Origin of the sequence: Phenylobacterium sp. Root700, assembly GCF_001429025.1 — a bacterium.
In the GTDB taxonomy this organism is placed as follows: Bacteria; Pseudomonadota; Alphaproteobacteria; order Caulobacterales; family Caulobacteraceae; genus Phenylobacterium.
This window is the reverse complement of sequence record NZ_LMHT01000007.1, coordinates 55,464-109,775: the sequence shown is the minus strand read 5'-3', so window position 1 is coordinate 109,775 and position 54,312 is coordinate 55,464. Positions and strand designations below refer to the sequence as shown.

At 68.2% G+C, this 54,312-nt stretch carries 58 protein-coding genes and 1 riboswitch (2 of these 59 running past the window's edge); of the genes, 26 read left to right on the top strand and 32 right to left on the bottom strand.

All coding sequences use genetic code 11. From position 1 onward, the window contains the following. The 6 genes from ASE02_RS23130 to ASE02_RS02785 all read right to left on the bottom strand — a co-directional run. Positions 1–95 carry the 5' portion of a hypothetical protein gene (locus ASE02_RS23130; protein WP_255354013.1) on the bottom strand. The gene continues 37 nt to the left of window position 1, outside the view, so 95 of the gene's 132 nt are visible here — the first part of the coding sequence; the start codon lies at positions 93–95; its stop codon lies off the left edge, out of view. Positions 96–217: 122 nt separating this feature from the next. Next, the gene (locus tag ASE02_RS02805) at positions 218–1,759 is read right to left on the bottom strand and encodes an acetolactate synthase large subunit (protein ID WP_056730937.1); all 1,542 of its coding nucleotides are present in this window, start codon (positions 1,757–1,759) and stop codon (positions 218–220) included. A 1-nt stretch (position 1,760) separates the two neighbouring features. Next, positions 1,761–3,536 carry a feruloyl-CoA synthase gene (locus ASE02_RS02800; protein ID WP_056730936.1) on the bottom strand — a complete coding sequence of 592 codons (1,776 nt, stop codon included), beginning with the start codon at positions 3,534–3,536 and terminating at the stop codon, positions 1,761–1,763. Positions 3,537–3,606: 70 nt separating this feature from the next. Then, a complete protein-coding gene (locus tag ASE02_RS02795; RefSeq protein WP_056730934.1) occupies positions 3,607–4,611 on the bottom strand; it encodes a DUF898 family protein in 1,005 nt (334 codons plus the stop codon). Positions 4,612–4,686: 75 nt separating this feature from the next. Beyond that, positions 4,687–6,021, bottom strand: a complete 1,335-nt coding sequence (locus ASE02_RS02790; protein ID WP_056730932.1) for a dihydroorotase — start codon at positions 6,019–6,021, stop codon at positions 4,687–4,689. A 20-nt stretch (positions 6,022–6,041) separates the two neighbouring features. Then, positions 6,042–7,007 (bottom strand): glycosyltransferase family 9 protein, encoded by a 966-nt coding sequence (locus ASE02_RS02785; RefSeq protein WP_056730930.1) that lies wholly within the window; start codon positions 7,005–7,007, stop codon positions 6,042–6,044. A 61-nt stretch (positions 7,008–7,068) separates the two neighbouring features. On the opposite strand from ASE02_RS02785, the gene ASE02_RS02780 reads away from it, so the two are divergent. Continuing rightward, complete coding sequence (locus ASE02_RS02780; protein ID WP_056730928.1) at positions 7,069–7,890, top strand: folate-binding protein YgfZ; 822 nt, start codon at positions 7,069–7,071, stop codon at positions 7,888–7,890. Here the strand turns inward: ASE02_RS02780 and ASE02_RS02775 are convergent. Further along, the gene (locus tag ASE02_RS02775) at positions 7,887–8,750 is read right to left on the bottom strand and encodes an alpha/beta fold hydrolase (protein WP_056730926.1); all 864 of its coding nucleotides are present in this window, start codon (positions 8,748–8,750) and stop codon (positions 7,887–7,889) included. The genes ASE02_RS02780 and ASE02_RS02775 overlap by 4 nt on opposite strands. 15 nt (positions 8,751–8,765) lie before the next feature. Next, the gene (locus ASE02_RS02770; RefSeq protein ID WP_056730924.1) at positions 8,766–9,875 is read right to left on the bottom strand and encodes an acyltransferase; all 1,110 of its coding nucleotides are present in this window, start codon (positions 9,873–9,875) and stop codon (positions 8,766–8,768) included. Between the two features lie 102 nt (positions 9,876–9,977). Between ASE02_RS02770 and ASE02_RS02765 the strand changes: the two genes are divergently transcribed. The 4 genes from ASE02_RS02765 (at position 9,978) to ASE02_RS02750 (ending at position 13,483) form a co-directional block, all read left to right on the top strand. Beyond that, entirely contained in the window at positions 9,978–10,568 is a 591-nt protein-coding gene (locus ASE02_RS02765; protein ID WP_056730922.1) for a DNA-3-methyladenine glycosylase I, read from the top strand. Next, positions 10,568–11,185, top strand: coding sequence for a ribonuclease HII (locus tag ASE02_RS02760; RefSeq protein WP_235536583.1), 618 nt, complete (start codon positions 10,568–10,570; stop codon positions 11,183–11,185). Before ASE02_RS02765 ends, ASE02_RS02760 begins: the two co-directional genes overlap by 1 nt. Positions 11,186–11,236: 51 nt before the next feature. Further along, on the top strand, positions 11,237–12,289 hold the full coding sequence (locus ASE02_RS02755; RefSeq protein ID WP_056730921.1) for a DUF2332 domain-containing protein: 1,053 nt from the start codon (positions 11,237–11,239) through the stop codon (positions 12,287–12,289). 111 nt (positions 12,290–12,400) lie between these two features. Then, on the top strand, positions 12,401–13,483 hold the full coding sequence (locus ASE02_RS02750; RefSeq protein WP_056730919.1) for a site-specific DNA-methyltransferase: 1,083 nt from the start codon (positions 12,401–12,403) through the stop codon (positions 13,481–13,483). Between the two features lie 165 nt (positions 13,484–13,648). On the opposite strand, the gene mutY is transcribed toward ASE02_RS02750, so the two are convergent. Beyond that, positions 13,649–14,698, bottom strand: a complete 1,050-nt coding sequence (mutY, locus tag ASE02_RS02745; protein WP_056730918.1) for an A/G-specific adenine glycosylase — start codon at positions 14,696–14,698, stop codon at positions 13,649–13,651. A gap of 53 nt (positions 14,699–14,751) precedes the next feature. On the opposite strand from mutY, the gene ASE02_RS02740 reads away from it, so the two are divergent. The 9 genes from ASE02_RS02740 to ASE02_RS02700 all read left to right on the top strand — a co-directional run bounded on the left by ASE02_RS02740 (position 14,752) and on the right by ASE02_RS02700 (position 22,904). Continuing rightward, complete coding sequence (locus ASE02_RS02740) at positions 14,752–15,297, top strand: DUF721 domain-containing protein (protein WP_056731251.1); 546 nt, start codon at positions 14,752–14,754, stop codon at positions 15,295–15,297. 76 nt (positions 15,298–15,373) lie between these two features. After that, on the top strand, positions 15,374–15,985 hold the full coding sequence (locus tag ASE02_RS02735) for a thioredoxin domain-containing protein (protein ID WP_056730915.1): 612 nt from the start codon (positions 15,374–15,376) through the stop codon (positions 15,983–15,985). A gap of 4 nt (positions 15,986–15,989) precedes the next feature. Then, on the top strand, positions 15,990–16,598 hold the full coding sequence (locus tag ASE02_RS02730; RefSeq protein WP_056730913.1) for a thioredoxin domain-containing protein: 609 nt from the start codon (positions 15,990–15,992) through the stop codon (positions 16,596–16,598). A 17-nt stretch (positions 16,599–16,615) separates the two neighbouring features. Then, positions 16,616–20,059 carry an AAA family ATPase gene (locus ASE02_RS02725; protein WP_056730911.1) on the top strand — a complete coding sequence of 1,148 codons (3,444 nt, stop codon included), beginning with the start codon at positions 16,616–16,618 and terminating at the stop codon, positions 20,057–20,059. 221 nt (positions 20,060–20,280) lie between these two features. Further along, complete coding sequence (locus ASE02_RS02720; RefSeq protein ID WP_056730909.1) at positions 20,281–20,631, top strand: AtpZ/AtpI family protein; 351 nt, start codon at positions 20,281–20,283, stop codon at positions 20,629–20,631. Between the two features lie 15 nt (positions 20,632–20,646). Continuing rightward, positions 20,647–21,438 (top strand): F0F1 ATP synthase subunit A, encoded by a 792-nt coding sequence (locus ASE02_RS02715; RefSeq protein WP_056730907.1) that lies wholly within the window; start codon positions 20,647–20,649, stop codon positions 21,436–21,438. A 52-nt stretch (positions 21,439–21,490) separates the two neighbouring features. After that, a complete protein-coding gene (locus tag ASE02_RS02710; protein ID WP_056730905.1) occupies positions 21,491–21,715 on the top strand; it encodes a F0F1 ATP synthase subunit C in 225 nt (74 codons plus the stop codon). A gap of 77 nt (positions 21,716–21,792) precedes the next feature. Continuing rightward, a complete protein-coding gene (locus ASE02_RS02705) occupies positions 21,793–22,401 on the top strand; it encodes a hypothetical protein (protein ID WP_082601841.1) in 609 nt (202 codons plus the stop codon). Continuing rightward, complete coding sequence (locus tag ASE02_RS02700) at positions 22,401–22,904, top strand: F0F1 ATP synthase subunit B (protein WP_056730904.1); 504 nt, start codon at positions 22,401–22,403, stop codon at positions 22,902–22,904. The genes ASE02_RS02705 and ASE02_RS02700 overlap by 1 nt, the downstream gene beginning before the upstream one ends. A gap of 3 nt (positions 22,905–22,907) precedes the next feature. On the opposite strand, the gene ASE02_RS02695 is transcribed toward ASE02_RS02700, so the two are convergent. The 5 genes from ASE02_RS02695 to gcvT form a co-directional block, all read right to left on the bottom strand. Beyond that, the gene (locus ASE02_RS02695; RefSeq protein WP_056730903.1) at positions 22,908–23,294 is read right to left on the bottom strand and encodes a PGPGW domain-containing protein; all 387 of its coding nucleotides are present in this window, start codon (positions 23,292–23,294) and stop codon (positions 22,908–22,910) included. A gap of 142 nt (positions 23,295–23,436) precedes the next feature. Beyond that, the gene (gene gcvPB / locus ASE02_RS02690; RefSeq protein WP_156405887.1) at positions 23,437–25,017 is read right to left on the bottom strand and encodes an aminomethyl-transferring glycine dehydrogenase subunit GcvPB; all 1,581 of its coding nucleotides are present in this window, start codon (positions 25,015–25,017) and stop codon (positions 23,437–23,439) included. Beyond that, complete coding sequence (gcvPA, locus tag ASE02_RS02685) at positions 25,017–26,360, bottom strand: aminomethyl-transferring glycine dehydrogenase subunit GcvPA (protein ID WP_056730899.1); 1,344 nt, start codon at positions 26,358–26,360, stop codon at positions 25,017–25,019. Before gcvPA ends, gcvPB begins: the two co-directional genes overlap by 1 nt. A gap of 4 nt (positions 26,361–26,364) precedes the next feature. Next, entirely contained in the window at positions 26,365–26,730 is a 366-nt protein-coding gene (gene gcvH, locus ASE02_RS02680) for a glycine cleavage system protein GcvH (RefSeq protein WP_056730897.1), read from the bottom strand. A gap of 14 nt (positions 26,731–26,744) precedes the next feature. Then, positions 26,745–27,857: a glycine cleavage system aminomethyltransferase GcvT gene (gcvT, locus tag ASE02_RS02675; RefSeq protein ID WP_056730895.1), complete on the bottom strand. Its 1,113-nt coding sequence runs from the start codon at positions 27,855–27,857 to the stop codon at positions 26,745–26,747. 165 nt (positions 27,858–28,022) lie between these two features. Then, a riboswitch (glycine riboswitch) is annotated at positions 28,023–28,116 on the bottom strand. Positions 28,117–28,241: 125 nt separating this feature from the next. Between gcvT and ASE02_RS02670 the strand changes: the two genes are divergently transcribed. Continuing rightward, the gene (locus tag ASE02_RS02670; protein WP_056730893.1) at positions 28,242–28,682 is read left to right on the top strand and encodes an SRPBCC family protein; all 441 of its coding nucleotides are present in this window, start codon (positions 28,242–28,244) and stop codon (positions 28,680–28,682) included. A gap of 6 nt (positions 28,683–28,688) precedes the next feature. Here the strand turns inward: ASE02_RS02670 and argS are convergent, their stop codons facing one another. Next, on the bottom strand, positions 28,689–30,524 hold the full coding sequence (gene argS / locus ASE02_RS02665; protein WP_056730890.1) for an arginine--tRNA ligase: 1,836 nt from the start codon (positions 30,522–30,524) through the stop codon (positions 28,689–28,691). Continuing rightward, on the bottom strand, positions 30,521–31,207 hold the full coding sequence (locus ASE02_RS02660; RefSeq protein WP_056730888.1) for a hypothetical protein: 687 nt from the start codon (positions 31,205–31,207) through the stop codon (positions 30,521–30,523). Before ASE02_RS02660 ends, argS begins: the two co-directional genes overlap by 4 nt. A gap of 127 nt (positions 31,208–31,334) precedes the next feature. On the opposite strand from ASE02_RS02660, the gene ispH reads away from it, so the two are divergent. After that, positions 31,335–32,297: a 4-hydroxy-3-methylbut-2-enyl diphosphate reductase gene (gene ispH / locus ASE02_RS02655; RefSeq protein ID WP_056730886.1), complete on the top strand. Its 963-nt coding sequence runs from the start codon at positions 31,335–31,337 to the stop codon at positions 32,295–32,297. On the opposite strand, the gene ASE02_RS02650 is transcribed toward ispH, so the two are convergent. Together ASE02_RS02650 and ASE02_RS02645 are read right to left on the bottom strand one after the other, a co-directional pair. Further along, the gene (locus tag ASE02_RS02650) at positions 32,287–32,685 is read right to left on the bottom strand and encodes a type II toxin-antitoxin system death-on-curing family toxin (protein WP_056730884.1); all 399 of its coding nucleotides are present in this window, start codon (positions 32,683–32,685) and stop codon (positions 32,287–32,289) included. The two genes, ispH and ASE02_RS02650, sit on opposite strands and share 11 nt — an antisense overlap. Continuing rightward, positions 32,682–32,909: an AbrB/MazE/SpoVT family DNA-binding domain-containing protein gene (locus ASE02_RS02645; protein ID WP_056731246.1), complete on the bottom strand. Its 228-nt coding sequence runs from the start codon at positions 32,907–32,909 to the stop codon at positions 32,682–32,684. The genes ASE02_RS02650 and ASE02_RS02645 overlap by 4 nt, the downstream gene beginning before the upstream one ends. Positions 32,910–33,004: 95 nt before the next feature. Here ASE02_RS02645 and thrB point away from each other — a divergent pair, with 95 nt between their 5' ends. Genes thrB through ASE02_RS02630 form a run of 3 tightly spaced genes read left to right on the top strand, consistent with a single transcriptional unit; the run spans position 33,005 to position 34,946 of the window. After that, positions 33,005–33,970, top strand: a complete 966-nt coding sequence (gene thrB / locus ASE02_RS02640) for a homoserine kinase (protein ID WP_056730882.1) — start codon at positions 33,005–33,007, stop codon at positions 33,968–33,970. After that, positions 33,967–34,410 carry a ribonuclease HI gene (gene rnhA, locus ASE02_RS02635; RefSeq protein WP_056730880.1) on the top strand — a complete coding sequence of 148 codons (444 nt, stop codon included), beginning with the start codon at positions 33,967–33,969 and terminating at the stop codon, positions 34,408–34,410. Before thrB ends, rnhA begins: the two co-directional genes overlap by 4 nt. A 56-nt stretch (positions 34,411–34,466) precedes the next feature. Continuing rightward, positions 34,467–34,946, top strand: coding sequence for a MarR family winged helix-turn-helix transcriptional regulator (locus ASE02_RS02630; protein WP_056730878.1), 480 nt, complete (start codon positions 34,467–34,469; stop codon positions 34,944–34,946). On the opposite strand, the gene ASE02_RS02625 is transcribed toward ASE02_RS02630, so the two are convergent. Genes ASE02_RS02625 through ASE02_RS02615 form a run of 3 tightly spaced genes read right to left on the bottom strand, consistent with a single transcriptional unit; the run spans position 34,906 to position 36,816 of the window. Further along, positions 34,906–35,364, bottom strand: coding sequence for an NfeD family protein (locus tag ASE02_RS02625; protein WP_056730876.1), 459 nt, complete (start codon positions 35,362–35,364; stop codon positions 34,906–34,908). The genes ASE02_RS02630 and ASE02_RS02625 overlap by 41 nt on opposite strands. 4 nt (positions 35,365–35,368) lie before the next feature. Next, positions 35,369–36,358 (bottom strand): SPFH domain-containing protein, encoded by a 990-nt coding sequence (locus ASE02_RS02620; RefSeq protein ID WP_056730875.1) that lies wholly within the window; start codon positions 36,356–36,358, stop codon positions 35,369–35,371. Positions 36,359–36,387: 29 nt separating this feature from the next. Beyond that, positions 36,388–36,816, bottom strand: coding sequence for a TIGR02301 family protein (locus ASE02_RS02615; RefSeq protein ID WP_056730872.1), 429 nt, complete (start codon positions 36,814–36,816; stop codon positions 36,388–36,390). Between the two features lie 84 nt (positions 36,817–36,900). On the opposite strand from ASE02_RS02615, the gene ASE02_RS02610 reads away from it, so the two are divergent. Next, positions 36,901–37,419, top strand: coding sequence for a hypothetical protein (locus ASE02_RS02610; RefSeq protein WP_056730870.1), 519 nt, complete (start codon positions 36,901–36,903; stop codon positions 37,417–37,419). 70 nt (positions 37,420–37,489) lie between these two features. Here the strand turns inward: ASE02_RS02610 and ASE02_RS02605 are convergent, their stop codons facing one another. Next, positions 37,490–38,407, bottom strand: coding sequence for a LysR family transcriptional regulator (locus ASE02_RS02605; protein WP_056730868.1), 918 nt, complete (start codon positions 38,405–38,407; stop codon positions 37,490–37,492). Positions 38,408–38,521: 114 nt separating this feature from the next. Here ASE02_RS02605 and ASE02_RS02600 point away from each other — a divergent pair, with 114 nt between their 5' ends. Together ASE02_RS02600 and wrbA are read left to right on the top strand one after the other, a co-directional pair. Further along, entirely contained in the window at positions 38,522–39,220 is a 699-nt protein-coding gene (locus tag ASE02_RS02600; RefSeq protein WP_056730867.1) for a pirin family protein, read from the top strand. A 74-nt stretch (positions 39,221–39,294) separates the two neighbouring features. Next, entirely contained in the window at positions 39,295–39,894 is a 600-nt protein-coding gene (wrbA, locus tag ASE02_RS02595; protein ID WP_056730865.1) for an NAD(P)H:quinone oxidoreductase, read from the top strand. 81 nt (positions 39,895–39,975) lie between these two features. On the opposite strand, the gene ASE02_RS02590 is transcribed toward wrbA, so the two are convergent. After that, positions 39,976–40,674, bottom strand: a complete 699-nt coding sequence (locus ASE02_RS02590; RefSeq protein ID WP_056730863.1) for a helix-turn-helix domain-containing protein — start codon at positions 40,672–40,674, stop codon at positions 39,976–39,978. Between the two features lie 166 nt (positions 40,675–40,840). On the opposite strand from ASE02_RS02590, the gene ASE02_RS02585 reads away from it, so the two are divergent. Beyond that, complete coding sequence (locus ASE02_RS02585; RefSeq protein ID WP_056730861.1) at positions 40,841–41,986, top strand: acyl-CoA dehydrogenase family protein; 1,146 nt, start codon at positions 40,841–40,843, stop codon at positions 41,984–41,986. A gap of 53 nt (positions 41,987–42,039) precedes the next feature. Here ASE02_RS02585 and ASE02_RS02580 read toward each other — a convergent pair whose 3' ends face one another. Further along, positions 42,040–43,017 carry a nitronate monooxygenase family protein gene (locus tag ASE02_RS02580; protein ID WP_056730860.1) on the bottom strand — a complete coding sequence of 326 codons (978 nt, stop codon included), beginning with the start codon at positions 43,015–43,017 and terminating at the stop codon, positions 42,040–42,042. Between the two features lie 214 nt (positions 43,018–43,231). Then, complete coding sequence (locus ASE02_RS02575; protein WP_056730858.1) at positions 43,232–44,014, bottom strand: SDR family NAD(P)-dependent oxidoreductase; 783 nt, start codon at positions 44,012–44,014, stop codon at positions 43,232–43,234. A gap of 142 nt (positions 44,015–44,156) precedes the next feature. On the opposite strand from ASE02_RS02575, the gene ASE02_RS02570 reads away from it, so the two are divergent. Together ASE02_RS02570 and ASE02_RS02565 are read left to right on the top strand one after the other, a co-directional pair. Then, positions 44,157–44,954 (top strand): glutathione S-transferase family protein, encoded by a 798-nt coding sequence (locus ASE02_RS02570; protein WP_056730857.1) that lies wholly within the window; start codon positions 44,157–44,159, stop codon positions 44,952–44,954. A gap of 152 nt (positions 44,955–45,106) precedes the next feature. Next, a complete protein-coding gene (locus ASE02_RS02565) occupies positions 45,107–45,547 on the top strand; it encodes a hypothetical protein (protein ID WP_056730855.1) in 441 nt (146 codons plus the stop codon). A 51-nt stretch (positions 45,548–45,598) separates the two neighbouring features. On the opposite strand, the gene yaaA is transcribed toward ASE02_RS02565, so the two are convergent. Genes yaaA through ASE02_RS02540 form a run of 5 tightly spaced genes read right to left on the bottom strand, consistent with a single transcriptional unit; the run spans position 45,599 to position 50,631 of the window. Further along, positions 45,599–46,399: a peroxide stress protein YaaA gene (gene yaaA / locus ASE02_RS02560; RefSeq protein WP_056730853.1), complete on the bottom strand. Its 801-nt coding sequence runs from the start codon at positions 46,397–46,399 to the stop codon at positions 45,599–45,601. 7 nt (positions 46,400–46,406) lie between these two features. Next, entirely contained in the window at positions 46,407–47,816 is a 1,410-nt protein-coding gene (locus ASE02_RS02555; RefSeq protein WP_056730851.1) for an FAD-binding oxidoreductase, read from the bottom strand. 24 nt (positions 47,817–47,840) lie between these two features. Then, a complete protein-coding gene (locus ASE02_RS02550; RefSeq protein WP_235536599.1) occupies positions 47,841–48,719 on the bottom strand; it encodes an L-threonylcarbamoyladenylate synthase in 879 nt (292 codons plus the stop codon). Positions 48,720–48,736: 17 nt separating this feature from the next. Continuing rightward, positions 48,737–50,017 (bottom strand): YceI family protein, encoded by a 1,281-nt coding sequence (locus tag ASE02_RS02545; protein WP_056730847.1) that lies wholly within the window; start codon positions 50,015–50,017, stop codon positions 48,737–48,739. 8 nt (positions 50,018–50,025) lie between these two features. After that, a complete protein-coding gene (locus tag ASE02_RS02540) occupies positions 50,026–50,631 on the bottom strand; it encodes a YceI family protein (protein ID WP_056730846.1) in 606 nt (201 codons plus the stop codon). 144 nt (positions 50,632–50,775) lie between these two features. Between ASE02_RS02540 and ASE02_RS02535 the strand changes: the two genes are divergently transcribed. Further along, positions 50,776–52,524 carry an acyl-CoA dehydrogenase gene (locus tag ASE02_RS02535; RefSeq protein ID WP_056730844.1) on the top strand — a complete coding sequence of 583 codons (1,749 nt, stop codon included), beginning with the start codon at positions 50,776–50,778 and terminating at the stop codon, positions 52,522–52,524. A gap of 108 nt (positions 52,525–52,632) precedes the next feature. Here the strand turns inward: ASE02_RS02535 and ASE02_RS02530 are convergent, their stop codons facing one another. Further along, positions 52,633–53,862 carry an esterase-like activity of phytase family protein gene (locus ASE02_RS02530; protein WP_056730842.1) on the bottom strand — a complete coding sequence of 410 codons (1,230 nt, stop codon included), beginning with the start codon at positions 53,860–53,862 and terminating at the stop codon, positions 52,633–52,635. 83 nt (positions 53,863–53,945) lie between these two features. After that, positions 53,946–54,312, bottom strand: partial view of a peroxiredoxin gene (locus ASE02_RS02525; RefSeq protein WP_056730840.1) — the 3' portion only. It continues 116 nt past the right edge of the window; the window shows 367 of its 483 coding nt (coding positions 117–483); its start codon lies off the right edge, out of view; it ends in the stop codon at positions 53,946–53,948.

Below are 54,312 nucleotides of genomic sequence, written 5' to 3'. Positions count from 1 at the left end.
CCGCGCAGTCGAGCCAGAACCTTGCCCATGAAGGCGTTCACAACCCGATAGGTGGCCAATTGGCCTTCGACGTTCTCAAAATCGGCAAACAGCATGATCGCTTCCTTTCGCTGGAAACAATCTATGTTGCGACGCACAATAATTCAACGCTGCAGTGCAAAAATATCGGCCGATGTTGCAGAAAACCCTCGCCGTAGCGAGGGATCGCGGCCCGTGCCTAGATCGCCGCCTCGATGAACTTCGGGCCGGGCTCGGCCATGGCGCGGGCGAAGGCGGCGTCGAAGTCTTCGGCGGTCTCGCAGCGCACGGCCGAGACGCCGAGGCCCTTGGCCACCGAGACCCAGTCGATCTTCGGATCGCCCAGGTCCAGCAGCTTGGAGGCCGAGGGACCGGGATTGCCCGAGCCTGTGCGGCCCATCTCGATGTTGAGGATGCGGTAGCTGTGGTTGGCGAACACCACCACCGTCACGTCCAGCTTCTCGCGCGCCATCGTCCACAGGCTCTGGACCGTATACATGGCCGAGCCGTCGCCGTTCAGCGAGACGACCTTGCTGTCAGGCTTGGCCACGGCCGCGCCAATGGCCAGAGGGCCGCCTATGCCGATCGCGCCGCCGGTCAGGGCCAGGACGTCGTGCGGCTGGGCCGTACCGCAGGGCACGGCGACGCCGCCGCCCGAGGTCACCGCGTCATCACAGATGATCGCGCCTTCCGGCAGGTGGCGGGCGATGGAGACCCCGGCCGATTGCGGGGTCAGCGGTCCGGTCGGGGCGGCGTCGGCCACCTTCAAGGGTTGCACCGAACCTGAGGCCGGCGCGCCTAGGGCGTCGGCCAAAGCGGCGAGGCCCGCGACCGAGTCCTCCTGCCGGGTCGACAGCGTCAGGGTCGCGCAGCCCTCGGGGACCAGCACGCTTGGCCGGTCGGGATAGGCGAAGAAGGCGACCGGGATGACGGTACCGACATAGACCATCAGGTCCACGCCCTGCAGATCGGCCAGCGCCGCCTCGCCAAAATACTGCATGCGGCCGGGCTGGAAGACGCCGGCCCCGCGCGGCTGGCGGGCGATGAAGGTGTCGGTCAGCACGCGCACCCCGGCGGCGGCGAGACGGCTGGCCTGGACCAGGGCAGCGGCGCTGGTGGCCTGGCCGCCCAGCAGCAGCACGGGCTTGGCCGCGGCGCGGATCGCCTTGGCGGCGGTCTCCACGGCGTCGCCGGCCGGCGCGGCGCGGACCGGGACGTCGGCGATCACCGGCTTGCTCGAGGTCGGCAGCCAGGCGGCGTCGGCCGGCAGGATCAGGCTGACCGGGCCGCCGGGCGGGCCATAGCTGGCGCTGACCGCCTCGGCCGCGATGGATGCGACGCTGTCGGGGGTGTCGGCCGACTTCACCCAGATCGAGTTCGGCCCGACAATGGTCGGGATGTCGGAGTTCAGCGGCGCGTCGTACTGGCGGTGATAGGTGGCGTGGTCGCCGATCACATTGACGATCGGGGTGAAGGCCCGCCGAGCATTGTGCAGATTGGCCAGGCCGTTGCCGTAGCCCGGACCCAGGTGCAGCAGGGTGCAGGCCGGCTTGTCGGCCATCCGGCCATAACCGTCGGCCGCCCCGGTCGCCACGCCCTCGAACAGGCAGAGCACGGGGCGCATGGCGGGCTGGCGATCCAGCGCGCTGACGAACTGCATCTCGCTGGTGCCCGGATTGGCGAAGCAGGCGGTGACCTCGTTGGCCACCAGGGTCTCGATCAGGGCGTCGGCGCCGTTCATGTCAGAACACCATCACGTCAAATGAAACAGGATCGGAAAACAGTCGCTCCACCGCCTCGGCCCGAAGGGTGCGGGCGAGGGATTGGGCGATGTAGCCCTTGTCGGTGATCTCACCGGCGCCCGCGTCGGGCGGGCTGTCCAGCACCAGGGCCCGGCTGATACGGCCGCCCGCGCCCTTGGCCTGGGCGTTGAAGCGCTCCAGCCCCATGCGCACGGCCACCACGACTTCCTGCGGCGTCATCGTCGGGTTGGGATAGAACAGCAGGCCCACGCCCTCGGCGCCCTCGCCGCAGACCACGGCGTCGGTGACGGCGTCGCCGACCGCCGAGACCGCCTTGATCCGCAGGTCGCCGACGCCGACGAAGGTGCCGCTGGCCAGCTTGAAGTTCTCGGAGATCCGGCCGTCGAAGGCCATGCCCTGGCTGGGCTCGGCCGGCTCCACGAACCGGGCCGCGTCGCCCAGGAGGTAGAAGCCTTCCTCATCGAAGCTCTCGGCGGAGAGTTCCGGCCGTCCCAGATAGCCGGCCGTCACCTGCGGCCCCTTCACCCGGAACTCCAGCTTGCCCGCCGACGGGATGAGCTTCACCGAGGTGCCTGGCACCGGCAGGCCGATCAGGCCCATCCGCTCGTTTTGCCAATGAACATTGCAGGCGGTCGGGCCGGTTTCGGTCGCGCCATAGCCCGAGGCGAAGCTGATCTTTTCGCCGACCGTGGCCATCGCCACCGCCTGGATGCGGTCGGAGATGTCCTGGCCCAGCGAGGCGCCGCCATATTGCAGCACGCGCACGCGCGAAAAGAAGGTCCGCGCCAGCTCCTCGTCACGCTCGAGCTCACCGGCCAGCAGCATCCAGCCGGCTGGGACCATGTTGTGATAGGTGGTCGAAACCTCCCTCAGGTTCCGCACCGTCTCGGCGAAACGCCCCGCCGTCGGCTGGCCGGCGTCGATATAGACCGTGCCGCCGCGATGCAGCGACATGTGCAGGATCGAGTTGGCGCCCAGGCTGTGGCTCCAGGGCGCGGAATTGACCATCACCGGCGGCTCGTCGTCGGCGAAGCAGGCCATGATCTGGGCCGAGTTGATCGCGATATTGCGGTGCAGGCAGATCACCGCCTTGGGCAGGCCGGTGGAGCCTGAGGTCAGCAGATACTTGGCGTGGTCGTCCGGCCGGGCGGTGGCGTCGACGCCCCCTGCCCGCGCCAACCGCTCCAGCGGCGCGTCGCCCGGCCGCGCGTTCTTGCCGGCGATCACCGGCAGGCCGGCCAGGAACGGCGCCTCCAGCGCCTCGGCGAACAGCGCCGCATCCTCGGTGTAGATCGCCGACGGCTTCAGCACCTCGACGGCGTGGGCCAGCCGCGCGAGGTTCGCGCCGGGCAGGCCGTATTGCGGAGAAACCGGCGCCACGGGCATGCCTTGGCTCATGGCCGCATACTTCACCAGCGCGTGGTCGATACCGTTGCGGGCCAGGATCAACAGCGGCCGCGTTCCGACGACGCCCAACTCGCGCAAACCGCCGGCGATAGCGCGCACCGCCTCGCGGGCCTGCGAGAACGACACCGTCCGCCAGCCCTCGCCCGAACGCTCGGCCAGCCAGGTCCGGGTCGGCGCTTCGCGCGCCCAGCGGTCCAGGGCCTGGGTGAGTGTGGTGAATTCGGTGGAAAACGCCGTGGGGTTGGTCAGCACCCGCTCGCCGCCGGGCCGGTCCTCCACCAGAAGCTGCCGGGGCGCGTAACGAGCGTCGCGGAAAGGGGCGTCGGAAAGGCGGATCTTGGCGTCCATGCCCTAGCCTTAACCGCCCGACGCGAGGCCCGCCAGCCTGCGTTCGAGATAGATTTGCTCGGCGGGCGAGCTATTGCGCCGTCAAGGTTCCGCGCAGCCGGGCCAGCAAGAACGCGCTGGTCCGGGCCTGCACGACGGGCGCCAGGACGCCCAGCGATGCGAACCGCAGGAAGGCGTTGACGGCGTTCAGCCGCGCCATGTCCCCCCACCCGATCGGCAGGGCGAAGCCGAGCCCGGCGGCGATCGAAGTGCGGCGCGCGGCCTGATACGGCGCCCAGATCACCGTCAGCAGCACCCAGAGCCCGACCGTCAGGGCGAACAGCGCCAGCAGCTGTCCGATACTCGGCGCCGCGCCGACCTCGGGCGTCGGAAAGAACCCGGACGCCAGGCCGAGCAGAACGCCGGCGCCGAACAGCAGCACCATGACCGTGCCGAACCAGCCGATCGCGTAAGCGCTGTAGACCGGACTGCGATTGGACGCGGCCATGTCGAAGCGGAAGTTCCGGCCCTGAAAGGTCAGGCCGCCCCACAGGCTCTGCGCCTGCCGGCGATGGGCGACAGGTTGCCACCAGCCGAAGGTCGCCAGGCAGAGCGAGGCGTCGCGCATATGGGCCAGGGCGAAGGCCAGGGGCGAGCCTTCCAGTTCGAAGTTCTCGCCGCGCCATTCAGTGCGGCTGGCCATGTAGAGAAACGCCCCAAAGCGGCCGAAGCCGTCGATGAAGGCGATGATCAGCCAGGCCGCGGCGGCGACCGGCGCGCCCCACAACGGCCCCCAGGCCTGGACCGCCAGCACCGCGGCCAGCAACGGCCCGCCGATGGTCAGGACCTTGAGCAGGAAACCCAGGAACAGTTCGAGGCCGCCGCCGACATAGTCCAGCGGCTCGCCGTCGAGATCGGTCGCGTTCCAGATCCAGCGGCGAACCTCGCTCTGGCCCCAGAACCGATGCGTGGTCAGGGTGACGAGATTCAGCAGCCCATGTTTCAGGCTGAGCCAGAGAAAGCCTCGCGGCTCTATGCTCTGGACAAAAGTCAGGCCTTGGCCGTCCAACTCGACGGCGGCGTCGGACCGCGACATGTACTCCCCCGAAACCGTGACTGAGCCTGTCACGCTTGGCGCCGCAGCGCCAAGACCTTCCCCACGGAGGAGAGCTTAACCGCCGAGTGTTTCCGAGAACCGAACCGGTTCGCCCAAACTTGGCGCCACGATCTCGTCGTCGCGCATCACCACCCGGCCACGGATGATCGTGGCCACCGGCCAGCCCTTGGCTTCGAAACCATCGAAGGGCGTCCAGCCGACCCGGCTGGCCATGTCCTCGTGACGGATGGTGCGGCGGGCCTTGAGGTCAACGACGGTGATGTCGGCGTCGTTGCCGACCGCCAGACGGCCCTTGTCGGCCATGCCGAACACCCGGTTCGCGCCATGGCTGGTCAGGTCGACGAAGCGCTCCAGCGACAGCCGGCCTTCCGCCACATGGGTCAGCATGATGGGCACCAGGGTCTGCACGCCGGGCATGCCCGAGGGCGAGGCCGGATAAGGCCGGGCTTTCTCCTCCTTGGTGTGCGGGGCGTGATCGGAGCCGAGCACGTCGGCGATGCCGGCCGCGATCCCGTGCCAGAGGCCAGCCTGGTGATAGGCGTTGCGGATCGGCGGGTTCATCTGGGCGTAGCCCTTCAGCCGCTCGTAGGCTTCCGGCGCGGTCAGGGTCAGGTGTTGCGGCGTCACCTCGACGGTGGCGACGTCCTTGTGGTGGGCCAGGAAGGTCATCTCCTCGGCCGTGGTCACGTGCAGGACGTGGATGCGCTTGCCCAGCGCCTTGGCGATACGGACCAGGCGATGGGTGGATTCCAGCGCCGAGGCGGCGTCGCGCACTTCCTCGTGGCTGGTCCAGTCGCCGGTGCGGGCCAACGGCCGGCGCTCGGCCAGGCGGTACTCGTCCTCGGAGTGGAAAGCCGCGCGGCGGTTCACATGGCGCAGGACCTGCTCGATGCCCTCGTCGTCCTGAACCAGCAGGCTGCCCGTCGAGGCGCCCATGAACACCTTGATCCCGCAGCAGCCGGGCAGACGCTCCAGCTCGCCCAGGAACGGCGCGTTCTCGTGGGTGCCGCCGACATAGAAGGCGTGATCGCAGTGCATGCGGTGATTGGCGCGGGCGAGCTTGTCGGTCAGCGAGGTCGGGTCGGTGGTGGTCGGCTCGGTGTTCGGCATTTCGAACACGGCGACCACGCCGCCCAGGACTGCGGCGCGCGAGCCGGTCTCCAGGTCTTCCTTCCACTCCAGGCCCGGTTCGCGGAAGTGGACCTGGGTGTCGATGACGCCCGGCAGGACGGTCAGGCCCTTGGCGTCGAAGATCTCGCCGGCCGAGGCCTGCGACAGGTCGCCGATCTCGACGATCTTTCCGTCGCGCACGCCCACATCGGCGAACCCGCGGCCGGCGTGGTTCACCACCTCGCCACCCCTAACGATGAGGTCGAAGGTCTCGGGCATGTGTCGTCCTGGGTCTTGAGTTAGGTCTGGGTTTTCGCGAGCAGGTCCTTGGCGGCGGCGGTCACCGTCTCCACCGGAAGGTCCATCATGTGACAGAGCGCCTGCGAAAGCCCCGGGTCAACCGCGCGGATCTGTTCGAAACTGCGCGGGCCGCGCACGACGCGGGTGTCGGGGCCCCACGGGCCATAGAGTTGTTCGTCCGACGGCCCGAACAGACCGATGGTCGGCGTGCCGGCGGCGGCGGCCAGGTGCATCAGGCCCGAATCGTTGCCGATGAACAGCCGTGCGTGCTTCAGGCAGGCATAGGCGGCGAGCAGCTCGACCTTCCCCGCCAGGTCGATGGTCCGTTCGCGCGGGATTACGCTGCGCAGGGCCGAGATCGCGGTGGCGTCGTCGGGCCCGCCCAGCAGCATCAGCCGTCCGCCTGACAGCGGGCCGTCCAGCAGCTGAATCGCCACCTGGGCGAAGCGCTCGACCGGCCAGGTCTTGCCGCCCCAGTTGGCCGCGGGCGCCAGCGCTAGGATCGGTCCCTTGCCGGCGGTCAGTTCGCGGGCGTAGGCCTCGGTGGCTTCGGACGTGAACAGGTAGGGCGCGGGCGGATCGCCCTCGATCTTCAGCAGGCGCGCGGCCTCGACCACCTTGTGGACCGGCGCGCCGGCGCTGCGCTTGAACACCGCGCGGCGGTCGCGCTTCAGGAACTGCGAGATCGCCGAGCCGCGCAGGTCGACCACCAGGCCCCACTTGCGACGGCGGACCTGGCGCCAGAGCCGCAGCCAGTGGCCGCCGTTCTTGGATTTCTCGAAAACGATGACCCGGTCGAGGTTCGGCGTGTCGGCGAACAGCGGCGCGGCGGCCGGGCCGGCGACGATCGTGAACCGGGCATGGGGGATCTCTTCCAACAGTCGGCGGATAAGGCCGGAGGAGAGAACCGCATCACCAATTCGGGTCGCGGTAATGAACAGAATCGGGAAGGACCCGTGCGCCATCGCTTCTCTATAGGGCTCCTGCCGCTGGCGCTCCACCCGCCGAGCCCTTAACTGCTGATCCATGACGACAAATCCTTCCATCGCCGCCCTGACCAGCCGAGCGCTCATCGCGGTGTCCGGCGAGGACTGGCGAGGCTTCCTGCAGGGACTACTGACCCAGGACGTCGAAACCTTGGCCCCTGGAGAAGCGCGGTTCGGCGCTCTGCTGAACCCGCAGGGCCGGCTTTTGTTCGATCTGTTCGTGATCGGCCAGGGCGACGGGGCCTGGATCGACGTGGAAGCCGCCCATCGCGAGGCGCTGATCATGCGCCTGACCATGTACCGGCTGCGGGCCAAGGTTCAGATCACCGCCGACGAGACCCCGGTGCTTGCGGCCTTCGGCTCAGACCCCGGCGCAGGCTGGATCGTCGATCCGCGCCTCCCGGCCCTGGGTTGGCGCGGCTATGGCGTGGCTGCGACGCCGAACGCCGAGGAGGCCGACTACGACGTCCATCGCCTGGCGCTGGGCGTGCCCGGTCCCGCCGACTGGGGCGTGGAGAAGACCTACCCCATCGAAGCCAATTTCGACCTCCTGAACGGCATCGACTTCAAGAAGGGCTGTTTCATTGGCCAGGAAACCACCTCGCGCATGAAGCGCCGGGGCCAGATCAAGAGCCGCATGTTGCCGATCGACTTCGACGGCGCGCCGCCGGCCTCGGGCTCCGAGGTGCTGAACGGCGAGCGCCGCGCCGGCGAGGTGCTGTCGGGCCGTGACGGCCGCGCCATCGCCCTGGTCCGGCTGGACCGGATCGTGGACGGCGAGCTCACCGCAGACGGACAGCTGGTTCGGACCGAGCGGCCGGACTGGATCGGCGACGCGGCCAATCCGCCGGCGGCCGCCTAGAGGAAGAACGCCCGCAACGCGGCCAGGGTCTCGGCCGGTCGTTCCTCGGGAATGAAGTGCCCGGCGTCGATGGCCTGGCCGGTGACGTCGCCCGCCCAATCACGCCAGATCGCCAAGGGATCGTACCAGGCGCCCACCGCGCCCCTGGAGCCCCACAGCACCTGGACCGGGGCGGCGATCTTGCGCACGCCGCGGTCGGCCTCGTCGGCGGCGACGTCGTAGCGGGCGCCGGCGCGATAGTCCTCGCACATGGCGTGCACGACGGCCGGGTCGCCCAGCGCCTTCACATAATCCGCATAGGCGTGCGGGTCGAAATAGCGCGCGCCCTGGGCGATGCGGAAGGCGAAGTTCACCGGGTCCGCGGCGATGAAATGTTCGGGGAACGGATGGGCCTGGGCCAGGAACGACCAGTGCCAATAAGCGAGCGCGAACCGCCTGTCGGCCAACCGCCAGACATCGGCGGTGGGGATGATGTCGAGCACCGACAGCTTGCGCACGACTTCGGGCCGGTCCAGCGCCAGCCGATAGGCCACCCGGCCGCCGCGATCATGCCCAGCGAGATTGAAGGTCTCAAAGCCTAGACCAGCCATCAGCGCGACAGCGTCCCGCGCCATCGCGCGCTTGGAATAGGGCTCATGATCGTCGGTGGTCTTGGGCTTGGAACTCTCGCCATAGCCGCGCAGGTCGGGCGCGACGACGGTGAAGTCGCGGGCCAAGTCGCCCGCTACCTTGCCCCACATCATGTGGGTCTCGGGGTAGCCGTGCAGCAGCAGGAGCGGCGGGCCAGAACCGCCGTGCCGCACACGCAGGGTCGCCTCCCCCACGTCGATGCGCGACAGCTGGAAACCTTCGAAGGCCATGCCTCGTCCCCCGCCCTAGACGACCTCCTCGGCGGGCGTCAGAACCGCGGCCCGCGGGCGGTGCGTCAGTCGTCGGCCAAGCCCGATCGCCGGCCGCTCGACAGCGTAGAAGACCGCCGCCGAGAAGGCGATGGCCAGGACGAAGGTCAGCAGGGTCAGCGGCGCCAGGTTCACGTGCCGCAGGCCCAGCCCCTCGAAGAGCTTGAACAGCGGGTACAGCACCACCGGGTGGAACAGGTAGAGCGAGTAGCTGACCAGCCCGACCCAGGCCAAGGGCCGCCAGTTGATCCGCACCACCGTGGTGAGCAGCAGGAAGATCAGCAGACCGCCGGCGTAGCTGGCCGGAAGCCGCACGAAGAAGGTGTTCTGCTGGCCGCTGACCAGATAGACCGCCGCGCAGCCCAGCGGCAGCACGACCAGCCAGCCCAGCAGCGCCAGGCCCCCGGCCAGCCGCTGGAGCCGGTCGGCCATCGCCCCGTCCAGCCACGCCCGCCAGCAGGTCCCGGCGAACATCGCGCCGAAGCAAAGGACGGTGAGCGCGGCGCCGCCGAGTTCGGCCCGTTGCAAGTAGACTGCGCCCAGGATCAAGACGCCGCCCAGCGCGGTCGAGGCCAGCAGCAGGATCAGCATGGTCCAGGCCCGGCTGAGCAGGCCCAGGCGCCAGAGGACCAGGCAGAGGGCGTAGAAGCCAAGCTCGTAGGCCAGGGTCCAATAGAGGCCGAGCACCGGCTTGGCCCCCAGGATCTCCGGCAGCATGGTGAAGTTGAGCGCCAGGTCGCGGCCGGGCATCACCGATCCGAACGGCAGCCAGCAGGCCAAGATCCCCAGGGGGATCGACAGCCAGTAGGCGGGAAACAGCCGGAAGAACCGCCGGATCAGGAAGGTGCGACCGGTCCCCGGCCCGTCCCCGTCCAGGGACGCCGGAATGACGAAGCCGCTGATCGCGAAGAAGACGATGACGCCCATGCGGCCGAAATCGGCGGCGTTCGCCACGTCCAGCATCCAGCGATTGGCCGCTTCCGGCGCGAGCCGGACGAACATTTCGGTGGAGTGCTGCCAGACCACGAGCCCGGCGGCGATCGCGCGGGCGCTGTCGATATAGGCGAAGCGCGAGGAGGGCGGCATGGGGACAATGCTAGACTGCGGCGCGCCTCCGGCACAACGCGGCATGGTCGCCTGCGCCGCTCAGCTTGCTACGAGGGCGCCCCAGCGCCAAAACTCGCGGCCATGACCGGCGACCTGATTCGTTGCGGCTGGCGCGGCATGGCCGGCGACCCGCTTTATGAGGCCTATCACGACACCGAGTGGGGCGTGCCGGAGTACGACTCGCGCGCGCTGTGGGAGAAGCTGGTGCTGGACGGCTTCCAGGCCGGGCTCTCCTGGATCACCATCCTGCGTAAGCGCGACGCCTTCCGGGCGGCCTTCGCCGACTTCGATCCCGAGATCGTCGCCCGGTTCGGCGAGGAAGACCGCGCCCGGCTGATGGCCGACGCCGGCATCGTGCGCTCCAACGGCAAGATCGACGCCGCCATCAATGGCGCGCGGATCTATCTCGACATGCGCGAGAAGGGCGAGGACTTCTCCCAGTTCCTGTGGAGCTTCACCAACGGCAAGGTGATCCAGAACAGTTGGGAGCGCATCGACCAGGTGCCCACCCAGACCCGCGTCGCCGAGGAGATGTCCAAGGCGCTGAAGGCCAAGGGCTACAAGTTCGTCGGCCCGGTCATCGTCTACGCCTTCATGCAGGCCACCGGCTTCGTGAACGACCATCTGACCTGCTGCCACCGCCACGCCCAGGTGAAACGGGTCGGCCGCTGATGCCCGACATGCTGCTGGAAATGGCCTGCCCCGGTCCCGTCTGCGGGGTCGACGAGGCCGGGCGCGGTCCGTGGGCCGGGCCGGTCTCAGCCGGCGCCGTGATCCTCGATCCAGCCCGGCTGCCGGCCGGCCTGGACGACTCCAAGAAGCTGACCGCCAAGGCCCGCGCGGCCTTGGAGCTGGAGATCAAGGACAAGGCCCTAGCCTGGGGCGTCGGGCTCGCCTCCGTCGAGGAGATCGAAGAGCTCAACATCCTGCAGGCCACCGGCCTGGCCATGCGCCGCGCGGTCGAGGCGCTGGCGATCACCCCGGCCTTCGCCCTGGTCGACGGCAACTACCGCTTCAAGCTGCCCTGCGAGATCAAGACGGTGGTGAAGGGAGACTCCATCTCGTCCTCGATCGCCGCGGCCTCGATCCTGGCCAAGGTGGCCCGCGACCGGCTGATGACCGAGATGGACACCGTCTATCCCGGCTACGGCTTCGCCGCCCACAAGGGCTATCACGCCCAGGTCCATGTCGAGGCGCTGCGCACGCTCGGCCCCTGCGCCATCCATCGGCGCAGCTGGGAGCCGGTGCGGCTGTTGCTGATCGAGCGCGGCGAGCTGGTCGTCGATTGATCGTCTGAATCAAGATTGACGCTTTCGTCCCCCGCGCACGTTCGTGGGGATATGAGCAACGATCTCGCCAAAGCCCTGCGCCTCCAATCCAGGGCCTGCGCCTTTCTGGGCTCGCCGTTTCACGCTGAGCTGCTGAATCTCGCCGCCGCCGATCTCGAGGCCGGCGGCCCGGTCACCGCCCTGCTCGCGCCGTGGATGGGGACCGACGTCAAGGCGATCATCTCCGCCGCCGTGCCGCTGCGGCTGCTGGGCGCCCTGCATGACCTGGTGTTGAGCGGCGATGCTCCGGCGCTCACGGCCGCCTATCCCAAGCCCGGTGCGACCGCCAACGCTGAAGCCGCCTGGCAGGAGGCGGCCCGTGCCATGGTCGAACACCAGGCAGGGCTCGCCGCCTTCATGCAACACGAACCGCAGACCAACGAGGTGCGGCGCTCGGTCTGTCTGCTCGGCGGCTTCCTGACCATCGCGCAGGAGACCGGCCTGCCGCTCCGCTGTTTCGAGATCGCCGCCAGCGCCGGGCTCAATCTTTCCTGGGACCAATATCGCTACAGCCTGGCCGACGCCGCCTGGGGGCCGGACAGCCCGGTGCGTCTCCCGACCGAATGGTCAGGTCCCCTGCCACCGCTGCACGCCAAGGTCGAGGTGATCGACCGCGCCGCCTGCGACCGGCGTCCCGTGGACCTGACTGATCCCATCCAGCGCCGCCGGCTGCTCGCCTATGTCTGGCCCGATCAGTTCGAGCGGCTGGACCGGCTGCGCGCCGCCATCGACCTGGCCCTGGCGCGGAACATCAAGGTCGAGGCCGCCGACGCCGTCGAATGGACCGCCAGAATGGCGGGACCAGCGCCGGGCGCTGCGACCGTCATCTACCATTCGGTCTTCTGGCAATACATGCCGCCTGAGAGCCAGGCCGCCCTGCGCAAAACCATCGAGTATCTCGGCGTTGGGGCCACCACGCAGGCGCCCCTCGCCTGGTTGCGCATGGAGCCGCCGCCGGAGAACCTAGCGGGCATGGAGGTGCGCCTCACCCTCTGGCCGGGCGGCGAGGAACGGGTCCTGGCCGACGTTCATCCGCATGGAGCGGCGGTGAACTGGCGCGCCTGAGCATGATTTTAGGTGGCGAACGGACGATTTACCTTTTGCTAACCACGTTTTTCAACACCCCCTTCACCACGATGACTCAGGATTCTGACTCCGGAGATCGAGGTTAACGACATGGGCGTTTCGGCCGACACTATCATCCACGGGGACTGCATCGAGGAGCTGAAGAAGCTGCCCGAGAAGTCGGTCGACCTCGTGTTCGCCGACCCGCCCTACAACCTCCAGCTCGGCGGCGACCTGCTGCGCCCGGACAATTCCAAGGTCGACGCGGTCGACGATCATTGGGACCAGTTCGAGAGCTTCGCGGCCTATGACAAGTTCACCCGCGAGTGGCTGACCGAGTGCCGCCGGGTGCTGAAGGACGACGGCGCCCTTTGGGTGATCGGCAGCTACCACAACATCTTCCGGGTCGGCGCCACCCTGCAGGACCTCGGCTTCTGGCTGCTCAACGACATCGTCTGGCGCAAGGCCAACCCGATGCCGAACTTCAAGGGCACGCGCTTCACCAACGCCCACGAGACCCTGATCTGGGCCGCCAAGGGCCGGGGCTCGCGCCGCTACACCTTCAACTACGACGCCATGAAGATGGCCAATGACGACGTACAGATGCGCTCGGACTGGACCTTCCCGCTGTGCACCGGCGAGGAGCGGCTGAAGGACGAGAACGGCGCCAAGGCCCACCCGACCCAAAAGCCCGAAGCCCTGCTGCACCGCCTGATCCTGGCCTCGACCAAGCCCGGCGACGTGATCCTCGACCCGTTCTTCGGCACCGGCACCACCGGCGCCGCCGCCAAGCGCCTGGGCCGCCGCTATATCGGCCTGGAGCAGGACGAGAAGTACGTGAACCTCGCCCGTGACCGGATCTCCAAGGTCATTCCGATGGCGGCCCGCGACCTTGAGGTCACCGGCTCCAAGAAGTCCGAGCCGCGCGTGCCGTTCGGCCAGGTGCTGGAAGCTGGCCTGCTCAGCCCCGGCGACACCCTCTATTGTTCCAAGGGCGCCCACGCCGCGCGCGTACGCGCCGACGGCAGCCTAGTGGTCGGCGACCTGTCCGGTTCGATCCACAAGGTCGGCGCGATGGTGCAGTCGGCCCCGGCCTGCAACGGCTGGACCTACTGGCACTTCAAGTCGGACAAGGGCCTGGCCCCCATCGACGTCCTGCGCTCGAAGATCCGCTCGGCGATGCCGTCGGCTTAGGTCCACAGCTCACCCGCTCGTCATCCTAGGCCTTGTGCCTAGGACCCCGCGCGCAGCTGACCTGACCGTGGACTTTCGTGCGGTGGAATCGCCGTGCCGGGCCATCAAACGCCTCGCCGCCGACAAAGGGATCCTAGGCACAAGGCCTAGGATGACGAGGTTTTTTTAGAGCAGGTTGCTCAGCCCCGCCCGGGCGGCCTTCAGGAACACGCTCGGCAAGGCGTCGAGGCCCGCGCGCGGCGTCCAGATAAACCCGTCGGCGTCGCCATCGGCCCGCAGCAGCCGCAAGGTCAGGCTGAAGTGGGTGAAGACGTGCTCCACCTCTCCCACCGCGCGCCAATCGGCGCCGACCGGCGCGGCGGCCAGCGCCTCCTGGTCGTCCCAGCCGATGGCCCGCCAGTCGCTGGTCGGCAGGGCTAACATGCCGCCAAGCAGGCCCTTGGGCGGGCGGCGGATCAAGGCGACCTCGTGACCTCGGGTGAGGATATAGGCCACGCCGTTGCGATGGGGCCGCGCCACCTTGGCGGCCTTGCGCGGATAGGTTTCGGGCTCGCCGCCAGCCAGGCCCGCGCAAAATTCCGACACCGGGCAGCGATCGCACAGCGGCGATTTGGGTCGGCAGACCGTGGCGCCGAGGTCCATCAACGCCTGGGCCCAGTCGCCGGGACGCTCATCGCGGACCAGGGCGCCGGCCAGCCGCTTCAGCTCGGTCTTGCCGTCCGGCAGCGCCTCTTCGATCGCGAACAGCCGCGACATCACCCGTTCGACATTTCCATCCACAACATTTGTCGGCCGGTCGAAGGCGATCGCCGAGACCGCGGCGGCCGTATAGGGGCCGAGCCCCGGCAGCGCCCGCAGGCCTTCCTCGCTGTTCGGAAACACCCCGCCATGGTCGCGAGCGACGGCGCGCGCGCAGGCCAGAAGATTGCGGGCGCGGGCGTAGTAGCCAAGCCCCGCCCAGGCGGCCATCACCTCCCCGTCCTCCTCGGCGGCCAGGTCCATGACGGTCGGCCAGCGAGCGGTGAACTTCAGGAAATAGGGCGTGGCGTGCGGCACGGTGGTCTGCTGCAGCATCACTTCGGACAGCCAGACCCGATAGGGATCGGCCCGCACCCCGGCGCGATTGTCGGCCGGCCCCACCCGCCAGGCGAGGTCACGGGCGCCGGCGTCGTACCAGGCGAGCAATTTGGCGCGGAGCGTTTCGGCGTTCACCACATCTCGCTACCCGATCCTCGCTTCAACGGGGAGCCTTGATGTATGGTCGCCCGATGTCCCGCCCCCTTCCCACGCCTGCGGAAGCCGCCGCGATCCTGTCGCGCAAGCGCACGCGGCCGCAGCACCGCCCGCCGCCCGTGGCGGGCCGCGGTCTGCGGCGGCTGCTGAAGGACCTCGACGAGAAATTCGGCCAGGGCCCCGGCGCGCTCCAGGCCCGCTGGCGCGAGATCGTCGGCGTCGACATCGCCAAGCGCACTGAGCCGGTGAAGCTCACCAAGCCGCGCGGCGGCGGGCCCTCGGCCCTGGAGATCCGGGTGGCCGGCGCCTCGGCGGCGCTGATCCAGCATCAGGCTCCGGAGATCGTGGCGCGGGTGAACCTGTTCCTCGGCGCCGGCACCGTGAACAAGCTGCGGATCGTGCAAGGCCCCTTGCGAAATCTGACCGGTCCCGCCCTCAAAACGGTGCGCCGGCGGGTCGTGCCGCTGGACGCCGGCCAGGAGGCCGAACTGGCTCGAGGCCTGGCCGAGGTCCCCGACGGCCCTCTGAAAGCCGCATTGCTCAGCTTGGGTCGAGGCGTCCTGCGCCGCCACACCGGTTGACTTTAGCTGTCGCCGCACGTTCCTGCCGGCGGGAATCGCGCTTTAATCTTTCATTCGGACTTCCGCAGAGGTGCCCATGCCGAACTTCAACCGTCGCCTTCTTGTCGCCGCTGCTCTGAGCACGCTCGCCCTGGCCGGCTGCTCCAAGGGCGCCGCGACCGTCGACACCGCCGACATGACCATGGGCGATCCGAACGCCAAGGTGAAAATGGTGGAGTACGCCTCCCTCACCTGCAGCCACTGCGGCAAGTTCAACAATGAGGTCTTCCCGGCCTTCAAGGCGAAATACATCGACACCGGCAAGGTGCACTACACCTTCAAGGAATTCCTGACCCCGCCGAACGAGGTCGCCGCCGCCGGCTTCCTGACCGCGCGCTGCGCCGGCAAGGACAAGTATTTCAACGTCACCGACGCGATCTTCCACGCCCAGCAGGAAATGTTCACGACCGGCGACATGCGCGGCATCCTGCTGCGGACCGCCCAGTCGGCCGGCCTGACCGAAGAGAAGTTCAACGCCTGCATCACCGACGAAGCGGCGCTCAAGGCGCTGAACGATCGCGTCGAAAAGGCCATCAAGGTCGACAAGATCACCGCCACCCCGTCCTTCATGATCAACGGCAAGAAGGCCAAGGAAGGCGAGATGACCCTGGCCGAGCTGGAAGCCGCCGTCGCCGAGGCCTCGAAGTAAGCCCATGGCTCAGCCGAACCGCCGCATCGCCCTTGTCGCCGCTCTTGGCGCCCTGATGTTTGCGGCCGGTTCGGCGACAGCCGCGCCCGCCACCGGCGAGATGAGCCTGGGGAACCCCAAGGCCAAGGTCCGGATGGTGGAATACGCCTCGATGAGCTGCAGCCACTGCGCGGCCTTCAACAACGACGTCTTCCCGGCCTTCAAGAAGAAGTACATCGACACCGGCAAGGTCCACTACACCCTGCGCGAAATCCTGACCCCGCCGCAGGAAGTGGCCGCGGCCGGCTTCCTGATCGCCCGCTGCGCCGGCAAGGATAAGTACTTCACGGTCATCGACGCCATGTTCGCGGGCCATGAGGAAATGGCCCGCACCGGCGACGCCCTGACCGCTATCGTCAACGCGGGCAAGGCCGGGGGCCTGTCCGAAGATCAGGTGAAGGCCTGCATCACCGACGAGGCGGCCTTGAGCGCCCTCAATGCGCGGGTCGAGGCCAACATCAAGCAGGGCGTCAGCGGCACGCCGACCTTCTTCTTCAACGGCAAGGAAGCCAAGGTCGGTCCGATGACCGCAGCCGAGCTCGACGCCGCTGTCACGCAAGCCTCCAGGAAATAGGAGGCCAACCGGGCGCCGTGCATTTCCAGAGACTCCGACTCTCCGGTTTCAAGTCCTTCGTCGATCCGACGGAATTTCGGATCGAGCCCGGAGTCACGGGCATCGTCGGGCCGAACGGTTGCGGCAAGTCGAACCTGCTGGAAGCGCTGCGCTGGGTGATGGGCGCCAATTCCGCCAAGGCGATGCGCGCCGGCGGCATGGACGACGTGATCTTCGCCGGCTCCGGCAACCGCGCCTCGCGCAATCACGCCGAGGTCACGCTCACCATCGACAACGCCGCGCGCAAGGCGCCGCCGGCCTTCAACGACGCCCCCGTGCTGGAGGTGGTCCGCCGCATCGATAAGGGCGCGGGCTCGACCTACAAGATCAACGGCCGCGAGGTCCGCGCCCGCGACGTCCAGCTGCTGTTCGCCGACGCCTCGACCGGCTCGAACTCGCCGGCCCTGGTGCGCCAGGGGCAGATTTCCGAACTGATCGCCGCCAAGCCGCAGAACCGCCGGCTGATCCTGGAAGAAGCCGCCGGCGTCTCGGGCCTGCACTCGCGCCGGCATGAGGCCGAGCTACGGCTGCGGGCGGCGGAGACCAACCTGGCGCGGCTGGACGATGTGGCCCGCGAACTGGAAAGCGCGCTGAACCGCCTGAAGCGCGAGGCGCGACAGGCCGAACGCTACAAGAAGCTGTCGTCCGAGATCCGGGCGCTGCAGGGCGCGGTGCTCTTTTCGCGCTGGGCCGAGGCGCGCGACACCGCCGCGCGGCTGCGCACCGAGGCCAACGACGCCATCGCCGCCGTCGAGACCCACACCCGCGAGGCCGCGGCCTCGACCACCCGCGCCGCCCAGGCCGAGGAGGCGATCAAGCCGCTGCGCGAGGCCGAGACCATCGCCGCGGCCATCCTGCACCGCCTGGCCATCGACAAGGATCGGCTGGAGCGCGAGGGCGAGGCCCTGGCCGCGGAGGTCGCGCGGCTGAGCGCCGATGTCGGCCGGATCGACGCCGACCGCGCCCGCGAGACCCAGATCGTCGAGGACGCCGACACCGCGCGCAAGCGCATGTCCGAAGACCTGGAGGCGCTGGAAGCCGCCATCGCCGCCGCCCCCGAACGCACGCCCGAGCTGGAGGAAGCCGCGCGCGCCGCCGAGGCCGCCCGCGTCGCCGCCGACAAGGCCGTCGAGGAACTGGCCACCCAGGCCGCCGCCGACGAGGCCCGCCGCCGGGCCGGCGCGGCCCGCGTCGAGGAGGCGCAAAGCCGCGTCTCGCGCACCCGCCGCGCGTTGGACCAGGCCAAGACCGAACGAGAGCAGCTCGGCCCCGCCATCACCCCGCAGATCGAGGCGGCGCGCGAGGAGCTGGAACGGACCCAGGCGGTGCTGAGCGCCGTCCGCGCCGCCCTGGAAACCGCCGAGGACGAGCGCAGCAAGGCCGCCGCCCTTGAAGCCGAGACCCGCGAAGTCTCCCGCAAGCAGGATGAGCAACTCGGCCGACTGACCGCTGAGGCCCGCGCCCTGGCCCAGATCGTCGCCCAGCAACGTCGCGGCGGCTTCACCCCGGCTCTCGACGAGGTCGCGCCGACCAGGGGCCATGAGAAGGCGCTGGCCGCCGCGCTCGGCGACGACCTCGACGCCGCGCTCGATCCCAAGGCGCCGGCCTTCTGGGGCGGGCGCGAGGCCGAGCCCCCGACCTGGCCGCCGGGCGCCGAGCCGCTCGGGCCGTTGGTGAAGGCCCCCAGCGCCCTCGCCGCCCGCTTGGCCTTCACCGCGCTGGTGAAGCGCGAGGACGGCGACCGGCTGCAACCGGGCCTGCCGCCCGGCTGCCGGCTGGTGTCGCGCGAAGGCGACCTGTGGCGCTGGGACGGCTTCACCGCCCGCGCCGACGCGCCCAAGCCCGCCGCCATCCGCATGGAGCAGAAGACCCGGCTGGCCGAGGTCGAGACCGAGATCGAGGCGATCTCCCCCAAGGCCCAGGTCGCCAAGGACGCGCTACAAGCCGCCAGCACCCGGGTGCGCGCCGCCGAGGACGGCCTGCGCAACGCCCGGCGCGAGCCGCCCGCCGCCGAGCAAAAGGTCTCGGCCGCACGCAACAATCTGGAGAAGCTCGACCGCGAAGCCACCCGGCGCGAGGCCCACGCCCAATCGCTGGACGACGTCATCCGCCGCTTCGAAGGCGAACTGGCCGAGACCGAGGCCGCCCTGCAGGTCGCCCTGGCCGAGACCGCAGGCGACGCGGCGGTCGGCGACCTCGCGGCGCGACTGGCCCAGGCGCGCGCCGCCGCCGGTCCTGCCCGCGAAGCCGCGGCCCAGGCCCGCGCGGCGGTCGATATCGAGGTGCGCGAACGCGACGGCCGCGCCCGCCGGTTCGAGAACCTGACGCGCGACTCCGGCGACTGGACCCGCCGCTCGCAGGCCGCCGCCAAGCGCCTGGAGCATCTGACGAGCGCCCGCGGCGCGGCGCAGAGCGCTCTCGACAAGGCCCTGGAGGCGCCGGCCTCGCACCAGGAACGCCTGATCAAGCTGCTCGACGAACTGGCCGCCGCCGAGGCGCGCCGCGCCCAGTCGTCCGACGCCCTGGCCCAGGCTGAAGCGGCCCGCACCGAGGCCGACCGCGCCCTGCGCGCCGCCGAGGCCGCCGCCGGTGAAGCCCGGGAACTGCGCGCCTCCCTGGCCGCCAAGCTCGAAGCCGCCATCGAGCGTCTGGCCGAGATCACCGGCCAGATCCGCGAGACCGCTCGGATCGAACCCGAACAGCTTGGCCGCAAGCTGGCCGACGAGGCCGTCGCCATCCCGACCGACGCCGGCGGCATGGAGGCCCACCTCTACAATCTGGAACGCCAGCGCGACTCGATCGGCGCGGTGAACCTGCGAGCCGAGGAAGAGGCCGGCGAACACGCGACCCGCCTGGAGACCATGCACACCGAGCGCGCCGACCTGACCGGGGCCATCGCGCGCCTGCGCCAAGGCATCGACGAACTGAACGGCGAAGGTCGCGAGCGCCTGCTGGCCGCCTTCCACATCATCAACGAGCATTTCAAGGCGCTGTTCGAGGCGCTGTTTCAGGGCGGCCAGGCCGAACTGCGGCTGGTGGAGTCCGACGATCCGCTGGAGGCCGGCCTCGAAATCTACGCCTGTCCGCCCGGCAAGCGCATGGCGACCATGAGCCTGATGAGCGGCGGCGAGCAGGCCCTGACCGCCTGCGCCCTGATCTTCGGGGTGTTCCTGGCCCAACCGGCGCCGATCTGCGTGCTGGACGAGGTCGACGCCCCGCTGGACGACGCCAATGTCGACCGTTTCTGCAATCTGCTGGACGAAATGCGCCGGCGGACCGAGACCCGCTTCATCGCCATCACCCACAATCCGGTGACCATGGCGCGGATGGATCGCCTGTTCGGCGTCACCATGGCCGAGCGCGGCGTCTCGCAACTGGTCTCCGTCGACCTGCGGCAGGCCGCGGCCATGGCGGCCCAATAGGCGAGGTTTGTCAGGATTCTAGAGGCGAGCCCTGGTCAGCGTCACGAATGCAGGGCTCGGGTGGGGTGGACGAGTTGTCGCGACGCCCGAAAATCCAATAAATACAAGGCCGTAAATAGCACAACCCCAGCCTTGACGCACTACGCCCGCGTCTGTAGGTTCCGCGCGACTTGAAGCCCCGGCCGCGGCGGGCGTCGTCGTGGTCACATAGGCCACAACGCATGCCGCATCCGGAAAATTCGCGCGAAGAGGCCATTAGGCGCCTCGACGAAAGGGCTGACGCGCTTGAGGCGCGAACAGCCCCGGTAACGCACGACTACGGTTCCAAGGCCGCCGGCTACGGCTATCGCCTCATGGGCGTGCTGATAGGCGGCGTCTTTGTGGGCTTGGCCTTGGGCGCTGGGGCGGACGTTGTCTTCAAGACTGCGCCCTGGGGGATGATCATCGGGCTCCTTGGGGGCTTCGGTATTTCGATTTGGATGGCCGTAAGTTCGGCTCAGCGGATGGCTGCCGAGGCGGCGAAGGAATGGGGTCCTGCAAAGGACATCCCCTTCGACGACGAGGAAGATTGAGGAGTTCGTCGCGGCATGGCCGATCCGATGCATCAGTTCGAGATCCAGAAGATCGCGGGCTTGCCCGAACTGGCCTTCACGCTGCCCGGCGTTGGCGTGATCGACATGTCGATCACCAACTCCACGGTCGCCATGCTGCTGGCCGCGACCATTGTCGTGGGCTTCCTGGCCATCACCACCTCTAAAGCCGCCGTGGTTCCGGGTCGCCTGCAGGTGATCGGCGAAGGCGTCTTCAGCTATATCGACGATCTGGTCGCAGGAATTATCGGTCACGAAGGCCGTAAGTTCTTCCCGTTCGTCTTCTCCCTTTTCATGTTCATCCTGGCGATGAACGTGCTCGGCCTGTTCCTGGTCTTCACCGCCACCTCGCAGCTCGCCGTGACGGCCGCGCTGGCGGTCATGACCATCCTGCTGGTCGTCGGCTACGGCGTCCTTCGCAACGGCGCGAACATGTACAAGCTGTTCGTCCCGGCTGGCGTGCCTTGGTACATGCTGATCCTGGTCACCCCGATCGAGATCATTTCCTTCCTGCTGCGTCCCGTGACCCTCGCCCTTCGTCTGTTCGGCAACATGCTGGGCGGCCACGTGGCCATGAAGGTGTTCGCCGGGTTCGTGGTTTCGCTGGGCGCCATGGCGGCCGGCGGCGGCCTGGGCATGCTGGGCATCCCCGGCGCGGCGCTCTCGCTGGGCGGCGTCGTGGCGCTGACGGCGTTGGAGTTCCTGGTGGCCTTCCTGCAGGCCTTCGTGTTCGCGGTTCTGGCCTGCGTCTATCTGAACGACGTGGTCAATCTCGGTCATCATCACTGATCACCGAGCGAAAAACTCACCTCTATCAACCTACCAAACGGGACTGAAAACTATGGACGCGGAATCGGCTAAGTACATCGGCGCGGGCCTCGCGACCCTCGGCATGATCGGCTCGGGCATCGGCATCGGCACCATCTTCGGCCACTTCCTGGCGGGCGCCACGCGCAACCCGTCGGCCGCCGGCGGCCAATTCACCAACCTGATCCTCGGTGCCGCTCTGACCGAAGCTCTGGGCATTCTCGCCTTCGTGCTCGGCCTGCTCATCCTCTTCTCCTAAGCCAAGATCCGCAGGTCCCAGAGGGCGCGCCGATATCGTCGCGTCCTCAGCCTGCGCTTTAAGGACGTCTAAGCCTTATGGCCGCCGAGACCACACCCCCGCCGGGCGCGGATATCCGCGCCGGCGACACCGCCGCGCACGGAGACCACGTTCCGGCCGGTACGACGGAAGTCGCCGCCCATGGCAGCGAGAGCGGCGGTTTGCCCCAGTTCAAGTTTGAACATTGGGGCGGCCAGATCGTCTGGCTCTTCCTGATCTTCGCCGTCCTGTACATCCTGCTCGCCAAGGTCTTCGTGCCGCGGCTCCGCAAGATCCAGGACAACCGCCAGGCCACCATCGCCGAAGCGGTCAATCAGGCGCGCAGCGTTCAAGCCGAAGCCGAGGCGCAAGCCAAGGCCGCCCAAGCCGAGATCGACGAAGCCCGCGCCCGTTCGCGCAGCCTCGCCGCCGACGCCAAGGCCAAGGCCGCGGCCGAACTGGCGCTCAGCCAGAAGGCCGAGGACGAACGTCTGAACGCTCAGATGAGCGAAGCCGAAGCCCGCATTCGCGGCCTGCGCGATCAAGCCATGTCCAACGTCCGCGGCATCGCCGGCGAGACGGCCCAGGCCATGGTTGAAAAGCTGACCGGTCAAAAGGTGACCGCAGCCGAGATCGACGCGGCGCTTACCGCTCAAGGAGCCGCTTGATGCCTGCTTTCCTCAACCCCGCTAATGCGGAGATGTGGGTCGGCGTCGGCCTGCTGATCTTCCTTGGCATCGTGATCTTCGTGGCCAAGGCCCCGAAGGCCATCAATGCGGCCCTCGACGCCACGACCGCCAAGATCCAGGCGGACCTGGACGAAGCGGCTCGTATCCGTGAAGAGGCCCAGCGTCTGCTGGCCCAACTCAAGGCCGAGCGCGTCGAAGCCGAGGCCCAGGCCAAGGACATGCTGGCCGCCGCCCAGGACGAAGCCCGCCGCTACGAGATCGAAGCCAAGGCCAAGCTGGAAGAGAGCCTCGCTCGCCGCCAGCTGCTCGCCGAACGCAAGATCGCCAACGCCGAGGCCCAGGCCGCGGCCGAGGTCAAGGCTGCAGCCGCCGACATGGCCGCGGCCGCCGCTGAAGTCGTGCTGACCAAGCGCCTCGCCAGCTCCAAGACCGACCCGCTGATCGATCGTGCGATCAGCCAGCTGGGCTCCAAGCTCCAGTAGGGTTTAGCGCCGACGCCTGAAAAGGCGTCGGCTGCGAACCATAAAGCGTAGGCCCTTAGGCGCCAGAAGACGCTCGATCTTCAAAGCCTGATGCCAGAACATTTGAATGATATGCGGGTCACGCCGCAGCAGCCGCCGTATCGGTGAGATCACCCGCGGGTGAGCATGTTGCAGGCGCACGAACTGCCGCCGCGCCTTGAACGAGTTGCGCAGCACGATCATCAGGCCGACGACGATCACGGGGATCCCACCCGGACCGGGCAGCGGCGCGACGGCGATCCCCGCCACCACGATCAGCGATCCAAGCATGACCAGGCCGAAACGCGCGAGTCGCCCCGCGAGATCGCGAGTGACGGCGTCGGAGGCGCGTTGGCCGCGCACGCTGGGCATGGCGAGAGACACTTACGTTCGAACCTGGATCGCGCCCGCGCGCGGCACTGGGGGAGGACCAGCGGTCGGGAGCCTTGCCGATATGAGAACGTAACAGGGAGTCGTAAAGACACCCCTGCCGTTAAATTTTGTCCACCGAGGCCTATTCGGCCGCGAGCGGCGCCGGAGACACACTCTTGTCTTCGGGTCGCCACGTCAGGCGCGGCTTGCGGGCCGCCTGGGTCTCGTCGAGGCGGCGCAGGGGCGCGAGGTAGGGCGCGCCCTTGAACCGGTCCACGTCGCCTCCCTTGGCGGCGAGCGCCAAGGCGGTCAGCGCCTCGCAGAAACGATCCAGTTCCTGCTTGGGTTCGGTCTCGGTCGGTTCGATCAGCATCGCCCCGTGCACGACCAGCGGGAAGTACATGGTCATCGGGTGGAAGCCCTCGTCGATCATCGCCTTGGCGAAGTCGAGCGTGGTGATGTCGGTGCCTTCCAGCCAGGCGTCGTCGAACAGCGCCTCGTGCATGCAGGGGCCGTCCGGGAAGGCTGCGGTCATCACCGGCGACAGCTTGGCCTTCACATAGTTGGCGTTCAGCACCGCGTCCTCGGCGACCTGACGCAGGCCGTCGGCGCCGTGGCTCAGCATGTAGGCGTAGGCGCGGACGAACATGCCCATCTGGCCATGGAAGGCGCTCATGCGGCCAAAGCCCTGGGCGGCCTCTTCAATGGTCTCCTCGACCAGCTTGAAGCCCCCCTCCCCGGCCACGACCCAGGGGGCTGGCGCGAAGGGGGCCAGGGCTGCCGACAGCACCACCGGACCCGCGCCAGGGCCACCGCCGCCGTGCGGCGTCGAGAAGGTCTTGTGCAGGTTGATGTGCATGGCGTCGACGCCCAGGTCGCCCGGACGCACCCGGCCGACGATGGCGTTGAAGTTCGCGCCGTCGCAATAGAAGTAGGCGCCGGCCTCGTGGGTCAGGCGGCCGATCTCGATCACGTCGCGTTCGAACAGACCGCAGGTGTTGGGGTTGGTGACCATGATCGCCGCCACGTCCGGCGACAGCTTGGCCGCCAGGTCGACGATGTCGACGCGGCCGTCGTCGGTCTGGGCGATCTCGACCACCGAATAGCCGACGAAGGCGGCCGTGGCGGGATTGGTGCCGTGGGCGGAGGTCGGCACCAGCACGGTGCGGCGATGGCCCTGCCCGTTCGCCTCATGGGCGGCGCGGATGGCCAGCAGGCCGCAGAGTTCGCCGTGGGCGCCGGCCTTCGGCGACAGGGCGATGGCGGGCATGCCGGTCAGGGTCTTCAGCCAGTGGGCCAGCCGGTCCATCAGCGCCAGGGCGCCCTGGACGGTCGATTGCGGGGCCATCGGGTGTAGGTCGCCGAACCCGGCCAGGCGCGCCACCTTCTCGTTCAGACGCGGGTTGTGCTTCATCGTGCACGAGCCCAGCGGATAGAGCGCCAGGTCGATGGCGTGGTTCTTCTGGGACAGGCGCACGTAGTGGCGCATGGCCTCAGGCTCGGACAGGCCCGGCAGGCCGATCGGCGCGGCGCGCACCAGGTCGCCAAGATCGGAGGCGTCGTGATCGGCGCTCGCCAGATCGACGCCGGTCTTGTCCCAGCCGCCGAGTTCGAAGATCAGCGCCTCGTCCTGCAGCAGGCCGCGGCCTCCGGTCAGGGACGTATGGCCGCTCTGGGAGGCGGCTTGGGGGCGAGTCGGGCGGCCGACATTCTGCATGGTCATTATGCGGTCCTCCCGGCGAGCGCCGAGGCGAAGGCTTGGATGTGTTCGCTTGTGGTGGTCTCGGTCGCGGTCACCAGCAGGACGTCGTCCATGCCGGCGTGCGGATCGAGACGTGAGAACGGCACGCCGCCGACCACGCCGTCGGCCAGCATGGTTTCGACGACGCTCGCCGCATCGCCCTTCAGGCGGATGGCGAACTCGTTGAAGAAGCGCGAGGTCAGCACCTCGACACCCGGCACGGCGGCCAGGGCGTCGCGCAGTTCGCGGGCCTTGGAGTGGTTCAGCGCCGCCAGTTCACGCAGGCCCCGCTCGCCCAGCAGCGAGAGGTGGATGGTGAAGGCCAGAGCGCAGAGGCCCGAGTTGGTGCAGATGTTCGACGTCGCCTTCTCGCGGCGGATGTGCTGCTCGCGGGTCGACAGGGTCAGCACGAAGCCCCGACGGCCCTCGGCGTCGACGGTCTCGCCGCAGAGGCGGCCTGGCATCTGCCGCACCAGCTTTTCGCGGCAGGCGAAGAGCCCGACATAGGGACCGCCGAAGTTCAGGCCGTTGCCGATCGACTGGCCCTCGGCCACGGCGATGTCCGCGCCCATCTCGCCGGGCGACTTCAGCAGGCCGTAGGACACCGCCTCGGTCGTCACCACGATCAGCAGCGCGCCGGCCGCATGGGCGGCTTCGGCGATCTTGGTCACATCGGTGACCACGCCGAACACGTTCGGGGTCTGGACGACCACGCAGGCCGTCTCGGCGTCGATAGCGTCCAGCACGGCGGCTTCGGCGTCGATAGCCGCGGCCTGGCGCACAATGTCCATGCCCTCGGCGTGGGCGATGGTCTGGGTGGTCGCCGCATAGTGCGGATGCAGGCCGCCTGACAGCACCGCCTTCTTCCGGCGGGTGACACGCTGCGACATCATCACCGCCTCGGCGCAGGCCGTGGAGCCGTCGTACATCGAGGCGTTGGCCACATCGAGACCGGTCAGGGCCGCGACCTGGGTCTGGAACTCGAACAGCACCTGCAAGGTGCCCTGCGCGATTTCCGGCTGGTAGGGGGTGTAGCTGGTCAGGAACTCCGACCGCTGGATGATGTGGTCGACCGTCGCCGGCACATGGTGGCGATAGGCCCCCGCTCCGCAGAAGAACGGGCCCGCCCCGGCCGGCCGGTTCATGGCGGCCAGGCCGGCCAGCTCCCGCTCCACTTCCAGTTCGCCTGCATGCAGCGGCAGGTCGAAGAGGGCGGCGCGACGCGCGGCCTCCGGCACGTCGGAGAACAGGTCGTCGATCGTGCCGACGCCGATCGTCGCCAGCATTTCGGCGCGGTCGGTCGGTGTGAGCGGGAGATAGCGCATGGGTTTACAGGGTTCCCAGGAAGTCTTCGTAGGCGGCGCGGTCCATCAGCGCCTCGTATTCGGCCTTGTCGGCGATCTTGATCTTGGCGAACCAACCGGCCTTTTCGGGCTGGTCGTTGACCGTCTCGGGCGCATCGCCGAGCGCGGCGTTACCTTCGACGACTTCGCCGGTCAGCGGCGCGTAGACGTCGGACGCGGCCTTCACGCTCTCGACCACGGCCAGGTTGTCGCCGGTCTTCACGACCTTGCCGGCCTCGGGAACCTCGACGAACACGACATCGCCGAGCTGTTCAGCCGCATAGGCGGTGATGCCGATGGTGGCGACGTCACCCTCGAGGGAGACCCACTCATGATCCTTGGTGAAACGCATCTGGGTGGTCCTTCTCAGAGCTTGCGGACGTATTGGTGAGGAACGAAGGGCATGGCCGTGACCTCTGCGGACTGCGGCTTGCCCCGAACGATGACTTTCAATTTTGTCCCTGCGACGGCCAGGGCCGGCGGAACAAAGCCCATGGCGATCGGCTTGCCGAGGCTAGGTGAAAAACCACCCGAGGTGATGACGCCGACCACATTGCCTGCTTCGTCAGCGATCTCCGCGCCCTCGCGGGCCGGGGCGCCTTCCAGCACGGTCAGGCCGACGCGCTTACGAGTGACGCCCTCGGCCAGCTCCTTGGCGATCCGGGCCGCGCCCGGGAAGTCGCGCGCCTCACGGCGCTTCTTGGAGACGGCGAAGGCCAGATCGGCTTCGACGGGGCTGACGGTCTCGTCGACGTCATGGCCATAGAGCGGCAGGCCAGCTTCCAGACGCAGGCTGTCGCGGGCGCCCAGGCCGATCGGCTTCACCCTCACGTCAGCCAGCAGGGTGTTCCAGACCCGCTCGGCTTCGGTGGCCGGAATGGAGATCTCATAGCCGTCTTCACCGGTGTAGCCGGTGCGCGAGATGATGGCGTCGGTTCCGAAGGCGGTGATCGAGCGAGCGTCCATGAACACCATGGTCGCGGCTTCCGGCGCATGTTCGGCCAGGACCGCGGCGGCCTTGGGACCCTGCAGCGCCAGCAGCGCGCGGTCCTCCAGGCGGTCGATCCGCACCTGCCCCGCAAGCTCGTCGTCGATGATCTTGAAGTCGTTGTCCTTGCAGGCGCCGTTGACCACGACGAACAGGCCGTCGTCATCGGGACGGGCGGCCATCAGGTCGTCGATGATGCCGCCCTTCTTGTTCAACAGGACCGAGTAGCGCTGCTTGCCGGGCTTCAGGCCGATGAAGTCGCCGGGCGTCACCTCCTCGAAGGCCGACAGCGGCGAGACCCCGCGCAGGCGCGCCTGGCCCATGTGGGACACATCGAACAGGCCGGCGTTCTCGCGCGTCCAGAGATGCTCCTTCATCACGCCGTCCTTGTACTGGACCGGCATGGAGTAGCCCGCGAACGGGACCATGCGCGCGCCCGCCGCGATATGGGCGGCGTTGAGAGGCGTGGTCTTCAGATTGTCGTCGGACAAGGCTGGACTCCGGCTGATGATTCCGCGAGCGCACGAGGACGATCCCCGCGACGTTCACACCCCCGCTGTCCTTGGGCCTGAGAGATTTCAGGCTGGCCCACCGGGCCAACCCCTCGCTCCTTCGGCGAGCGCAGGGTTTCCCGAGCGCTACTTTCCAGCGTTCATCAGCTCGTCGCGGTCCTTTTGCCTGAGCGTTTCCGGGGTGGTTGCGCCTTCGGCTCCGAGCCTCGAAAGGCCCGATCTCTCCCGCGAGAGTCGGCGGGAAACTCTTCGATCACCGAATGGGAGTCAATCTGCAAACACGCGCCGGCCGACCTGTTCCGAAAACCGCCAGCCGGCTGAGGACGTGACTGCGATACTTCGGCTGTTCCCGGAGGATCAGCCATGTCCAATCTTGATAGCCCCGTCCCGCCCGAAGCCGCCACGATCCGCAAGACCTTCGTCGTCGCCGCCCCGCCAGATCACGTCTGGGCCGCGCTGCGCGACATTCACGCCCTGCCCACGCGCCTGGCCGCCGGTTTCGTGACGAACAGTCGCAGGGATGGCGACGACCGCCTGCTCACCTTCGCCAATGGAATGGAGGCTCGCGAGCGCATTCTGGCCGTCGACGAGGCTCAAAAGCGCGTCGTCTACAGCGTGATCAGCGACCAGATGAGCTTCCACCGCGCCAGCGCCGCCGTGACGGCGAGAGCCGATGGTCAGACCGAGTTCACCTGGACGGCGCAGGTGGCGCCGGCCGAACTCGCACCCGGGATGGACGCCATGATGGAAATCGGCGCCGCGGCCATCAAGCATACGCTCGAGACCGCGGCGGCCGGGGCCTAGCCCGGCTTACATCCGTTCCGGCGCGGCGATGCCCAGCAGGTCCAGCGCCTGCTCCAGCTGGCGCAGCGTGGTCTGGGCCAGCGCCAGGCGCGAGGCCTTCACCGCCGGTTCCGCCGACAGGATCGGGCAGGCGGCGTAGAACTTCGAGAAGGCCTGGGCCAGCTTGTAGGCGTGCTCGGCGATGAAGTTCGGCGCCTTCTTGTCGTAGGCGTCGATCAGGGCCTGGTCGAAAGCGTCCAGCAACAGCACCAGGTCACGCTCGGCCGGATCGGAGACGAGGATCGGGCCGGCTTGCGCTCCGGCGTCGGCCGCCTTGCGCAGCACCGACTTCACCCGGACCGCCTGGTACAGCAGATAGGGGCCGGTCTTGCCCTCGAAGCTGGAGAAGCGGTCGAGGTCGAAGACGTAGGAGGTGCCGCGGAAGTTCTGCAGGTCGGCGAACTTCAGCGCCGCCACCGCGACCTTGTTGGCCGTGTCCTCGAAGGCGTCGGGATCAAGCTCGCTGCCCAGATCGGCCTCGTGCAGGCGCTCGCGCGCCTTGTCGCGAGTCATGACGATCATGTCGTTCAGCTTCAGGACGCCGCCTTCGCGGGTCTTGAACGGCTTGCCGTCCGTACCGTTCATGGTGCCGAAGCCGACGTGCTCCAGACCGCCCTTTTCGGCGTATCCGGCCAGATAGGCGGCGCGGAACACGATCTCGAAATGGTCGGCCTGACGCTGATCGACAGCGTAGATGACAAAGGCCGGATCGAAGGTCTGCTTGCGGTCCAGGATCGTCGCCAGGTCGGTCGTACCGTACATGGCCGAGCCTTCCGAGGAGACCACCAGCAGCGGATCGGGGCTCGGCACCACGACCACCGAACCGTCCGGCAGCTTCTTCTTCTTGGTCTCGTTCGGGCCGGCGACATGCACGATGCGCGCGCCCTGATCCTCGACCAGCAGGCCCTTGGCCTCCAGGTCGGCGACCATCGGCTCGATCAGGTGATCAACGTCGCTCTCGCCCTTCCAGAGGTCGAAATCGACGCCCAGGGCGTGGAAGTCGCGCTCCAGGGCGACCTTGGTCACCTTGGCGAAGTGCTTCCACAGCAGGAAATAGCCGGGCGTATGGTTCTGCAGCTCGGCGGTCAGCTTGCGGGCGCGATCGCGGTAATCGGGCTCGGTCTTGCCGCGCGCCGCGGCCAGCGGATAGAGCCGGTCCAGATCGGCCAGGGTGACCTTGCCGTCGAGCGCGGCGAAGGTCGCCTGCTCGTCCTGCGGCGTGATCTCGGCCTTGGCGTTGAGGCCCTCCATCATCGCGGCGATGGCGGCGTCCTCGTCCATGACCGCGCCAATCAGCAGGCCCATCTGATAGCCCCAGTCGCCGAAGTGGGCGTCGCCCACCACGGTGTCGCCCCGGAACCGGTAGATGCGCTTAATCGACTCCCCGATGATCGAGGAGCGCAGGTGGCCGACGTGCATCGGCTTGGCCACATTAGGCCCGCCGTAGTCGATCAGGACCCGGCGCGGCTGCGCCACCGGTTGGGCGCCCAACCGCGGATCGGCGGTGATCTCGGCCGCACGCTCCGACAGGGCGCCGTCGCTGACCCGCATGTTGATGAAGCCGAGACCGGCGATCTCGACCGAGGCCAGGCGCGGATCGCCGGCCAGATGGCCGGCCACCTCGGCCGCGATCTCACGCGGGTCGCGCTTGGCGACCTTGGCCGCCGGAAGCGCGCCGTTGCATTGGAAGTCCGCCAGGTCGGGCCGGTCGGACGGCGTCACACGGCCAAGCTCGGCCGGCAGTCCCGCCGCGGCGAAGGCGGCGGCGACCGCTTCGCTCAGGCCCCTCTTAAGATCACTCATTTGGGTTCGTTGGTGTTCCCGGCGACGGCCGTGCCGGCGTTCAGCCGGAAGCGCTTACCGTCACGATTGAAGGCCGCCATTTCCGGCGTCACGTCGAAGCCGACCAGAATCTCGAAATTCGCGCCGCTGGTGGTCGCGGTCGCCCGCGGGATCGTCACCTGGGCGATCTTCTCGGTGGCGTAGATGCGGTCCTGTCCAGCCGGGAAGGTCACCGGCAGGTCGAAGTACTGCTTGGCCAGCACCGCGTCGTTGCGCTGGGTCACAGCCACCCAATAGCGGTAGGTCTTCGAAGACCCTGCGGCCAGCGGCCCCTTGCCCAGCTCGAACAGGACTTCCATCGTCACCTTGATGGGCTCGTCGTCCTTGTACTGACAGCCGGCCGAGATGCCTTGGATCTCACCCGAATAGGAGACCGCGCCGGACGCCTCGCGGCCGTCCTTGAACTCGACGTAGCGACCAGCGTCGTACAGCACCTTCACGAACGGGCACGGCCCGGCGTTCCGCAGCTGCGGCAGCGGCGCCTGGACGTCGGACCACTCCGAATCGCGCTTCTTCTTTTTGGCGGCGTCCTGTTCCTCGCGCTCTTGATCGCCCTGACGGCGCTGCTGAGCCGAGGCGAGCTCGGGGGCCATGGAGCCGGCCATGATCAAGCCGGCGGCGAGCAACAGCAGGGGGCGGCGCATTTGAGGTCGTCCAAAACTAAAGGGCGTGGGCCAGTGTCGGCCCTCGCGTGCGTTCTCCTACTAATGGCTATCGATTGAGGCCGCAACGCGGCTGGCGGTCGAGGGCTCAAGCGCCTAACTTGCCGCCATGTTGCAGGAACCCCGCCCCCGCCGTCCCCTCAAGGTGCTGCTCGCGACGCCGCGCGGCTTCTGCGCCGGCGTCGACCGCGCCATCCAGATCGTCGAGCGGACGATCGAGAAGTATGGCGCGCCGGTCTATGTGCGCCACGAGATCGTCCATAACCGCCATGTCGTCGACCGTCTGAAAAACCTGGGCGCGGTGTTTGTCGAAGAGCTGTCGGAATGCCCGACCGACCGACCCGTGGTGTTCTCCGCCCACGGCGTGCCGAAATCGGTGCCGGCCGAGGCCGCCGGCCGGCAGATGATCTATCTGGACGCCACCTGTCCCCTGGTCTCCAAGGTCCACGTCGAGGCCCAGCGCCACTACGACGCCGGCAAGGAGATCGTGTTGATCGGCCACGCCGGTCACCCCGAGGTGGTCGGCACCATGGGCCAGCTGCCCGATGGCGCCGTCGCCTTGATCGAGACCGTCGAGGACGCCCGCGCCTTCACGCCGAAGGACGCCGCCAACGTCGCCTTCGCCACCCAGACCACGCTATCGGTGGACGACACCGCCGAGATCGTCGCGGCCCTGCGCGAGCGGTTCCCGGAGATCTCCGCGCCGCACAAGGAAGACATCTGCTACGCCACCACCAACCGCCAGGATGCGGTGAAGGTGGTCGCCAGCCGCGCCGACGTGCTGCTGGTGCTCGGCTCGGCCAATTCCTCCAACTCCGTTCGGCTGGTCGAGGTCGGCAAGCGCTCGGGCGCCAAGGGCGCCTATCTGATCGATGACGCGAGCGGGCTGGATCTGGCCTGGCTCGACGACGCGGCCACGGTCGGCGTCACCGCCGGGGCCTCGGCGCCGGAGGTGCTGGTCCAGGGCCTGATCGACCGTCTGGGCGAAGCCTTCGACGTCACGGTCGAGGAAGTCGACACCGTCCGCGAGACCGTGAGCTTCAAGCTGCCGCGGGCGCTGGTCAGCGAATAGCCGATCGGCTTCGGATCCATCCGGCCAGTTCGTCGACATCGCGCCGGCCCGCCGCGACCGCCAGGATGGTGAGCGCGGCGTCGGCCGGTTCAGCGGTCAATCGACGTCCGTTCTTCATCAGGAACAGGCCGGCTGCGAGATAGGCCGCCCGTTTATTGCCATCGGCGAATGGGTCATTGCTGGCCAGCGCGACAGCATAGGCGGCCGCCAGGATGCAGGCGTCGTCGACACCTTCATAGCGGAAGCGATTGGTGGGACGCGCGAGGGCCAATTCCAGCAACCCCTCGTCCCGCAAACCGGCTGCGCCGCCGTGCAGGGCGATGCTGCGATCATGAAGGACGATCAGGCCCTGCTTGGTGATCCACCTCGGTTCGGGCGCTGTGCTCACTTGGCCAGGGCGCGGAAGGTGTCGCGATACTGATCCATGAAATCTTCGCCCAGGGCGATCTCTTCGGCGACCTCGGCGCTATAGGCCGACAGACGCATCTCGCCGCCCGCGCCATCGGTCAGATAGACCGTATCGCCCTTCTCGACCCCCAGCTTGATAAGCGCCTCCTTGGGCAGGACGACGCCGACGGAGTTTCCAACCTGGGTCAATTTGAGAGCGATCATCGAGGCCTCCAAGATGTGCGCAAGGCCGTTATAACGGATGTAATACGCGAAGTCGACTTGACCGCCCGCCCCGCCTCCCGCATCCCCGGTCGCGCATGGCCGTATACACAGACATCACCGACGAGGAGCTCACCGCCCTCCTGTCCGACTTCGACCTTGGCGCGCCGCTGGCGCTCAAGGGCATCGCCGAGGGCGTGGAAAATTCCAACTTCATGTTGGAGACCGAGGTCGGGCGCTTCTTCCTCACCGTCTACGAAAAACGGGTCCGCGAGGAGGACCTGCCGTTCTTCCTGGGCCTGATGCACTGGCTGGCCGAGCACGACTATCCGTCGGCGACGCCGATCGCCGACCGCGCCGGCGAGATCCTGAAGCGCGTGCGCGGCAAGCCCGCGGCGATCATCTCCTTCATGCAGGGCCTTTCGGTCCGCCGCCCCACCGCCGCCCATTGCCGCGAGGCCGGCGACGGGCTGGCGCGCCTGCACCTGGCCGCGCAGGGCTTCCCGCTCTCGCGCGGCAACGACCTGGGTCAAGACGCCTGGGCGCCGCTGTTCGCCACCCTGCGCGACGACGCCGAAAACCTGAAGCCGGGCCTCGCCGCGGTGATCGAGGCCGACCTCGCCCGGATCGCGGCCGCCTGGCCGACCGACCTGCCGACCGGGGTGATCCACGCCGACTATTTCCCGGACAACGTCTTCTTCCAGGGCCCGACCTTCGCCGGGGCCATCGACTTCTATTTCGCCTGCGTGGACTCGCTGGCCTACGACATCGCCGTGGCGCTGAACGCCTGGTGCTTCGAGGCCGACGGCAGCTTCAACATCACCAGCGCGCGCGCCCTGCTGGCCGGCTACGAGGCCCATCGCCCACTGACGCCGGCCGAGCGCGCGGCCCTGCCGGTGCTGGCCCACGGGGCGGCCATGCGGTTCTTCCTGACCCGGCTGCACGACTGGGGCGCGACGCCCGCCGGCGCCCTGGTCCGGCCCAAGGACCCGCTGGAATATGAGCGCAAGCTCGCCGTGCACCGCTCGGCGCCCGACCTGGTCCTGCTGGGCGAGGTTTCGTGACCCCGCAGGTGGTGATCTATTCGGACGGCGCCTGCTCGGGAAACCCCGGTCCTGGCGGCTGGGGCGCGGTGATGATCTCCGGCGAGCACGTCCGCGACATCTGCGGCGGCGAGCCGGCGACCACCAACAACCGCATGGAGCTGATGGCCGCCATCCAGGCCCTGGAGGCGCTGAAGAAGCCCTGCAAAGTCGAGCTCCACACCGACTCCACCTACGTGATGAAGGGCATCTCGGAGTGGATCCACGGTTGGAAGAAGCGCGGTTGGCTGACCGCCGACAAGAAGCCGGTCAAGAACGACGACCTCTGGCGGCGCCTCGACACCGCGCGCGGCAAGCACGACGTGACCTGGAAATGGGTCAAGGGCCACGCCGGCCATCCGCTGAACGAACGCGCCGACGCCCTGGCCCGCAAGGGACTGAAGGAAGGCCTCGCGGCTTGAACCGCGGGGCCTGAATAACCACTTCGTTCGGTATCGAACGACGTGGAGGCTCAAAAATGCCGCCTGCCCTACAGGACCGCCCCGATGTGGCGGTGTTCAACGAGATCGGGGTCATCGAGCACCTGATCCGGCATTCGGTGATCGACCACCTGCCGCCAGGCATGACCTACGCGCACTTCGAGCTGCTGCTCGCCTTCACCCGGCAGGGCGACGGACAGACGCCGGTCGAGCTGGCTGAGATGATGATGATGTCCAAGGCGGCCATCACCAACGCCCTCCAGAAGATGGAGGCGCTGGGCTTCGTCGTCGTGCTGGCCGATGTGAAGGATCGCCGCAAGAAGCGGGTTCGCCTCACCCGATCCGGATCGGAGGTCTACCTGCAGGTCCTCAAGGACATGAAGTGGAAGATGGACGCCCTGCGGGAGGGTTTCACCGACAAGGAGTTCCACCAGGCCCTGCCCTTCCTGAAGTCCCTGCGGACCTTCCTGGAAGAGATCAGTGGATCGACCGAACCCGAAGCCGCGTCCCGGCGCTGAGCCCGACCACCTCGACGACCGACTCGATCTCCAGCACGCCGCCATCCTCGGATTCGGCGGCCCACTCCTTGCCGTCGACCATCACCCGCCCGGCGCCGCCGACGAACGCCGTGGCGACGCGGCCCCTATGGCCCACCAGCCGGGCGACGTTGTCGTTGATGTCCTTCGAGTCGCTGGCGGTCCTGGGCCAGAACCTGCGCGCCGCCAGGGTGGTGGCGATGGTCAGGACTGCGAACAGGCCGATCTCCAGTGCCGGGTTGCGAGTGATCAGGCTGACGAACGCCACCGCCGCGGCGGAGGCCGCCGGCCACAGCAGCCATCCAGATCCGGTCGAAACCTCGACCGCGAGCACGGCGGCGGCGATCGCCACCCAGACCCAAAACCCGTAGGCGACATAGAATTCGGCGAACCCGCCCATGGGGTCAGGCTCCCGTCGGCGGGACAGCCGGTCCGCGCGGCGGGCGCGGCGCGGCGGCGGGCGCGGCGCGGGCCGCCACCGGCGGGCGGTCGCTCTGGATGGTCTTCACCAGCTCGCCGACGCCGGCCAGCGACCCGACCAAGGCCGACATTTCAGCCGGCACGATCACGGTCTTCTGGTTGGGGCTCTCGGCCAGCTTGGCGAAGGCTTCGACGTACTTCTGGGCGATGAAGTAGTTGATGGCGTTGACGTCGCCGCGGGCGATGGCCTCCGACACCATGGCCGTCGCCTTGGCCTCGGCCTCGGCCTCGCGTTCGCGGGCTTCAGCGTCGCGATAGGCCGCTTCGCGGCGGCCTTCGGCCTCCAGGATGGCGGCCTGCTTGGCGCCCTCGGCGCGGGCGATGGCGGCGGACTTCTCGCCGTCGGCTTCAGTGATGACCGCGCGACGCTCGCGCTCGGCCTTCATCTGGCGGGCCATGGCGTTGGTGATGTCCGGCGGCGGCATCAGATCCTTGATCTCGATCCGCGCCACCTTCACGCCCCAGGGGCCGGTGGCCGCGTCGATCACATGCAGCAGGCGGGTGTTGATCTGGTCACGCTGCGACAGCACCTCGTCCAGCTCCATCGAGCCGACCACGGTGCGCAAATTGGTCATGCAGAGCTGGGCGATGGCGTAGTTGAGGTTGTCGACCCGGTAGGCGGCGGCGGCGGCGTCCATCACCTGGATAAAGACGATGCCGTCGACCTTCACCACGGCGTTGTCCTTGGTGATGACCTCCTGCTGGGGCACGTCGAGGACCTGCTCCATCATGTTCACCCGGCGGCCGATCCCCTCGACGAAGGGCGTCAGGAAGGCGATGCCGGGCGGCAGGGTCCGGGTGTAGCGCCCAAAACGTTCGACGGTGTATTCGCGGCCCTGAGGAACGATCTTGATGGCCCCGAACAGGATCACCAGCGCCAGCACAAGCAGCACGACGGCCGTAGCCAATTCCATGACAACCTCTCCGAGAACCGGAGAACACCCTAGCGCGTGGAAGGCTGCGCCGTCACGTCCTGCTCGCTCTGCGGCGGAAGCACCGTGATCACCCGGTATTTGGCCTGCGAAAGGCCAAGCGCGATCTCGCGTCCACGCGCCGCCGCCAGCCCTTGGGCCCGGCGCGTCGAGTCTCCACAGGCAGGATAGAGCCGCTTGGTCTCGGCGACGCCGGCGTTGAAGCCGTCCTTCATCTCCTGCTCCAACTCAGGCTCGGCCTGCTCTGTCTCGGCCAGGCGCGTCATGCGGGCGCGCCAGTACTGATCGTCGCTCCCCTCGCACGCCTGACGCAGGGCGTGGCTTTCGCCCAGCACCCGGGCCAGGTTCACCAGGGCGTCGCGCATCTCGATCGTTCGCTCCTGGGCGAAGGCCGGCAGGGCGAGGACGGAAAGGGCGAGCACGATCAGGGCCGAACGCATGGCCGCACTTAAATCCGCCTGCATCGGCTTGTCATCAGGCCTGCGCGGGCGTTAGCCACAAAGACCGATCTTCCGGAGACCACCATGCGCCTCGTCATCATCGCCCTGGCCATCGCCGCGAGCGCGAACGCGGCGTTCGCCGCGCCGGCCAAGCCCGCCCCGGCCGCCGCCAAGGCCGCGACCTTCGACGCCCGCGACCCAAAGGCGCTGGTCGGGCTGCTGAACGGCATGGACGCCAAGGCTGGCGTGGCCTCGAGCGGCAAGGGCATGGTGGTGCTCGACATCGCCACGCCCGGCGGCAAGTTCGGCGCCCAGTTCGTGCAATGCGACGAGACCGGCAAGGCCTGCGGCGCGGTGGCCTTCTCCACGGCGTTCGAACGCCGGGGCCCGAACCTGCAGCAGATCAACGACTTCAACCGCACCCAGGTCGCGTGCCGCGGCTACCTGACGGACGACGGACGCTCCAACGTCATGTACGCCGCCATGCTGACCTCGCGGCTCTCGGCGGCGGAGATGAAGCAGCACCTGGGAATCTGGCAGGGCTGCCTCGCCACCTTCGGCCGCTTCAACCGCGATCCGGCCGCCTTTTTCCAGGGAAGCTAAGCGCTTTCCGGCGACGTGGGGACCGGTTCGCCGCCAGAAAGCGCGACAGACAAAAATCTAGAGCGCAGCTCTAGGCGTCTGTCGTCCAGGGCGCGGCGGCCAGCCGCTCGGCCAGGAAGTCGAACAGCACCTTCACCCGCGCCGGTCGCAGGCGGCCGGGCGGGCTGACCAGATGTAGGGCCGGCAGCGGCGGCGACCACTCGCACATCACCGCCTCCAGAGCCCCGCTCCTCAAATCCTCCCAGCAGATGAACTCCGGCTGTAGGGCGACGCCGAGACCAGCCCGCAGCGAGGCGCTCAGGCTCTCGGAGCTGTTGACCCGCATCGGGCCGCTCACGTTCACCGTCTGCTCACCCTCCACCGGATGCGAGAACCGCCAGATCTCAGGGCTCTCGATGTTGGTGTAGGTGAAGCACCGATGCTCCATCAGGTCGCGCGGATGGGTCGGCCGCCCGAACGCTTCGAAATAGCCCGGCGCCCCGACCAGCATGATCTTCATGTCGCAAAGCTTTCGGGCCAGCAGCGAGGAGTCCTGCAGCCGCGCGATGCGGATCGCCAGATCGAAGCCCTCGGCGACCAGATCGACCTTGTGGTCGGCCAGGTTGAGGTCGATCGAGACCTCCGGGTAGCGCGCCAGGAAGTCGGGCAGGATCGGCGCGAGGTGCAGCAGACCAAAGGATGTCGGCGCCGCCAGCCGGACCTGGCCGCGCGGGATCGCCGACTGGGCGGCGGTCTCGGCCTCCACCGCCTCGCCTTCGGAGAGGATGCGATTGGCCCGCTCCAGCGCGGTCCGCCCGCTCTCGGTCAGGGAAATGCGGCGCGAGGTTCGGTGGAACAGGCTGGAGCCCAGCCGCGCTTCCAATCGGCTGACAGCCTTGGAGACCGTCGCCTTCGATAGCTCCAGATCCTCGGCCGCACGAGCGAAGGAGCCGGTCTCGGCCACCTTGGCGAAGATCGCCCAGGCCTCGAAGTCAGGAAGTTTTGACATGTCACTTTTGGAAACAGTTGGTTTCTATCGTTTCTATTTCGAAGTTCCGGCAAGGGCGCTACCTATTTCTTCGAACAGGCGGTCCCTTCGAGATCGCCTCCGGGAGACCAGACGATGATTGACCATCGACCCTTTGAAACCCTCGGCGGCGCCAACCACGGTTGGCTCGACGCCAAGCATCACTTCTCCTTCGCGGAGTACAACGATCCCAAGCGGATGAGCTGGGGCGCCCTGCGCGTGTGGAACGACGACAAGATCGCGCCGAACTCCGGCTTCCCGCCGCATCCCCACGCGAACATGGAGATCATCACCTATGTCCGCAGCGGCGCGATCACTCACCAGGACAGCCTGGGCAACACCGGCCGCACCGAGGCCGGCGACGTTCAGGTGATGAGCGCCGGCTCGGGCATCCGCCACGCCGAGTTCAACGTCGAGAACGAAGACACCACGCTGTTCCAGATCTGGATCCTGCCGACCAAGGCCGGCGGCGAGCCCTCCTGGGGCGCCAAGCCCTTCCCCAAGGGCGACCGCGCCGGGAAGTTCGTGACCCTGGCCAGCGGCATCGACGGCGACACCGACGTGCTGCCGATCCGCGCCGACGGCCGGGTCGTGGCCGCCACGTTGAAGGCCGGCGAAACCGCCGAATATCAGCTCGGTGAAGGCCGCTACGCCTACCTGGTGCCGGCCACCGGCTCCATCGAAGTGAACGGCGTCACCGCCAAGGCCCGCGACGGCCTGGCGATCCGCGACGAGGCCACGGTTCGCGTCACCGCCCTCGAAGACGCCGAGCTCGTGCTCGTCGACGCCGCCTAGTCCAACGACGGCCCGGGTCTATCGGCCCGGGCCGCTCCTCCCCGCATTTCCAGCTTCAGCTCAGGAAACTCTCCGTGACCAAGATCCTCGTCCTCTACCATTCGACCTACGGCCACATCGAAACCATGGCCAAGGCCGTCGCCGAAGGCGCCCGCGAAGCCGGCGCGACCGTCGACATCAAGCGCGTGCCCGAGACCGTGCCGGAAGAGCTGGCCAAGGCTTCGCACTACAAGATGGACCAGGACGCTCCGATCGCCACGGTCGCCGACCTCGCCAACTATGACGCGATCATCCTGGGTGTCGGCACCCGCTATGGCCGGATGGCCTCGCAGATGGCGGCGTTCTGGGATCAGACCGGCGGCCTGTGGGCCAAGGGCGCCCTGGTCGGCAAGGTCGGCGGGGTCTTCACCTCCACCGCCACCCAGCATGGCGGCCAAGAAACGACGATCATGTCGACGATCACCCAGTTGCTGCACCACGGCATGGTCATCGTCGGCCTGCCCTACGCCTGGGCCGGCCAGATGCGACTGGACGAGATCACCGGCGGATCGCCCTACGGGGCCTCGACGATCACCGCCGGCGACGGTTCGCGTCAGCCCAGCGCCAATGAACTGGAAGGCGCCCGCTACCAGGGCCGCCACACCGCCGAGATCGCCGCCAAGATCGCGGCCTAGCCATCCGCAAAGAGCGGGAACCCCCACCTGCTCCGACGCGACGCCCGCCCCCGACCTCCCCGGGGGCGGGCGAGTTCGCGTTCAGCTCGCGAGCTTACGCTCCTTGGCGAAGGGGCTGAGGCCGAGCCAAGTCTGCATGTCGGCGGCAAGTTGGCGATCGCCCGTGAGGGCGAGGCGCTCGGCGCGAAGCCCCCCGGCCACGGTCTCCACCCCCATCCAGATCGCGGTCATGGTCCGCAAATCGGTGGAGACGAAGAGGTCGACATTGAACCCGGGATCGATCGAGCAGAGATCGACGGTCCCGTCGGGATCGACCAGCAACCACCAGGAGCGCTGGATCGGCGGCAGTTCTGGAAACCGGAACTGGACCGTGCTGCGCCGCTTGGGCATCGGCGTCGGATCGAGGTTGCGGCGCATGTCCCACATCAGCAGGGTCGCATCGAGGTGCTGTAACGAAAGCTCGGTGGAGATCCAGCGCTGGCCCCATATGCCGAACGCATCGACCAGCGGGGCCAGTTCCTCGCCGGCGGTCGTCAGGCGATATTCGTGGATGCTGGGGTCGGCCCGCGATGGATCGCGGCGGACAATGCCGGCGACCTCCAGTTCCTTCAGCCGCTGCGACAGCAGCGCCGGCGACATGCGCGGCACCCCGCGCCGCAGATCGTTGAAACGCGTCGAGCCGGCCACGAGTTCGCGCAGCAAGACAATGGTCCAGCGCGTACACAGGACCTCCGCCGCCATCGAGACCGGGCAGAATTGCCTGTAGCTGCCCTGGGTCATGGGTTTCCTCCAAGAAGGCGCAAGCGCAAACTAGGCCCGTGGCCGACCGGGGCCTAGTTCATTTCCTGTACCGGGCAAGTTCAGTTCCTGAACTGGCCGCGCCGAACCGGACCTGAGAGCTTACCGACGACAGGGGGAAACCTATCCCTGGCTCAAGGAGCTGAACATGTTGCTCGACGTCCAAACCGAAACCACGCCGACCAAGATCGACTGGCTGGCGCGCGCCGATCTCATCGCAGCCGAAATTTCCGCGCAGGCCGCTTTGCACGACGCCGAGGACAGTTTCGTCTTCGACGCCTACGCCCAACTCAAGGCGCAGGGCTTTTTCAGCGCGCTCGTCCCGGCCGAACTGGGCGGCGGCGGCGCGGAGGTCGCGGAAATCTGCCAGGCGATCCGCCGACTGGGCGCGGCCTGCAGTTCGACGGCGCTGGCCTTCTCGATGCACAGCCACCTGGTGGCGGTCGCGGCCTGGCGCTGGCGGGTGCAGAAGGCGCCGACCGAGGGCCTGCTGAAGCGCGTCGCGGCCGAGAACCTGGTGCTGATCTCCAGCGGCGGGTCCGACTGGCTAAACAGCGGCGGCGCGGCGGAAAAGGTCGAGGGCGGCTTCAAGATCACCGCCCGCAAGGTCTTCTCCAGCGGCTGTCTGGCCGGCGACCTGCTGGTCACCAGCGCGGTCTACGCCGATCCGGAGGCCGGCCCGACGGTCTTGCACTTCGCCGTGCCGATGAAGGCCGATGGCGTCAGGATCCTCGACACCTGGCGGGTGCTGGGGATGCGCGGCACCGGCTCGCACGACGTCGAGCTGAAGGAGGTCTTCGTCCCCGACGCGGCGATCTCGGGCCGCCGCCCGCAAGGCGCCTGGCATCCACTGTTCCACGCCATCTCGATGATCGCCTTCGCCATCATCTATTCGGCCTATGTCGGGGTCGCCGAGGGGGCTCGCGCCAAGGCCCTGACCATCGCACGGAAGAAGCCGGACGACGGCCAGCTCTGCTACCTGGTCGGCGACATGGAGAACGCCTTCCATACCGCCGAGATCGCCTTGGCCGACATGATCCACCTGGCCGAGACCGGCACCCCCGGACCTGAAGCCACCGGCCGCGCCATGACCGGGCGGACCCTGGTGGGCCAGGCGGCGATCAGGACCGTGGAACGCGCCATGGAGGCGGCGGGCGGGGCCTCGTTCTACCGCGACACCGGCCTGGAGCGCGCCTTCCGCGACGTGCAGGGCGCCCGCTTCCATCCGCTGCAGGAAAAGGCGCAGCTGCGCTATGCGGGCCGGCTCGCCCTCGGACTGGATATCGACGGGTAAAACCAAATGTCATCCCGGACAGCCCTTTCAGGCGTCCGGGATGACACCTTGAGTTACGCCCCGACCTTGGTCCGCAGCTTCGCCGTACGGTCGATCGCCGCCTCGGCTTCCTTGATCAGTTGCTCCACGATCTCGCCGGCCGGCAGCACGCTGTGGACGCCGCCCGCCGACTGACCCATGGCGAAGCAGGACTTGTCGGGGTCGAGGCCCTCGATCTGGCCGCCGATCCCGCCCATCGCGCCGGCTTGATGCGAGACCATGGCCTGCATCGGGAAGGCCTGGATGTCCTGGGGCCGGGTCTCCCATTCCTCGACATAGGGGTTCTTCTTCACCCGCATCGGCTTGCCCGAATAGGAGCGGGTGCGGATGGTGTCCTCGTCGGCCGCCTCCAGGATCGCCTCGCGGTAGAGCTCGCCGGCATGGGCTTCGGTGGAGGCGATGAAGCGGGTGCCCATCCAGACGCCGGTGGCGCCCAGCGCCAGGGCCGCGGCCAGGCCGCGTCCGTCATAGAGGCCGCCGGCGGCGACCACCGGGATTTTCACGGCTTCGACCGCCTGGGCGACCAGCGGCATGGTGCCGACCAGGCCGGTGTGACCGCCACCCTCGCCGCCCTGGCAGATCACCGCATCGCAGCCGGCCTGCTCGGCCTTCACCGCGTGCTTCACGGCCCCGCAGACGACCATGACCTTGAGCCCGGCCTTCTTGAGCTTCTCCATGATCGGCATGGGAACGCCCAGGCCAGCGACGAAGCTGGAGGCGCCTTCCTCGATGATGATCTCGACGGCGGCGGTCAGGCTCTCAGGGCTCGCGGCCAGCAAGTCGACGCCGAACGGCTTGTCGGTCAGGCTTTTGACCTTGCGCATCTCGTCGCGGATGAACTCGGGCGTCCGGCCGGCCATGCCCAGCACGCCGTAGCCGCCGGCGTTCGACACCGCGGCCACCAGTTCGGCGTAGGAGACGCCGCCCATGCCGGCGAGCATGATCGGGTGCTTGACCCCCAGCAGGTCGCAAAGCGGAGTGTGCAGCGTCATCGAAATCCTCCCAAATCTTATGCCGGGAGGATGGCGCCGGGCGCAGGCGATTGAAACCGTGACCCGACGTCAGGAAGGGCGTGGCGCATACCGCTCGTCATCCTCCGGTCGTCTGAAAGACGATCCGGGGACCCAAGNTTCTAGGTTCGCAACTCAGCTTGGGTCCCCCGGATCTCGCTTCGCGAGCCCGGAGGATGACGAAGGTGGGTTGGCTTCAGAAAATGCCGTAGCCGCCGTCGATCAGCACCGAGTCGCCGGTGTGGAACGCCGAGGCGTCGGACGCGAAATAGACCGCCATGCCGCCGAAATCGGCCGGCGTGCCCCAGCGGCGCATCGGTACGCGCTTGATGACGTTGTCGTTGAACTTGTCGTTGTCCTGGGCCCCGGCGGTCATGTCGGTGGCGATCCAGCCCGGCAGGATGGCGTTGGCGCGCAGGCCATAGCGCGCGTGCTCGACCGCGATGGCGCGGATCATCGGGATCAGCGCGCCCTTGGTCGCGGCATAGGCCTGGTTACGGGCCGCGCCGTCGAGGGCCGAGAGCGACGAGATTGCGATCAGCGAGCCGCCGGGATCGCCCTGCTCTGAGCGCGCGACGATGTGCTTGCACGCCTCGCGGAAAGTGAAGAACACCCCGTCGAGATTGACCGACAGCACCTTGCGATAGGTCTCGGTCGGGAACTCTGAGAACGACTTGGCGCCGCCGCCGATGCCGGCGTTGGCGACCACGGTGTCGACCCGGCCCATCTTGGCCACCGCCTCCGCCATGCCCGCCGCCACCGCGTGTTCGTCGGCGACATTGACCACCTGGGTCAGCACCCGCACGCCGGTGGCCTTGAGCCGGTCTTCGGCGTCGGCGTTCTTCTGGGCGTTGGAGCCCCAGATGACGATGTCGGCGCCCGCCTGGGCCATGGCCTCGACCATGCCAAAGCCGATGCCGCCGTTGCCGCCGGTGACCAGCGCCACCTTGCCGGTCAGATCGAATGGTTTGTAGGCCACGGGTCGCCTCCCTCGCGATTTCAAACAAGTGTTGGAGACAGGGAGCGTGCTTCCGCCGTGGCCGTCAAGCCGCGGCGATTGACTTGAGCGGCCCGTAGGGTGCTCGATCCCCACATCAGTGCGCCGCCAGGGAAGCCGAGCCATGCTGAAACTGTACGACCACCCGCTCTCGCCCTACGCCCAGAAGGTCAAGATCGCCCTGCGCGAGAAGGGACAGCCGTTCGAAACCTTAACGCCGGGCGGCCTGGGGGCCGGCGGCGCCCAGGGCGAATTCATCCGGGCCAATCCCCGCGCCGAGGTCCCAGCCCTGGTCGACGGCGAGGTGATGATCTTCGATTCCACCATCATCCTGGAATACCTCGAAGACTGCTGGCCCTCCCCGGCCCTGCTGCCGGCCACGCCCGCCGAGCGCGCCCGGGTGCGAATGCTGGAAGAGGCGATGGACACCCACTTCGAAGCCATCAACTGGGGCCTGTCCGAAATCCGCTGGTTCCGCCGCGCCGAAGGCGAACTGGAACGCACCCTGCTGGCTCGCGCCGCCAGCCAGACGCGGCGCTGGTTCGGCTGGCTCGAAAGCCAGCTGGAAAGCCGGCCATGGTTCAACGGCGAGACGTTCGGCTGGGGCGACCTGGCGGTGGTCCCCTATCTCAACGGTTCGGTCGGCCACGGCTTTCCCCCGGAGAAGGGCTCGAGGCTCGCCGACTGGCTGGCCCGGACGAACGAGCGGCCTTCCGTCGTCGAGACCGCCGCCGAGGCCGCCGCCTCCGCCCGCGCCTCGGCCATGCCCAATGTCGCCGAACTGGTCCGCCAGGGCCTGTTCAAACGCGAGTACCGCGACCACCGCCTGGAATGGATGATCAAGAGCGGCGGCGCTCAGGTGGTGATCGACGGCCTGGCCCGCGACAACATCCGCTTCAGCCCCGATTTCGGACCGCGCTGACACGTGGCCGGGGCGCTTGATCCGCGATCGCCCCACCGCGTCGCTCGACCCTAGACGGCGCCACGCACAACTCAGAGAACATTGTTCTTCAATCTCAGCGAGAGCAGGGTGCGGCAGCGCGACTGTGCGCAACAGACAAGGGAGAGTTTCGCGTGAGAACGATCCTTGTATCCGCCATCCTGGCCCTGACGATCGGTTCGTCCGCCCAGGCGCAGAACGCGGCCAGGACCTACGATCTCGGTCCGGTGTGGCAGGTCAGCTATATCGAGACCAAGCCCGGCATGTTCGACGACTACATGGCCTATCTGAACTCCACCTGGCGCAATATCCAGGAGATGGACAAGAAGAAGGGCGATGTCCTCGACTACCGGGTGCTCGCCGTCGAGACCCCGCGGGACGGCGAACCCGACGTGATCCTGCTGATCGAGTACAAGAACATGGCCGTCTTCGACCGCAGCCTCGACGAAGGCGACGCGATCATGACCACCGCCTTCGGCAGCGTGCCCAAGAGCAACCAGGCGGCAGTCTCGCGCGAGTCCATCCGCGTTCTGCGTGGCGGCCTTACCGCCCGCGAAATGAAGTTCAAGAAATAGGGTCGCCCCAGGACGGCGCCCGCCCCAGGTCGCCGTCCAGCCGCCAGGCGGCTAGATCTTCGATTTCTTCGTCGGCGCGACCAGCGCCGGCTGCGGACGAGAAAACACCCACTCGGTGTCGGTCGATGCGCTCTTCTGGAACCGGTAGCCCTCGGAGTCGAAGGCCCGCAGGTCATCGGCCTTCTCGATGCGATGATCGATGGCGTAGCGGGCCATCAGGCCCCGAGCCTTCTTGGCGTAGAACGAGATGATCTTCGAGGTCCCGTCCTTCTCCTCGAAGAACTTGGTCGTCACCACCGGGATCGTCAGCGCCTTCACCTTCACCGCGCCGAAATATTCCTGGCTCGCGCAGTTCACCAGGGTCGGGTCTTTCTGGCCGATCGTCGCGGCGTTGAGCGTCTGGGCGATCTTGTCGCCCCAGAAGTCATAGAGGCTCTCGCCGCGCTTGGTCTTGATCCGCACGCCCATCTCCAGCCGGTAGGCCTGGATGGCGTCCAGCGGCCGCAGCACGCCATAGAGGCCCGAGAGGATGCGGACATGCTCCTGGGCGAAGCTCAGCGCCTTCTTGTCCAGCTCACGCGCCTTCAGCCCGGAATAGACGTCGCCGTTGAAGGCGAAGGCGGCCTGCAGTCCGTCCTCCATGGCCGGGTCGAAGGCCTGGAAGCGCTCGCGGTTCAGGTCGGCCAGCTTGTCCGACAGCTCCATCATCCGCTTCAGGTCCGAGGCCTTCAGCTTCTTAGTGGTCTTGGCCAGTTCGGCGATGTCGGCGGCCATCTCCGGCGTGGTCGCGGAGACCGGGGTTTCCGGCCGCGTGAAATCCATCGCCTTGGCGGGTGAAATGACGATCAGCATGCGCGACTCAGAAGAGGACTCGCGGATTCATGATCCGCTTGGGGTCCAGGCTTTGCCGTATCGCCATCAGCGCCGCAACCTCGACCGGCGACTTGTAGCGCCGAGCCTCCTCGGTTTTCATCGAGCCTAGCCCGTGCTCGGCCGAGATCGACCCGCTCATCGAGGCCACGATGTCGTGGACGATCCGCGAGCCTTGCGCCCGCAGCGACGAATGCGCGGCGTCGTCGCCGCCGTCCGGGCGAATGACGTCGTAGTGGATGTTTCCGTCCCCGACATGGCCAAAGGCGGTGACCCGAGCGCCTGGAACCAGCGCCTCCATCCGCGCGGTCGCCAGGTTCAGGAACTCCGCCACGCGGCTGACCGGCACCGAGACGTCGTGTTTCCAGGTTGCGCCCTCGGGCTTCTGGCCGGGCGACTGGTTTTCGCGGATCGACCAGAAGGCCCTGGCCTGGGCCTGGTTCTGCGCCACCGCGGCGTCGCGGATCAGGCCGTCCTCCAGCGCCTTGCCCAGCAGCCGCTCCATGGCGCCTTCCGCCGCGCCGGGTTCGCCCGAGGCGATCTCGACCAGCACGTACCAGGGATGGATTTCGCTGAGCGGATCGCGCTGGTTCGCGATGTTCTTCAGCACGAACTCGATCCCGCGCCGGCCCATCAGTTCGAAGGCCTCGACCGCCCCGCCCGCCTCGTCCTTGGCCCGGACCAGCAGCTGGATGGCGGCCTCCGGCGTATCGACCGCGGCGATGGCGGTGGCGCGTGAGATCAGGATCGGGAACAGCTTCAGGCTGGCGGCGGTGACCACGCCCAGCGTGCCCTCGGCCCCGATCAGCAGCTGCTTGAGATCATAGCCGGTGTTGTCCTTGCGCAGCCGCTTCAGCCCGTTCCAGATCTCGCCATTGGGCAGCACGGCCTCTAGGCCCAGCACCAGGTCGCGGGTGTTGCCGTAACGCAGGACAGCGGTGCCGCCGGCGTTGGTCGAGACCACCCCGCCGATGGTGGCGGTGCCCTCGGACGCCAGGCCGAGCGGGAAGCGGCGGCCCTTGTCCAGCGCCGCCTCGTGCACCGCCGCCAGGGTGACGCCGGCCTCGGCGACGATCACGTCGTCAAAGGCGTCGATGTCGCGGATGGTCCGCAGGCGCTCGGTCGAGAGCAGGATTTCGCCCAAGGGAATTTGCCCGCCGACCAGGCCGGTGTTGCCGCCCTGCGGCGTGATCGGCACGCCGGCCTGCGCGCAGATGCCCACCACGGCGGCGACGTCCTGCGTGGTTTTCGGCAGGGCCAGCAGCGGGGTGTTTCCCTGCCAGCGGTCACGCCATTCGACCAGCTTGGGCGCCAGGCGCTCAGGGTCCTGGCTCCAGCCCCCCTCGCCCAGCACGGCCTTTAGTCGGGAGAGCACATCGGCGGGAACGGAGAGCGTCATGGGCGCGATCCTAGCCCCTGCGTCCTAGCCGACAAAGCCCGCCGCGCGCTTCAAACGGTCGTTGATCGCTTCGCCCAGCCCGTGGCCTGGGATCGGCGCGACGGCGATGGCGATGGGATCGGTGCGGTCGGCGTCGCGGAGATAGGCGAACAGCCGGGCGGCGGCTTCGCGCAGGTCGCTTGACGGGCTGAGGTTCCAGCGATGGTCGCCCGGTCCGAAGGCCAGGTAGGCCTCCCCCGGCTCGGGCGTCTCGACGTTCAGCCGCACCGGCGCCTTGGGCGAGTAATGGCGGGCCAGGCGTCCGGGCGAGCGCTTGGCGTCGGCCTCCGCCTCGGCCAGCGGCCCGATCAGCGCCTCGATCTCGGCGCGGGTCACTGAGCCAGGCCGCAGCAGGCGCGCCTCGTCCAGCAGGGCGACGACCGTGGATTCCAGCCCGACTTCGCACGGCCCGCCGTCGAGGGCGGCGGCGGCGCTGACGCCGGTCTCCTCCACCGCGTCGGCGAAGTTGGTCGGGCTCGGACGGCCCGAACGGTTGGCGGACGGCGCGACCACCGGGCCGCCGAACCGGGCCAGCAGGGCGTGGGCCATCGGGTGGCCGGGGACCCGCACCGCCACGGTGTCGAGCCCCGCACGCGCCAGATCGCAGACCGGAGTGTCAGGCGCGATCGGCAGGACCAGGGTCAGCGGCCCCGGCCAAAACCGTTCGGCCAGCTTGCGGGCGCGGTCGTCGAAGATCGCGATCTTCTCGGCGGCGGCCAGATCGGCCACGTGGCTGATCAGCGGATTGAACCTCGGCCGGCCCTTGGCCTCGAAGATCGCCGCCACCACCGCCGGGTCGGATGCGTCACCGGCCAGGCCATAGACCGTCTCGGTCGGCAAGATGACCAGGCCGCCCGCGCGCAGAGCGGCCTCGGCCGCGGCTAGCGCCGCTTGGCCGTCAGGTTGACGCTCACCTTCACGTCGGCCGGGATTTGATCGGTGCTCGTCCACTCGCCCTGTCCGACGCCAAAGGCTGTGCGGTCGAGGCTGGTTACACCGCTGACGCGCGCCTTGTCGCCTTCGATCTGCAAGCGGAACGGCAGGCGCAGCGGCTTGCTGACCCCGCGCAGGGTCAGGCGGCCGTGGGCGACATAGCGGTCGGCGCCGGTCTTCTCGAACTTGGTGGCCGTGAAGGTCGCCTTGGCGTGGCTGGCGACGTCGAACCAGTCGGCGCCCTTGAGCGACTCATCGCGCTGGGAGTCGCCGGAGACCGCCGAGGCGAGGTCGATGCTGACGCTGACCTTGGACTTGTCCAAGGCCTCGGGGCTGAAGACGATGTCGGCGGTCCAACGGTCGAACCGCCCCTCGATGGCCGAGCCGCCCCAGGAGGTGGCGAAGCCCAGCGTCGAGCCCTGGCTCACCGTCCAGGCGGAGGGCTCGCTGGACGCCGCTTCGGCGGCGGGCGTCGCAGCGGCCGGGTCAGCGGCCGTCGCCGCCGGGACCACGGGTGCCGCGACCTCGGCGGTCTCGATGGCCGCGGGCGGCGGCGGGAGCGGCTTGGAGGCCGGAACAGGCGGCCGGATCGTCTGCGCCGCCGCCATCACGCCCAGCGCCACGACGAAGATCGCGATCAGCCGCGGGTCCAGCCAACGGCCCGGCTTGGCGCCCGGCGCCATGTGGGCCAGCACCGGCTCCTCACGGCTAAACAGCTGATGCTTCAGCGCCCCAGCCACATGCAGCGCGATCAGCACATAGGCGCCCCAGGCCAAGGCCTCGTGCCCCAGATGGCCGACATCGTTCCAAGCGCTCTTGGCCGCCCCGGTCAGATGGGCCAGCCCGGGAACGTGCGGCCAAGGGACCACCCCATAGAGCAGGGTCGGAACCTGGATGCGGCTGGTGGAGACCATGATCCAGCCGGTGATCGGCATGCCGATCATGATCACGTAGAGGCCGACATGAGCGACCTTGGCAAGCCAACGCTCCCACGTCGCCATCCCGGCGGGCATCGGCGGCGGGCGATTGGCCAATCGCCAGGCTAGGCGGAGCAGGCTCAGCAACAGGATCGAGATCCCGACCGACTTGTGCAGCTGGATAAGGGCGAACCCCGACGGCGTGCGGCCATCCATCCGCCAGGCCAGGATCACCTGGAAGATGATCGCCGCTGCGATCAGCCAGTGCAGGACGATGGCGACGGTGCTGTAACGCGTACGAGGGCTCGACATCGTCGGGGTTATTTCCTGGTGAATTCGGCTTCGAACATCAGGTCGAGCTCGTCGCCTGTAAACTGACTTACTGCGGTGACGCCGAAGTCGGACCGCTTGATCTTCGTCGTGCCGGAGAAGCCGAGGCGGGTCCCCAGGCCCAACATCCCGGGACCGACGCCGTTGAAGACCACGTCCAGCGTCACCGGCCTGGTGACGCCGTGGAAGGTCAGGTCGCCAGTCACCGTGCCCTTCCCCTCCTGCCCCGCCACGGCGGTGGAGACGAAGGTGATGGCCGGATACTTGGCCGCATCGAAATAGTCGGGTCCGGCGATGGTCTTGTCGAAACTCGCCTGGCCGGTGTTGATTGAGGTCGGATCGACGGTGATCGTCACCTGGGTCGCCGTCCAGTTCGCTGGATCATAGGTAAAACCGCCGTCCAACCGATCGAAGCGCATGGTGTAGTGGGAAAAGCCCATGTGCGGGATCTTCACCAACAGGCTGGCGTGGTTCTTATCCAGAATGTACTGGCCAGCAGGAACCTTGGTCGGATCCTGACTATGCGGATCAGCCAGCGCCTGGGTCGAGCTCAACACCGCGATCACGACAGCGGCCATAGCGATGCGGATTGTCATTTCACCCTCCGGTGAAGCTCAAGGAGCGCAAATGGTCCAACGCGGCGGCGATGGAAAGACGCCAGACACCTCACGAAGCTGTGAAGGGTTGGAGTCGACCCCCAGCTTGCATTATGAAACTGAAATGCCCTCCGGAGCCCTGCAATGACTTTTCGTGCGCCTCTTCGTGACCTGACCCTCGCGCTCCAGACCGCAGGCCATCCGGCCCTCGTCGCCGCGGGCTTCCCAGAACTCGACGAAAATACGGTCGCCGCCATCCTGGAGGCCGCGGGCGCCTTCACCGAGGAACAGCTGGCTCCGCTGAACCGCAAGGGCGACCAGGTCGGCGCGCGCTATGAGAACGGCGCGGTCGTCTCCGCCCCCGGCTTCGCCGCCGCCTACCAGGCCTTCGTGGCCGGCGGCTGGAACTCGCTCTCGGCCGATCCCGAGCACGGCGGCCAGGGTCTGACCAAGGCCATGGAGCTGGCCGTCTTCGAGATGATCCAGGCCGCCAACATGGCCTTCGGCCTCTGCCCGATGCTGACCCAGGCCGCCATCGAGGCCCTGGCCCTGCATGGCGACGAGCGCCAGAAGCGGCTGGTCCTGCCCAAGCTGGTCTCCGGCGAATGGACCGGCACCATGAACCTGACCGAGCCGCAGGCCGGCTCGGACCTCGCCGCCGTCACCACCCGCGCCGAACCGGACGGCAAGGGCGGCTACCGCCTGACCGGGCAAAAGATCTTCATCACCTGGGGCGACCACGACGCGGCGGAGAACATCTGCCACCTGGTCCTCGCCCGGCTGCCAGACTCACCGCCCGGCGTGAAGGGCATCTCGCTGTTCCTGGCCACCAAGCGACTGGTCGACGACGAGGGCCAGCTGGGCGCCGCCAACGACCTGCGCGCCGGCTCCATCGAGCACAAGCTGGGCATCCACGGCTCGCCCACCTGCGTCATGCTGTTCGAAGGCGCCCAGGCCGAACTGGTCGGCGAGGTGAACAACGGCATCGCCCACATGTTCGTCATGATGAACGCCGCCCGCCTGCAGGTCGGGGTCCAGGGCGTAGCCATCGCCGAGCGCGCCTTCCAGCAGGCCCTGGCCTTCAGCCAGGAGCGCAAGCAGGGCCGCGCCGTCTGGTCGGCGGAGTATCCCGCCCCGCTCTACGGCCACCCGGACGTGCGCCGCAGCCTGCTGCTGATGAAGGCCAAGATCGAGGCCGCCCGCGCCATCTGCATGACCACCGGCGTGCTGGCCGACCAGGCGAACCTGGCCCCCACCGAAGCCGAGCGCACCACGGCGCGCCAACGCCAGGAACTGCTGACCCCGATCGCCAAGGCCTGGTCCACCGACATCGGGGTCGAGGTCGCCTCCATGGGTCTGCAGATCCACGGCGGCATGGGCTTCATCGAGGAGACCGGCGCGGCCCAGCACTACCGCGACGCCCGCATCGCCCCGATCTACGAAGGCACCAACGGCATCCAGGCCATCGACCTCGTCGGCCGCAAGGTTCCGATGGAGGGCGGCGGCGTGATGGACGCCCTCTGCGCCGAGATGCACGCCACCGTCGCCGAGTTGAAGGGCTCGGCCGCCCTGGCGAGCGTCGGCGCCCGCCTCGAGGTCGCGGTCGCGGCCCTGGAGCGCGCCACCGACTGGGTGCTGAACAACAAGGGCCCGAACGCCCTCGCCGGCGCCACCGCCTATCTGAAACTGGCCGGCGACGTCATCGGCGGCTGGATGCTGGCGCGCCAAGCCCTGGCCACCGCCCAAGGCGCCGACGACTGGTCGAAGAGCAAGTCGGCGCTCGCCCGCATCTACGCCAGCCAGGTCCTGGCCCAGGCCTCGGGCCTCGCCGACGGCGTGGTCGAGGGCGCGGCGGATCTGGAAGCCGTCGGGGCTGAGGCTCTGGGGGCTTAAGTCGCTCGACAGATGCNGAACGGCCGACTGAGGGGGACTTCGACTCCTATCGCAGGCCCCCTCCGTCGCGCTACGCGCGCCACCTCCCCCAACGGGGGAGGATCTGAACTACCGCAACACCGCCTTATCAAAGGTGATGCGGAAGAACCGGGTCTCCACCCCTTCGATCCCGAAGTCGTTGTCGTTGACCAGGATCAGCTCGCGATCCGACATCACGGCCATCCCCTCCAGATCGGCGCCGACCTCCGGGGCGTCGTCGGTCGAGAAGATCAGGGTCTTGGCCAGGACCGGAACCCCGGCGCCGGCCATGTCCTGCGGCTCCAGTTCCTCGATGGTCGGCCGGGTCGCGACGTCCAGGTGCTGGGGCGAGGCGCCCGGACCTGCCAGCTCGACCAGATAGACCTTCGCCGTCCTGGAAATCCGTTCCAGCACCAGTAGCCGGTCAGGGCCGATGCAGACCGTCTCACATATCTTCAGGTCACGGCGTTTGACGTCGCCCGCCGCCTTGTCGCGGCCGAAGCTTGAGGGCCGGTCGAACGGATAGACGTACTGCGCGGCCACCGCCCCGGTCGCCGCATCGAGCTTCCAGATCCGGGCATGACGCGAGCGCGCCTCGTCGTCGGCGAGATCGAGCGGGCTTTGGAAGCTGACATAGAGCCACGCCTCGTCGGGCGAGATCGACAACGCCTCGAAACCGCGGTTGAGCCGGCGGCGGACGGCGATGGCCGGCAGGATCGCCTCCAGCGGCGGATCGCACTCGCCGGTCACGCCCTGCGGCGTCCAGCGCGCCGTGACCACGCCCTGGGGGTCGATACGCATCAGCGAGGGACCGTATTCGTCGGCCGCCCAGAAGCCGCCCCCCCTCAGCGCGACCAGGCCCTCGGTGTCGGCGCCGCCGTCGGGCGCCAGCAGCGCGCCGTCCAAATCGAAGGTCGGCTCCATCTCCGCCTCGCCCCCGCCCGGCAGCGGCAGGCCCGACAGTAGCCGCCCGCCGGGCGTGCGCAGCGGCAGGGCGCGAACGAAGCTCACCACCCCGTCCTTCAGGCTGAGTTCGGCGATGGTCGGCCCGATGTCGGGGCGGGGCATGACCTTGGCCCCGTCGATCTCGGCAAGTTTGCGCAGGTGATCCAGGCCGTACTGTTCGACCGCCTGCTTGATCTTCAGGTTCGGACCCCGGTCGCCGATCGCCCAAAGCCGGTCCGGCGGATCGCCAGGGCGGCGGGCGAGGCCTGAGCCCAGGCCGAGGGTCACGCGCAGCACGCCGCGCGGCAGGGCGATCTGCGCCAGCACCTCGTCGCGCCAGGCCAGTCGCTCGATCTTGTATCCGTCACGGCTCATCGCGCCATTGGGCCCGACGCCGCGACCTTGTCCATGGCGCAGGTGATCCAGGCGGCGCGCGGTGGCGCCGCCTGGGCCAGGTGCTAGAGCTGGGCCAGCATGTAGTCGGCGGCCGAGACCTTGAATTCGCCAGGAGCCTCGACGTTCAGCTCCTTCACGACGCCGTCCTCGATGATCATCGAATAGCGCTGCGAGCGTTGGCCCATGCCGAACTTGGAGCCGTCCATCTCCAGGCCGATGGCCTTGGTGAAGTCGCCGTTGCCGTCGCCGAGCATCAGGATGGCGTCGCCCACCGACTGGCTTTCGCCCCAGGCCTTCATCACGAAGGCGTCGTTGACCGAGACGCAGGCGATGGTGTCGACGCCCTTGCCCTTGAAGTCGGCGACGTGATCCTTGAAGCCCGGCAGGTGCTTGGCCGAGCAGGTCGGGGTGAAGGCGCCCGGCACCGCG

Bases quoted from the DNA above. Each gene is read 5' to 3' on its own strand.
- ASE02_RS02805 (WP_056730937.1), bottom strand. From the start codon at position 1,759: ATGAACGGCGCCGACGCCCTGATCGAGACCCTGGTGGCCAACGAGGTC.
- ASE02_RS02800 (WP_056730936.1), bottom strand. From the start codon at position 3,536: ATGGACGCCAAGATCCGCCTTTCCGACGCCCCTTTCCGCGACGCTCGT.
- ASE02_RS02795 (WP_056730934.1), bottom strand. From the start codon at position 4,611: ATGTCGCGGTCCGACGCCGCCGTCGAGTTGGACGGCCAAGGCCTGACT.
- ASE02_RS02790 (WP_056730932.1), bottom strand. From the start codon at position 6,021: ATGCCCGAGACCTTCGACCTCATCGTTAGGGGTGGCGAGGTGGTGAAC.
- ASE02_RS02785 (WP_056730930.1), bottom strand. From the start codon at position 7,007: ATGGCGCACGGGTCCTTCCCGATTCTGTTCATTACCGCGACCCGAATT.
- ASE02_RS02780 (WP_056730928.1), top strand. From the start codon at position 7,069: ATGACGACAAATCCTTCCATCGCCGCCCTGACCAGCCGAGCGCTCATC.
- ASE02_RS02775 (WP_056730926.1), bottom strand. From the start codon at position 8,750: ATGGCCTTCGAAGGTTTCCAGCTGTCGCGCATCGACGTGGGGGAGGCG.
- ASE02_RS02770 (WP_056730924.1), bottom strand. From the start codon at position 9,875: ATGCCGCCCTCCTCGCGCTTCGCCTATATCGACAGCGCCCGCGCGATC.
- ASE02_RS02765 (WP_056730922.1), top strand. From the start codon at position 9,978: ATGACCGGCGACCTGATTCGTTGCGGCTGGCGCGGCATGGCCGGCGAC.
- ASE02_RS02760 (WP_235536583.1), top strand. From the start codon at position 10,568: ATGCCCGACATGCTGCTGGAAATGGCCTGCCCCGGTCCCGTCTGCGGG.
- ASE02_RS02755 (WP_056730921.1), top strand. From the start codon at position 11,237: ATGAGCAACGATCTCGCCAAAGCCCTGCGCCTCCAATCCAGGGCCTGC.
- ASE02_RS02750 (WP_056730919.1), top strand. From the start codon at position 12,401: ATGGGCGTTTCGGCCGACACTATCATCCACGGGGACTGCATCGAGGAG.
- ASE02_RS02740 (WP_056731251.1), top strand. From the start codon at position 14,752: ATGTCCCGCCCCCTTCCCACGCCTGCGGAAGCCGCCGCGATCCTGTCG.
- ASE02_RS02735 (WP_056730915.1), top strand. From the start codon at position 15,374: ATGCCGAACTTCAACCGTCGCCTTCTTGTCGCCGCTGCTCTGAGCACG.
- ASE02_RS02730 (WP_056730913.1), top strand. From the start codon at position 15,990: ATGGCTCAGCCGAACCGCCGCATCGCCCTTGTCGCCGCTCTTGGCGCC.
- ASE02_RS02720 (WP_056730909.1), top strand. From the start codon at position 20,281: ATGCCGCATCCGGAAAATTCGCGCGAAGAGGCCATTAGGCGCCTCGAC.
- ASE02_RS02715 (WP_056730907.1), top strand. From the start codon at position 20,647: ATGGCCGATCCGATGCATCAGTTCGAGATCCAGAAGATCGCGGGCTTG.
- ASE02_RS02710 (WP_056730905.1), top strand. From the start codon at position 21,491: ATGGACGCGGAATCGGCTAAGTACATCGGCGCGGGCCTCGCGACCCTC.
- ASE02_RS02705 (WP_082601841.1), top strand. From the start codon at position 21,793: ATGGCCGCCGAGACCACACCCCCGCCGGGCGCGGATATCCGCGCCGGC.
- ASE02_RS02700 (WP_056730904.1), top strand. From the start codon at position 22,401: ATGCCTGCTTTCCTCAACCCCGCTAATGCGGAGATGTGGGTCGGCGTC.
- ASE02_RS02695 (WP_056730903.1), bottom strand. From the start codon at position 23,294: ATGCCCAGCGTGCGCGGCCAACGCGCCTCCGACGCCGTCACTCGCGAT.
- gcvPB (WP_156405887.1), bottom strand. From the start codon at position 25,017: ATGACCATGCAGAATGTCGGCCGCCCGACTCGCCCCCAAGCCGCCTCC.
- gcvPA (WP_056730899.1), bottom strand. From the start codon at position 26,360: ATGCGCTATCTCCCGCTCACACCGACCGACCGCGCCGAAATGCTGGCG.
- gcvH (WP_056730897.1), bottom strand. From the start codon at position 26,730: ATGCGTTTCACCAAGGATCATGAGTGGGTCTCCCTCGAGGGTGACGTC.
- ASE02_RS02670 (WP_056730893.1), top strand. From the start codon at position 28,242: ATGTCCAATCTTGATAGCCCCGTCCCGCCCGAAGCCGCCACGATCCGC.
- argS (WP_056730890.1), bottom strand. From the start codon at position 30,524: ATGAGTGATCTTAAGAGGGGCCTGAGCGAAGCGGTCGCCGCCGCCTTC.
- ASE02_RS02660 (WP_056730888.1), bottom strand. From the start codon at position 31,207: ATGCGCCGCCCCCTGCTGTTGCTCGCCGCCGGCTTGATCATGGCCGGC.
- ispH (WP_056730886.1), top strand. From the start codon at position 31,335: ATGTTGCAGGAACCCCGCCCCCGCCGTCCCCTCAAGGTGCTGCTCGCG.
- ASE02_RS02645 (WP_056731246.1), bottom strand. From the start codon at position 32,909: ATGATCGCTCTCAAATTGACCCAGGTTGGAAACTCCGTCGGCGTCGTC.
- thrB (WP_056730882.1), top strand. From the start codon at position 33,005: ATGGCCGTATACACAGACATCACCGACGAGGAGCTCACCGCCCTCCTG.
- ASE02_RS02630 (WP_056730878.1), top strand. From the start codon at position 34,467: ATGCCGCCTGCCCTACAGGACCGCCCCGATGTGGCGGTGTTCAACGAG.
- ASE02_RS02625 (WP_056730876.1), bottom strand. From the start codon at position 35,364: ATGGGCGGGTTCGCCGAATTCTATGTCGCCTACGGGTTTTGGGTCTGG.
- ASE02_RS02620 (WP_056730875.1), bottom strand. From the start codon at position 36,358: ATGGAATTGGCTACGGCCGTCGTGCTGCTTGTGCTGGCGCTGGTGATC.
- ASE02_RS02615 (WP_056730872.1), bottom strand. From the start codon at position 36,816: ATGCGTTCGGCCCTGATCGTGCTCGCCCTTTCCGTCCTCGCCCTGCCG.
- ASE02_RS02610 (WP_056730870.1), top strand. From the start codon at position 36,901: ATGCGCCTCGTCATCATCGCCCTGGCCATCGCCGCGAGCGCGAACGCG.
- ASE02_RS02605 (WP_056730868.1), bottom strand. From the start codon at position 38,407: ATGTCAAAACTTCCTGACTTCGAGGCCTGGGCGATCTTCGCCAAGGTG.
- ASE02_RS02600 (WP_056730867.1), top strand. From the start codon at position 38,522: ATGATTGACCATCGACCCTTTGAAACCCTCGGCGGCGCCAACCACGGT.
- ASE02_RS02590 (WP_056730863.1), bottom strand. From the start codon at position 40,674: ATGACCCAGGGCAGCTACAGGCAATTCTGCCCGGTCTCGATGGCGGCG.
- ASE02_RS02585 (WP_056730861.1), top strand. From the start codon at position 40,841: ATGTTGCTCGACGTCCAAACCGAAACCACGCCGACCAAGATCGACTGG.
- ASE02_RS02580 (WP_056730860.1), bottom strand. From the start codon at position 43,017: ATGACGCTGCACACTCCGCTTTGCGACCTGCTGGGGGTCAAGCACCCG.
- ASE02_RS02570 (WP_056730857.1), top strand. From the start codon at position 44,157: ATGCTGAAACTGTACGACCACCCGCTCTCGCCCTACGCCCAGAAGGTC.
- yaaA (WP_056730853.1), bottom strand. From the start codon at position 46,399: ATGCTGATCGTCATTTCACCCGCCAAGGCGATGGATTTCACGCGGCCG.
- ASE02_RS02555 (WP_056730851.1), bottom strand. From the start codon at position 47,816: ATGACGCTCTCCGTTCCCGCCGATGTGCTCTCCCGACTAAAGGCCGTG.
- ASE02_RS02545 (WP_056730847.1), bottom strand. From the start codon at position 50,017: ATGTCGAGCCCTCGTACGCGTTACAGCACCGTCGCCATCGTCCTGCAC.
- ASE02_RS02540 (WP_056730846.1), bottom strand. From the start codon at position 50,631: ATGACAATCCGCATCGCTATGGCCGCTGTCGTGATCGCGGTGTTGAGC.
- ASE02_RS02535 (WP_056730844.1), top strand. From the start codon at position 50,776: ATGACTTTTCGTGCGCCTCTTCGTGACCTGACCCTCGCGCTCCAGACC.
- ASE02_RS02530 (WP_056730842.1), bottom strand. From the start codon at position 53,862: ATGAGCCGTGACGGATACAAGATCGAGCGACTGGCCTGGCGCGACGAG.